Below are 57671 nucleotides of genomic sequence, written 5' to 3'. Positions count from 1 at the left end.
CAGCAATCGTTGAGCTATATAATTCGATTTTACCACTTGGTGTATGCAGTGGGTTCTTAATCGGATCTGCGTAGAAATCACCATGACGCACAAAGCTATTTGCCGCCGCAGGTGTTGATACGTGAGCGATACCATTTTGCCAGAATGTTTTGAAATCATCCGTTGCATCAGATGCTTCATAAGAGGCTTTAACATGTTGGTACATAGTTTTACCTTCGGTAAACTCTTTATGTACGTTAAACATGAAAGCAAGGCGTGAGAAGATTTCGTAATCATCTAAGCTTTCACCTACAGGCTCAATAACCTGACGCATCGCGTAGATTTTATTGTTGCTGTAAGTACCGCCTGATGAAATATCGTCACGCTCAAGTGTGGTTGTTGTTGGCAAAACGATATCAGAATATTTCGCCGTAGCACACCACCAAGGTTCGTGACAGATAATGGTATCGATATTATCGTTAAGCGCTTTGATTAATTCGTTAGTGTCTTGTTGGTGAGACAGTAAGTTATTACCTGCGTTATAGATAAGTTTTGCTTTTGGTAGTGTAAGGTTTGAACCATCACGAGTGTAAGCTTTACCTGGGTTTTTCAGCATATCTGAAACCATAACCACAGGACATGTCTTAGTGATAGGGTTACGACCTTGTGATAAACCGATAGGCATACGCTTACCAGAAGCAGGCATACCGCCATTACCATAGTGCCAGCTAAAGCCTGCACCTTCACCTGGCTTACCAATTTTACCTGCGATTGCAGCAAAGTTGATGATAGACCAGTGAATCATCTCACCGTGGTCAGCACGTTGTAGTGCCCAACCCGCCGCAATTTGGGTACGCTTAGTCACACAAAGTTCAGCGAGTTCTTTAATTTTAGCAGCAGGTAAACCTGTGATTTCTTCAGCCCACTCTGGTGTTTTAACAACACCATCTTCGTCACCGATTAAGTAAGCAAGGTACTTATCAAAACCAACAGTGTATTTATCGATGTAAGCTTTATCGTGTTGGCCTGTTTTGTACAGATGGTAAGACATTGCAGTAAATAGGGCAGTATCCGTATTAGGACGGATATTGATCATTTCACTACCAACTGCTTTATCTGTCTGGGTTTGTTGTGGGTTTATAGAGACAAACTTAATCCCTTTTTCCTTAAACGCTTCCCAATGTTTTTGCATAGAGTGATCAGCAACACGGAATTCTACACGGTTGGTTTTCCATGGGTCACAACCGATTAAAAGAACAACTTCAGTGTTTTTCTCTACAATTTCCCACGCAGTTTGTGGTGAGTATACTTCCATATCACCAATAACGTGTGGAAGGATAACTTCAGAAGCTCCTGCTGAATAGTCACCAGCACAGATACTTTGGCCACCAATAAGGTTGAAGAAACGACCTTGTAGTGTTTGAGGGCGGTTAACACCACAGTGTGACCAACCACCGTATGATGAACTGAAGACTGCTTCGTTACCGTGTTTTTCAACAGTACGAGCAATACAGAATGCGGTTAATGCGATTGCTGTATCCCAATCAACGCGAACAAAAGGTTCTTTACCACGAAGATGCGGGTTGTGATCGCCCAATGGATCTTCTAATAGTGACTTACGTACCATTGGATATTTGATACGTGTATCACTATAAGTACGACTCAAGACACCTTTAGTTAACATTTCTGTTGGGAAGGGGTCGACATCATTAATCGGTTGAACACCAATTAATGTACCGCCTTTAACGACTGCTTTAAACGGACCATAGTGAGTAGCTGATGGAATGGTAATTGTATCTGAAGCAAATACCTTTCCAGCAGGAAAAAGGGTGAGTCCGTTAGCAGCGATAGCCGTTGCTACTGAACCTTTTAAAAAGTTACGACGTGATAGGGTCATGTTTATATTCCGAAGACAAACCGAATGAATAAGCATTTTAATGACATAATAATCATTATAATATTTATCGGTATAGTGATCTATTATTTGACTTATTTCTTGATAGGCTACACGGAAATATAAAATATATTAGACTGCTAAATGAAAAATAAGTTATCACAAAAAGGCACCACAATATGTAATGTTTAATGCTCTATATAAATAGAAAAGTACTTAGCACAGCAACTAAAAATGGATTGATAATTATTCTCGATAGGTTCAACTTTGAGCTGGTTATACCGTATGGGTGGCGGTATTGTTGCTTGTTAATTCATTGATTAATAGGATTGTTTTTATTTATAACATTGTTTAATTAGCATTTATACTTAAACTGTAAAACACTATTTATAGTTTAATTGTAATTAGACATCTAAGTAAATAATGATTTTTATAAAGTCTAACACAATCATATGATTAGTTGTGTTTAGAATATTTATTTATGTGAATTGAAGGCGTTGCCCTGTTCATATTCAAATGTTAGTTTGTGCGCAACTCTTTTTTTAACGTTGTTTTGACGTTTAATTCATTTTGGACCATCCATGAAGAAACTATGGCGTTTTTTAGTAAAGCCAAGTAGTCGTTATTCAGTATTAGCGATTGCAGTTGTCTGTGTGATCATAACATTGGCCGGCGTATTTACCTTTCACGAATCGATAAAGTTTAGTTCGACTACTGAGTTTTGTACTTCATGTCACTCAATGAAAGAAAACTACAACGAATATAAAACAAGTATTCACTACAAAAACGCATATGGCGTACGTGCTGAATGTCGTGATTGTCATATTCCAGAAAATGATCCTATTGCGTTTATGAAAGCAAAATTAGGTGGTGTTGGCGATATTTACAGCGAATTTATCAGTAAAGATATTGATACTCCAGCTAAGTTTGAAGCAAACCGTTTACGTATGGCTCAAAACGTATGGCGTATGATGGCTGAAACAAATTCAGCAACATGTAAGAGTTGTCACTCATACACTGCTATGGATCACGCGAAGCAATCTCCAGCAGCGGCAGCAGCAATGACAACAGCAGCGGCAAAAAATATGAACTGTATTGAATGTCATAAAGGTATTGCGCACCAATTACCGCACATCAATAATGATTTCAAAGCAACGTTCAAACAATTAACGATTAATGCTGGTGAAGCGCCTGCGACTAAAACACTTTATACGTTAGCGTCTAAAAAACTATATACCACTGACTCAGCATCAGGTGATGCACAAGGTCAATTATACCCAGCATCAAAAGTTGAAGTGCTAGGTACAAGTGGCGACATGATCAAAGTACAAATTACAGGTTGGCAGCAACAAGGCTCAACAACAGGTATGTTAGTACAAGACATGGCGAAGCAAATTCAAACTGTCTCTCTAAATGCAGACCTACAAAAGTCAGCAACGATTTTAAATACAGTAAAAACTGAAGATGGTCAGACATGGCAGCAAGAACAAGTATCAGCATGGATCACTCAGCGTAATATGCTAGCGAGCATGAAGCCTATTTGGGCTTACGGTAAAGAAATTCTTGATGCAACATGTAGTCAATGTCACGCTATTCCAGATCCAAAACACTTAACTGCAAATGGTTGGGTTCAAGGTCTAAAAGCGATGCAACAATACTACATGCTAGATAAAGATGAAGAGCGCACATTGCTTAAGTATCTTCAAGATAATGCGAAAGATGCACCTGTGGCAGCCCCACAAGCAGCAGAATAAGCATTAATAATAAACTCTAGTTATTGAGTTGTGAAAGCCTGCGTTTAACGCAGGCTTTTTTGTGCGTGGTCGTTTGTATTGTTGGTGTTTATTATTTGCAGTAAGCAGTAAGCAGTAAGCAGTAAGCAGTAGGTAATAGGTAATAGATAAGTAATCTGCGACAAATGAGGATATGAAATGTGGCTATTTATAATAAAGAACGATGAGATTGGTTTTTGCTTTCTAGCTGAACACCGTAACACCTCAGTCCATACTTCATTATATGCAATGTGAAGTATGGACTGCGGTATTATGGCTGATTAAGCGATGACACATTGATTGTAGTCTGATGTTTTTTATGAGGAGCGGCTGTATTTAGCTAAACTAAACGGTTGCTATCATCGTTTGTGTTTGGGGCGCGAGGTTATCACCTAATGCATGAAGTTCAGGTAACATACAGTGAATTAAATGGAGTTGCTGTAATACCATTTTAGCCGAAGTACAATCTTCATCTCGCCATTGGCCTAAACGCTGTTCTAGATTGAGGTTCAATGAGGGTGACGTTTCAATAAGAGAACCATTTAGTTGCAATGAAATACACTCTAAATGATTATGAATAATACGATGTGCCTCTGATACTAATTGATGAGTTTGATTATCTTGCAGTTGAGTACGATGTGCTCCAAGTGCTGAGATGTAGCTTAACATAGCATGATTTAATGTTAAAAAGCGGAAGCTCTTATCGATATCTATTTGGTATTTATCAGGTTCAGCTAACATATTATTTATCGCGGTACTGAGTTGTGCATCTTTGTTGTGCGCTTCACGACGCGCAATACGATAATTCCTATTGTCTCGTTTACCAATGCGATATTGAGCGATAATTTGCGCTAAGTAATTTTTATTCGCAAGGGTCGCCTCTGCCATCACTTTATGTAATCGTTTAGATTCCCAATCAGGTAAAATAAAGCTTACGGCTAATACCGCTAGCAGACAACCGAGTAACGTATCGCCTAATCGAGGTAAGATAACCGCAAATCCTTCCCCTAATTGGTTAAAGCAAAACAGTACTAATAAGGTAATAAAGGCAGTTGCCCAGTCATATTTAACCGCTCGAAAGGCAAAGAAAAGTACCCCCATGGCAACCATGAGTACCAGTTGACCTTCTTGGCCTGGAAATAGATACAGCAGTGGTATGCCTGCGAGTAAGCCACCGAGAGTACCGATAACGCGTTGTACTAATTTTTGACGGGTTGCACTGTAGTTCGGCTGGCACACAAATAATGTCGTTAATAAAATCCAATATCCTCGTTGCAGATCTAGCGCTTGAATAAAGCCATAACCGACAATTAATGCGATGCCTAAACGAATAGCATGACGAAATAACATTGAGTCGGTATTGAGCTGACAGCTAATACGTTTCCACATTTCTTTGATGCTATGTGCTTCAGTATCCACTAACTCAATATCAATTTGCTGTTGAATATGTTCTGCATCTGGATTATTAATATTTTGCAGTTGACGTTCTACTGTTGCGAGATTATTGAATAAATAGTCTAGCTGATTAAGGAGTGATCGCCATTGTGGATTATTTTGTTGTTTAAGGTAATTAAGTGATTGCTGTAACTCATCTAAAGCATTAATGGAATCTGAGTCATGATGGTAAGCCTTGCCTTGTTTTAATGCTTCAGCAATGCCATGACAGGCAATGGCTTGTACATGCAATAAACGTTGAAAGCGAAATAAGACATCACTGCGTTTAAAAGCAGTGGCTAGTTCTCGATAACGGTAATGCGATGAACTGGCACGTTCATGAATATCTTGTGCCATAAAATAAATGTTGAGAAATTTATCACTTTGTCCACGGCCTGCACGGTGGAGTAACGTCATTTTAACGGCATTTAACGCATTAACCACTTTAGCATTTTGTTTTGCTGCTTGAATTCGTAATGGCTGTGATGTCAGATTAACCACCGGATCAAACAATTTACTTTTATTCTCGAGATAATAGCCAAATTCAGTGAATACGTTAGCCAGTCCTTGTTGTACAGGTTGGTTGGGCCATAAGATATGCCATAACAGCGATAAGATTCCATACCAACAAGCGCCTGCCAGAAGTAACATCGGTTGGTACCACAGATCCGTACTATTATTGGCACCGAGCATGGTATAAACCGCAAGTAATAGTGAGGCAAAAGCGATATTGGCGTAACGAGGCCCCATAGCACCTAACATAATAAAGCCAAAGGTTGAGCAAAATAAGCCAATTGCAAATAAAATGGGGTAGTTAAATAGAATTTCAATAGAAAGGGATGCAATTAAAAAGCAGACTAAAGTAATCGTAAGGCCTTTGATGCGACCGGTTAAATTATCATCAGATTCAGCCAGTGCTGCGGCAATAATTCCGAGCACAAGTGGCGTGACTGCGTGATTGGCGCCAAGATACCAGCAGGGTAATACTACACCAACTAAAGCAATCAATACTCGAATTGAATAATTGATTCGGTCATTAACCCAGTATCTGCGGAATTTTACGTGTAACTCTTTAGTTTGCATGGATATTAACAATCTTCTGATAATAAGGAATAGAGAAAACGGTAGAATTGTCTAACGTTATAAAAACGTGACTAAAGATAACAGATATCTTGTTATTGCCGATCAAAAAAATAAACTTTTAGCTCGTGGAATAATATTTAGTCAAATAGGCATTTCAATACTATGGCTATACGTGAGTTATTGATACTCTAAGCAACATTATCCCGATAAGCGGGTGACAAGTAATGATTCAATTGAGGTTGATGACATGATCATCAGCCAGTAATGAGTGTTACAGCCTAATTAAAGCATGGAACAATTGGTGGAATCACAATGCAATTAAGTGCCAGTCGACTAGCACAATGGTTAGTTCAAGGTGATTATTACAGTATCGCTTTAGACGGTAATAACCTGGTCTTAGATAGTCAAACTTCTTCTGACGTTATCTCTTTTGATGACTGGGATGGTTCGATTGAAATCCATCGCGGTGTATTATGGGGCGCGCTTGAGCTTACGTCTTCAAATCAACAATACTGTTGGACAGTTCATGGTTTACCTTGGCATGAATGTAAATCTTTCGCGGCATTTTTAGTCCGTAGTTATCAAGATTGGGCACAAAGCCGCGTTGATAAATTAGATGCGATATTGCCAGAAATGCTGCAACGTATCGCATTGTTTTCTAATAAATCTGGGTACTTACGCCATTCTGAGCATCATGAATTACATCAGTTTCTTAATGATGGTTTAACCGACTCAGAATTAAACCCAGAGCTTGCTGCAACATTTAGACCGCGTAGTTTTGAGAAAATATCACCGTGGCTTGGTGAGCATCAAGCTTGGGTTGAAGAACACAATAAACAATGGTTAACACAACAATCACAAAAATGGGGTTCATGGTTCGATAGTTTTGAGAAATCGCCACTGAATGAATCGCAACGTTTAGCCGCTTTAATTAATCAAGATTATAACTTGGTACTTGCAGGTGCGGGTACAGGTAAAACCAGTGTATTAATTGCACGAGCAGGGTATTTGATTGCTAGTCAAGTGGCGGTGCCTGAAGATATTCTGATGTTATCGTTTGGGCGTAAAGCAGCGGATGAGATGACTGACAGACTAAAACAAAAAGTCAGTGATCGGGTTAAAGTCGCAACTTTTCATGGTTTGGGCTCTCAAATTATTCGTGATGTTGAACTGGATAAACCTAATGTTGCATCAATTACCTTAGATACTCGCGCTCGTAGTGCATGGTTAGCGCGAATGCTGATTGATCAATGGAATAATTCAACGTCAGCAAATAAATGGCAACGACACCTTACGCAGTGGCGAGTCCCTGGGTTTAGTAAAGAAAACTCAATGGAACAACAAGCTGAAAATGAACAATTACAAGCTTGGGTATGGCGTAATATTGAGTTATTAGGTCAGTCAGGGATGAATAAAGAGTCCCTGCTTGAGGCTATTCAAAACAATAATAACCCAGCAATGCGACCGCGTATGAAAAGTGAGTTGACGTTGTTATGGCCATGCTACCAGGCGTATTTGCAGCACTTAAAAGTGAAGAAGCAAATTGACTTCAACAGTATGATCGAAGTAGCCACTGAGTATGTTAAAACGGGTAAATTTATCTCGCCATGGCGTTATATTATGGTGGATGAATACCAAGATATTTCACCACAACGATTAGCATTGATTGAAGCGTTATGTCATCAGAAAATTGAAGGGCATTCCGCGCCAACATTATTTGCAGTTGGTGACGATTGGCAAGCCATTTACCATTTTGCTGGAGCTGATGTTAATTTAACGACTGATTTTGAAAGCCGTTTTGGTAATAGTCGTATTACAGAACTTTCAACCACATACCGCTTTAATAGTATGATTGGCGAAGTGGCGAATGTCTTTATACAACAAAATCCATTCCAAGTTAAAAAGCAATTAACCAGCTTTACTAAGCAGAGTAAAAAGGCGGTTACGTTATTGGCGACCGATTTATTACCGCAAGAGTTAATTCGGTTGAACAAGCATTACGAGAATAAGACCACAAAAGTACTTATTCTGGGGCGCAATAATAAGCAAAAGCCTGAGAAATTTGAAACGTGGAAGAATCAGTGGCCGCACCTTAATTTGGAATACATGACGTGTCATTCAAGTAAGGGCCGTGAAGCTGACTATGTATTTATTGTTGATGTGAATAAAGGTATTTTCCCTTCACCGGATCGTGAAACGGGTTTAGCTGCGATTATGCAATCACGTACTGAAACCTATAATGACGCTGAAGAACGCCGTTTATTCTATGTCGCATTAACGCGTGCTAAAAAGCATGTGTGGGTCTGTGCTGATCCTGATAAAACATCACCGTTTATTAATGAATTAATTGAAGATAAATACCCAGTTAATAATAAAATTAAACGGACTAAATAAAGATTAGTTGTTTATTGAAGCCCTGTTATTATGATTGCGAGTTGTTATAACGATCATAATAACAGGGCTTTTTATTGTTCATTTTTTAGCTTATGTGCTGACATGTACGACGATTTTACCTGAATGGGTATGGTTTTTTAATTCAGTCAGTGCGAGGGAGAGTTTGTTAAATGGGACGATTTTTTCAACCATACTGTGTAAACGACCATTAGCAACGAATTCACTTAAATTATTACCAATATCAGCAAGATGAGTGATATGTTCTGGTGCACCATGGGCATAAGTGCCATGAAGTGCGACTTCATGAATACTAATCGCTTTTGTGGTTGCTAATAGGGGCACTTGGTCAAATTGGTTTGCGACCATAACGATATGACCATTATAACGAATTAACGCACTCATCATGCTGCCTGATTTGGCTGAGATACAATCAATCACACCATGCAATAATCTATCTTCTGTTAGGTTTATAAGCTCAAGTGCAACATTTTGTTGCGGGCAAATAACCGCATCAATACCATAGCTGAGTAATCGAGCATGGTGCTGTCGTTCTGCAATGGCATAGACATGCGCACCGGCAAGCTTGGCTAATTGTGCTGCAAATCCGCCGACACCACCGCCTGCTCCTGTGATTGCAATATGTTGTCCTGCTGCAACGTGTAATTTATCGTGTACTGCTATCCATGCACTGTATCCTGCGCAGGGGAGCGCTGCGGCATCGGTAAATGATAATGTCAGTGGAATACGGCTAACAGCAATGGCTTTAACACAGACGTACTCAGCAAATCCTCCTGCTGTTCGTGGATCGGCAAAAAACATGACTCTATCGTTAATATTAAAATGGTGGACATTTTCTCCCACACTTTCAATGCTACCGGTGACATCTAGCCCTATTATTTGGGGATAGTTCCACGTCGCATATCCCCAATGAGTTAGTTTGTAATCGATAGGGTTTAATCCTACGACGGCAACCTTTACACATATTTCATCTGCGGCTGGAATAGGTTTATTGGTCGTCGTGAGTGATAAGGCTTGTAGCCCATCTGGTTGTTGTAACATCCACGCTTGCATAGGCGACTCCTTGATATACTACTTATAACCATATAAGGAATTATTTTTTTTGCCTTAAATATATTATTTTAAATAATAAAAAGCCCTCGATATTGACGAAGGCTTATTGATTGATTTTATGATAGCAGCCAGATGCTTAATCTAGACGTTCTTTTAGGTAAGCCTCATAGTCTGGAATTTCTATATCAATTTCTTTATCAAGCAGTGGCGATGTAATAATAAAATTGGCACTGGCACGGTTAGTCGCTACCGGAATATTCCAGACAGCAGATATACGTAGTAATGCTTTTACATCGGGATCATGCGGGACGGCATTGAGTGGATCCCAGAAGAAGATCATGATGTCAATTTTGCTTTCTGAAATTAATGCGCCAAGTTGTTGATCGCCACCCATTGGACCACTGATTAAACAGGTGATAGGTAAACCTGTTTCTTTTGTGAGTAGGTGTCCAGTTGTACCTGTTGCATAAAGGGCATGATTTGCCAACTTATGCTGGTGCTCTTTTACCCAGCGAAGTAAAGCAGTTTTACAATTGTCATGAGCAACAAGAGCGATATGCTTTTTAGCTGCCATTTTACGTGTTGTAGTGATCATGATCTTCCTTTTTATATCAAATTCATCTTGATGGAACTTGGTGACGATGTTTATAAGTAACAAAGACGAGGCACCGTGTAAATCAGATTAGATTAAAACTTTGTCGTCGCCCATCATTTATTGATATTCATCGTTATAGCTCAATATTATGATCGGTATTATCGACTGATATGATGATCATTGACGTAAAATGAAGGTCTAAATTCTGCGGGTGACAATGAATCACGAATAACGGTTGATGGTAAATATTGTGGTGTTAAATCAACAATTAATGGTGAAATATCTAGAGCGATCGTTTTTTTCTCAAGGTAACGTACTGTTTGATCTATTGATAGTCGCGCTTGTTCAACCATTTTATCTGTTGGTGCAAAGAGGATTTTATGGCGACGTAAGCCTCGGTAAACCCCATGACTGAGATACGTGGATACAATTTTTATATTGGAAATATGATTGGTTCGTAATTCACTGATGGCAACTTCAGCAGCTACTGCACCACCTACAATATAATCAATGTTTTTATAATCAGTAAATAATTGCTGCAATAGGTTACGTTGGAGTTCTTTACTGTTGTCAGCCCATAGCGTCGTTATAATGTCGATATCACTATTGGCAATTGCCGCTTTAAAACCTTTTGTTACCGGTTTAGTTCCACCACGTAATTGTGGTCCTGGTAGCCATGCAATGCGGACTTTGCCTGAGCCTTTAGGGTGCTGTTTTGCGAGATAAGTGCCAGCAGCTTTACCCATTTCATACCAATCAACGCCAACTTTTGCTTTTACATGTTGACGAATATCTGGATCGGTAAAATCGATATCATTGGTCATTAAAAATACCGGGATATTGCCAATTAATGCAGATAACTTACCGTTATAAGCTTGGGTATCAACGGTGCCTAGAATGATGGCATCCGCCCCCCAGTGACGACAAGCAATTAACTGACTTTGTTGTTTTTCGAGGTTGCTATAACCGCCAGCCTCAAGCACTTTTAAGGTAATACCGAGTTTTTTTGCTTGCTCAACCATTCCATAATTGATCGATAACCAATAAGAGTCTTTTAAATGTGGGTACACTGCACATACTTTCCACGATTTAGAAACCGAGGTTAAAAAAGAATATTGAATTTTGGTCGGTTGCTTATCCGCTTTGAAAGGCGGTTGATATGAAATAATCTCAAGCGCAAATGCGGATTGAGCAGAGAAAATCATCAAAATAAAAAATAAAATACGCATTGTTACCAACATTATTTAGGTCTAAAGCCATATCGCTGGCAAAATAGTACCGTTTTATTGTGTCTGGTGAAATAGCCAGTATCGAACAAGGCATATTAATGCTGACTATTCACTGTTCTAAACAAGATTTTTGAGATAGAGACTATTTATGACGTTTACCCGAAAAGGTATCGGAGCCAAACTGTTATTAGCCTTTTCTGCCATGGCTGGTTTAATGATTATAGCGGTTATGATTGGTGTTGCAGGCTTTTCGTTAGTCGCTAAAACTGAACGTACTGTTATTAATTCCGCAGTACCTTCATTAGCTGAAGCTAGGAAATTATCAGATTTGAGCTCTCGAATTATATTTAATGCCCAAGTCTTAGCTAAGTCGAAACTTGAATCAGAACGGATGCAACAAGGGCGAGCATTAACGGTACATATTGAAGCTTTAACACGTAGCCTACATGCCCTTGAGCAGTATTCGTTTGATCAACCGCTAATGCTCAAACTTGAAGATGACGTAAAGCGTATTGTTGATAATTTAGCCTTACTTGGATTATTGGTTGGTCGACAAATCGATTTGCAAAGTCAATTAGATGAATTAACGGCGGTAATGACCAAAGCCACTCATCAAATCGATAGCTTATCACAATCACAAGTTGCTAATGCCAATACGATAGCCGTTGCTAATGTATCGCGTATTTATGATTTAGTGGCTGAAAATAATAAACCTGCGGTCTATAACGCGCTTGATAGCTTAGTAGAAGTTGATATGGACTTGTCTGAGCGGTTATTTGAATTACGCTTTTTATCATTACAAGTAATTAATATGCTTGATGATTCTGAACGTATTATGGATATTAAATCGCTGGTGGCATTGAAAAAGCGTTTTAACAATGCGGTCAATATTATCAGTCATCGGGTTAAATCGGTTGAAGATCCTAGCCGTTCAGAGCAGCTACTCAAACAAACGGCTAAACTTGAGCGTGGAAATCTGTTGTTTGGGGTTAGTGAGCAGCTTATTTATGCCAAACAAGATGTACAACGACTAGATCAACAAAACTTAGTCTTGTTCCAAGAGTTAAACAGCACGGTTGATAATATTATTGCTGCGGCTAATACCAATACTCAACAGGCCGTTAAGCAGGTTGACCAGACATTGACTGTTGCGCGTAATACGCTAATTGTTATTTCAGCTATTGGGCTGCTCGCTTTAGTGTTAATTATGTGGCGTATTGTTTATGTTCGCGTTGTTTGTCGTATTAACCATTATAGCCGAGCCTTGTTATCACTGGCGCGCGGTGACTTATGTATTCAATTAGATGTTGATGGTGACGATGAATTAGCACAAATGGGGCGGGCTATTTTAGTGGCACGTGATACTGCGAGTGAACGACATCGATTAGCGCAAGCTGAAGCTAAAATTCGTCAAGAATTACAACAACACAAAGCCAGTTTAGAGCGGTTAGTTGCCAAGCGAACCGGTGAATTAGAACGTATTAATAGTCGTTTAAATGAAGAAGTCTACAACCATTATAAAGCGCGTGATGAAGCTGAAAAAGCGAACCGTGCTAAGTCAGCATTCTTAGCGACCATGAGTCATGAGATTAGAACACCGATGAATGGTGTGTTAGGTACGGCATCATTATTAGCTGATACTGCGTTAAGCACACAACAAAAACGCTATTTAGATGTGATTAATCGCAGTGGTGAAACATTATTAGATATCCTTAATGACATCCTTGATTATTCTAAGATTGAAGCCGGACATTTGGACATAAGATCGAGTGATTTTGCTTTAAAACGTATGGTCGTTGATGTGTTTAACATGCTTCAAGGGCGTGCAATGGCAAAGCGAATTGGACTTGAATATTATATTGAACCTGATGTTGATGCTATTTGGGTTGGTGATGAAAGTCGAATTCGACAAGTGCTAGTAAACTTAGTGGGTAATGCGATTAAATTTACCGATAAAGGTAAAGTTACCATTACTGTTCAGCTACATCCTGATATGCCAGGTGAAATATTATTCTCAGTGCAAGATACTGGTATTGGTATTGGGACGCATGAACAATCGTTATTATTTAACGCGTTCCAACAAGCAGAAGCGGGACGTAAGGCGATTGAAGGGACAGGACTTGGTTTAGCCATTAGTAAACATATTGTTGCTGCTATGGATGGTGAGATAGGTGTTGATTCAATTGCTAATACGGGGAGTTGTTTCTGGTTCTCATTACCTCTAGAACGGGGTCAAGAGCGATTGAATACCGATGTTGACCAAGTGCTCGTTCCAGCGGCACATATTTTATTGGTTGAAGATAACCCCGTGAACAGTATGGTTGCGGAAGGTTTTCTTAAGCGGCTTGGCCATAGTGTGGTTATTGCTGAAGATGGCGCACAAGCAGAGCAGTTTTACCGTAATGAACAGTTTGATTTAGCGTTATTGGACATTAATTTACCTGATACTGATGGTGTGACGCTATTGCATCAATTACGCCGTATTGATAGTAGTAATAAAAATACGTGGCAAGAGCCGACGCCGATGGTTGCATTTTCTGCCCATGTATTTAGAGAGGAAGTCGAAATTTATTTAAATGCAGGTTTTGCTGGCTTCTTACCTAAACCATTAGTTGAACAACAATTAATTGATACTATGAACAGTATTTTAAAAGGAGATAAGCGAGTGGTTATTGAAAAAGGGGCGGGAGAAGAAAAGCCGCAACTAATTGAGACTGATGAGTTATTTCCTTTAGTGAAAGAATCTGTTTTAGGCAGTGATCTGCAAGTATTAGGTGAAGATCAAGTAAAACAGTTAATTGGTTTATTTGGTGATTCTGCGAGTAAGACATTAGTAATATTGCATCAGGCGATTGCTGATAACAATTTATCGGATGTCGCTAAACAAGCCCATACCCTTAAAGGTGCTGCTGGTACGATGGGATTAATGCAGCTATATCAGTTATGCTTAACGTTTGAAAAATCGGCACAAGAAGGGTCGATTGCTGAGTTAGATGTCGCACCATTACAACAAGTATTTGATGCATCTGTTGCCGCTTTAGCAACCACTTTCCTTAATAATTAACATTACTAATTATAGTGATAATAAAAAGAACGCTGTGGCGTTCTTTTTTTATGGGCGTAGATCAAGGGGCATAAATAGACGATGAGGTTCAGGCTGATAATGTGCTACCGAAGTTCCGTTAAATCTAATGCGTGAACACTCTTTGCTGGTGCGGTGGTGTAATAACGTTTGAATTGCGTGTCCGTGTCCGTGTCCGTATCCTTGTAGGTGTGCTTAGAATAGACAAGAAGAAAATATATGATGATATGTACGATGGGGTAAGGTTGGTGCTTGATAAGCGATACGAGGAGAGGTGATAGTGATGAATCGTCGCAGTGATATAAAAGTACGGATAAAAAATAACCCCAAGAACAAAGTCCTTGGGGTTAATGTATCACTTAGGGTAATTTAAAAATTACTTCTTAGCGTTACGTTCTTTCTGCTCAGCGATAACTTTTTCAGAAACGTTAGCAGGACAAGGTGCGTAGTGTGAGAACTCCATAGAGAACTGACCACGGCCTGAAGTCATAGTACGTAGAGTACCGATGTAACCAAACATTTCTGAAAGTGGTACGTCAGCTTTAATACGAGAACCAGTTACGCCAGCGATCTGGTCTTTGATCATGCCACGACGACGGTTAAGGTCACCGATAACATCACCAACGTGATCTTCTGGAGTAAATACGTCAACGTTCATGATTGGCTCAAGAAGTTGCGCACCAGCTTTAGGCATAGATTGACGGAATGCGCCTTTCGCTGCGATTTCAAATGCTACTGCAGATGAATCGACTGCGTGGAATGCACCATCAAGAAGCTCGATTTCAACGTCAAGAACAGGGAAACCAGCTAGAACACCAGTGTTCATCATGCCCTTGAAGCCTTTTTCGATTGCAGGCCAGAATTCTTTAGGAACGTTACCACCAATTACTGCTGATGTGAACGTAAAGCCTGAACCTACTTCGCCTGGTTTCATGATGTAGTCGATCTTACCGAACTGACCAGAACCACCAGATTGTTTCTTATGCGTGTAGCTATCTTCAACTGCTTTCGTGATTGTTTCACGGTAAGCAACTTGAGGTTGACCAACAATTAGGTCTACGCCGTATGTACGCTTAAGGATATCAACCTTAATGTCTAGGTGAAGTTCACCCATACCTTTAAGGATTGTTTCGCCAGTTTCTTCGTCAGTTTCAACTTGGAAAGATGGATCTTCTGCAACCATTTTACCGATCGCGATACCCATTTTCTCAGAACCGCCTTTATCTTTAGGCGTTACAGCAATAGAGATTACTGGAGTTGGGAAGATCATTGGCTCAAGCGTACACTCGTGCTTAACATCACAAAGAGTGTGACCAGTTTGAACATTCTTCATACCAACGATAGCGATGATATCACCAGCTTGTGCAGAAGTAAGTTCGTTACGGTCGTTTGCTTGCATCTCAACCATACGGCCGATACGCTCAGTTTTACCTGTAGCAGAGTTAAGGATGGTGTCACCCTTGTTTAGCTTACCAGAGTAAATACGAACGAATGTTAGTGCACCAAAGCGGTCATCCATGATTTTGAATGCAAGTGCTTTTAGTGGTTCGTCAACAGATACTGTTGCAACTTCACCAGTTGGCTCGCCAGTTTCTGGATCAGTTAACGGCTGTGGATCTACTTCTGTAGGACAAGGTAAGTAGTCAACAACAGCATCAAGAATAAGTTGCATACCCTTGTTTTTGAATGCTGAACCACAGTACGTTGGGAAGAAAGTACAAGTACGTGTACCAGCACGGATACAACGCTTGATTTCTTCAATAGAAGGTTCAACACCTTCCATGTAAGCTTCTAGAAGATCATCGTCTTGCTCAAGAGCAGTTTCGATCATTTCTTCGCGGTAAGCTTCAACGTCATCAACCATGTCTTCAGGAACAGGTAGAACTTCGTAGTTTTCAGGAAGACCAGAGTCATCCCATACGAATGCTTGACGAGTTAGAACGTCAACAACACCAACGAAATCATCTTCACGACCGATTGGAAGTGTCATGATTAGTGGAGTCGCGCCTAGTACCTTCTTAACTTGATCTGTAACGCGGAAGAAATCTGCGCCCATACGGTCTAGTTTGTTAACGAAGATAATACGAGCAACTTCTGATTCGTTCGCATAACGCCAGTTAGTTTCTGATTGTGGTTCAACACCACCAGAACCACAGAATACACCGATGCCGCCATCAAGTACTTTAAGAGAACGGTAAACTTCAACTGTGAAGTCAACGTGTCCAGGAGTATCGATAACGTTAAAACGGTGATCTTTCCAGAAACAGCTTACTGCTGCTGACTGGATAGTTATTCCGCGCTCAGCTTCTTGTTCCATGAAGTCAGTTGTTGACTCGCCATCATGAACTTCACCAATCTTGTGGATTTGGCCAGTTAGCTTAAGGATACGCTCTGTAGTAGTGGTTTTGCCCGCATCAACGTGCGCGAAAATACCAATGTTTCTGTATTTAGATAAATCTGTCATTGTTTTTCTCTATCAACAATTACTGTCACATGTGAGGTCGCGGATTATAACACTAGTTGTGCTAATCAGAACATAGCCATATGTAATAAAAATAGGTATTCGCTTGCTTTTTGCCCTTGGGGTTCTAACTGTTGACGAAGATCTGAGCAAATAACAGTCATAAAAACCAAGACTAGTCGAGGTTGATTATTATTGTTAGTCGATTTAAGAATATTTTAGTGATTTTTTGAGGGCAGGATGATGAATTAGTCTTGATATGAGGTGCTAATAATAAGAGCCAAAAACGATTTTTTAGTTTGTTTGCGCTTAAAAAATAGTAAGTCTGCTGGAATGTGTCATTTGTTTCACTTTCTGTTTATTAGTGAGGTAGAATTCAAGTAAGCCCTGTTTTGTTATTTGAGTGTACAAAATGTCAGAAGAAATAGAAGTAGAAGCACTGGAAGTTGAAGTTTCTGTCCAGCCAATTGAACTGTATAAAGTGCTAAAGATTGCTAATTTGGTTAGTGGTGGTGGCGAAGCTAAATATGCCATTTCTGAAGGTTATGTTGCTGTAAATGGTGATGTTGAATTACGTAAGCGTTGTAAAATCTATGATGGTGACGTAATTGAGTTTAATGGTGAGTATTTTGTAGTTATCTGTGATCAACCCGTACAAGAAGTAACACCTCGAGATCAACAACCAACCCAAGTAGCACCTGTAGCGAAAGCACCAAAAAAAGATAAAAAAGTACCAGTAACAAAGGCAAAGAAAAATAAAGCAGCAGCCTCAACCAGTAAAAATCGTTCTGTGACCAAAAAAGAAGCAGAACAAACAGATAAGAAAGCCGATACCGCAACAGGACGTAAGCCAATCAGTTTTTAATTTATTAACTATTTATAATAGGCGTGCTGTGGCACGTCTTTTTTTTGTTTGTTATTTATTATTTTTTATAGAAAGGTATCAGGATGATAATCAACTTTCGTGACAATTATATACCACTCTTATTCGTCCTTGCGTGTAGTGTGTCATTTTCAGTTAATGCAGCTCAAGTTAGTGTGCTATCTCTTCATGAGTGCCAAGCAATGACTCAGGCTGGAGTTGTTTCGGCGACAGCTCCTGTGCCATGTCAACGCTTGAAAAAAGTTACGTTTCATTATCGTGATTTTGCAGGTAAAGCACATTCTAATGGTCAAGTGGTGGTGATGGATGCTGTCGCACCGTATGTAGGAAATATTTTTGATGCTTTATTTAAGCAAGGTTTTCCTATTCATAAAGCCGTCCCTATAGAAGTGTATGGTGGTGATGATACCCGTTCGATGACTGCAAATAATACATCAGCATTTAATTATCGTCCGGTTGCAGGAACGGGTAGCTTATCATTACATGCTTATGGGGCCGCGATAGACCTTAATCCACTTCAAAATCCATTTGTTACTTTTGGTAGTAATGGCAATGCTAAATTTAGCCCAGTTCAGGGGGTGCATTATGCTAATCGTACTCAATATCGGTTTGGTAAACCAAATAGTCGAGGCATGGCTGAAGCGGTTATAGATACATTTGCTCGTCATGGTTTTCAATATTGGGGTGGTTTTTGGAATTCTCCAATTGATTATCAGCATTTTCAATTGACCAAAGATATGGCGTTAACCATGAGTAAAATGACGCCAGCGCAAGCAACATTATTTTTTCAGCGTTATGTTGCGTGGTATGACAGTTGTAGCAAGATGTACCCAACCGCATATAAGCAGTATAAATTTAATGATTACACAGAATATCTAAAGCATCAGTTATCTGTTAAGTCATTGCATTTGGCTTATAGTGCTAATCCTCAACGGGTAATGGATGCGATTAAGCTTCAACCTGTGCGCTCGGCTATTTGTGTAAAGCGTTAGTTGGCAAGGGGTTTATTGATAAGTTGCAATCTAAGTCATATTTTTTAGTCTGCATACTTTGTTTTTAATTAATTCATTTGCGGCAATGATTTGAGGCTTTTAGGATAGTGGGTAATTAGTTGTACTCTTACAAAGGATGGTTCAATGGTTAGTCAAGTCACAATGGTTGCACATCAATTACACTTTTCAGAATTAGTGCAAGGCTATTGGCGTTTAGCTGAGTGGGGCATGACTGCGCAACAACGATTAACGTTTATAGAGCAGCATCTTGAATTAGGGATCACCACGGTTGATCACGCTGATATTTATGGTGGCTATCAATGTGAGGCGTTATTTGGTGAAGCGTTAGCGTTAAAACCAAGTTTACGTCAACAGCTACAGGTAGTGACGAAGTGTGATATTAATCTGTGCAATGCTAAATACCCTCAACGTCGCATTAATCATTATGATACCAGTAAGCAGCATATTGTTGATTCAGTAAATAATTCATTGGCAAACTTGCAGGTTGATAATATTGATCTGTTATTGATTCATCGCCCAGATGTATTGATGGATGCTGATGAGGTTGCTTCTGCCTTTGCTGAGTTAAAACAACAAGGAAAGGTTAATCATTTTGGTGTGTCGAATTTTTCGCCAGCGCAATTTGATTTATTGCAATCTCGTCTTGATCAGCCTCTGGTTACTAATCAAGTTGAAATTAATCCGCTTAATTTTGAAGTGGCACACGACGGTACGCTTGATCAATTACAAATGAAGCGCATTCATCCCATGGCGTGGTCATGTTTGGCTGGGGGGGAGATTTTTACTGGCAGTTCTGAGCAACATATTCGTGTGCGTGAAACCTTAATTGAGATCGCCGCTGAAATTGGTGCAGATAGCATTGATCAAGTGATTTATGCTTGGATTAGGTGTCTACCATCAAAGCCGTTAGCAATTATAGGTTCGGGAAATATTGAACGGGTAAGATCGGCTGTTGCAGCCCTTGGTTTTTCATTATCACGTGAGCAGTTTTATCGCATATGGGTAGCCGCAAAAGGTCATGGTGTGCCATAACGGAATCTAAAAATGGCAGCTGCTATCGTGAATGACCATTGTGATAGCTGGCTGCCATTGGTGTTATTAGTGTACGTTGGCTGGGGTTATTGTTCCATCAGCCGTAGGATTGTTTTTATTGGCACTCCATTGGTACCAACCACCATCATAAACACTGATATTTTTCCAGCCGAGAACATGAGCGAAGAAGAATGCTTCTGATGCTCGCCAGCCTGTACCACAGAAGAACGTAACATCTTGATGCGGTTTAATATTCCATTGAGCCCATTGCGCTGCAATTTCATTACCGCTTTTCATTGTTTGATCTGGGTTAAGAAAATCCTGCATGTGGTAAGAATCAGAGCCTGCATGTCCCCACTTAGCACCCTCAATGCGTCCTTTAGGCTTAATATAATCATAGCCGCTGGTTTTACCAATATATTCAGGCCAAGTACGAATACTCACGACAGATTGCTGATTCGTTGGTTTTTTCAATAATGATTTTACTTGTGCAGTATCGATTATATATTGAGGATTTACGGGGATGGTCTTTCCAAACGCGACCGGTTTTTTATTGTAATTAGGTAAGTTTTCTGTGGGGTAACCAGCATCAGTCCATGCTGTCCAGCCACCATTTAATAAACGTACATCTTTAACGCCAGCATACATCAAGAAATTGGCAAAACGTGCGGCAGACATATTGTTGCGCGCATAAAGTATAACCGTGGTGTCATAACGAATACCAAGATCAGCAATCACTTTCGTTAATGTTGTATTACTGACTTTGTTCCACCATGGTTTTGATTCGATGGTATTGGTATTAACGTATAAAGAGCCAGGAATATGATCGAGTAAATATTTTGTCGGTGGGCCCCATTCAACTTCAACTACTTTATAACCATTTTTTGGAGCATAGCGTGGATGTTTGCCATTAATAAGTGCATCTAACCATGATGCTGGCACTAATTGTTGAAAATTAGGTAAAGCGCTAAGTTGACCATGATAATGACTAAGGGATTGATCAATCGTTGTTAGTGATTGATAACCTTGATCTTGTAAAGCCGACGTTAATTGCTGAGCTTTATCAGCAGAGCAATATAAATAAGTTGGTAGATTAGGTTTAAGATGTTTTTCATGTAGCAGAGTTTGAAATGCAGATGTATCTAATGTTTTTAGCCAGCTAGCATCAATATTAACGGCACCTGCAATATGACCACCTTGCTGTTGTTTAGCCTCCGGCCAACCATTAAAAAAATTACTATTACGGCAATCAATAATTTGTAATGGTGTTTTTTTTGCTTGTTGTTGCGCTAATTGCTGAAATGTTGCCGTCGTTGGCGATGTAGCGGGGGCAGCAAATGAAGTTCCGGATGTCAGTAATAATGCAGCCATCGCTGTTGTTTTAATGAGCATAATTAAACCAAATCACCTTCGTGATAGTTAAAAACATGCGCGCATTTTAACTTTTTTTAAATGTAATACAATTGTATTGCGTTAATTTTTAAACAGCTTTTTGTTAAGAATTACAGGATAAATGCTGTCGTGGTATTTGTTAGGGAACTATTTTGCTGCTTTTATGTCAGAAATGTATTATGGCATGTTCAGATTATAAAATGTCGAGTTAACGCATTATTGAGGAACATATATGAAACGTTTACTCCCTGTATTTATAAGTTTATTAGCGGTTTATAGTTCAACGTTAATGGCGGCAGAGATAACAACGATAAATCCTCATGTAAGTTTATTAAAACAACCTTCGTCGTTAATCGTAACGCAAAAAATCAAACAGTTAACGCCAGTTATCGTTTCTCAATCATACGATTATTCATTATCTGTATTACGACAAGCTTATTATCGTGGGATTGATGATATTGGTAGCACTATTCATCTACAACAAGGCTTGTGGGCGGGTGAACCTTATCAGCCAGGGGGAAGCATCATGCCACAAGTGATGTTATTAGGTGATTTAAAAGCGATGGGGCGGCTAAATTCGCAGAATGCACCAATGGCAGTGGTATTGTTAAATTATTCTCCCGGAGGCAGTGGTCAATTTTTATATTTGGCTGTAATGGCTTATCAACACGGTAAATTAGTGAATATTGCGACTCAATATGTCGGTGATAGGGTACGAGTTAAAGGTTTAACGATAAAAAATAGCACTATAATTTTAGATGTTATTCAACCGGGAAAACATGATCCTGCATGTTGTCCGGGGGATGTTGCGCGGCATGTTTGGCATTTGAATCACAATAAGTTAGTTGAAGTTCCCAGTCATCAAGCCATTGTCAGATTGACGCCTGCAATATTGGCAAACACGGATTGGCAGCTTGAAAGCTGGCGTTATGGTGAGCCTGTTACTGAGATCGGTAATATTGATTTACGTTATATCAATGGACATTTTGTTGGGAAGGTTGATTGTAATAATTACACTGTTACGGTGAAGTCACAATCACAGCCAGGGTTTATTGATGTATTAGAGCAACATGTGGCCATTACGAATCGGCAGTGTGGTGATCCTTTATCGAAGCATCGTCAGCAACAATATTTTAAACAATTGGCGAATGTGACTCAGTTTACTTATTTTGCAGGGAAATTGGCATTAACTTATCGGCATGATAATCATATTGGTGTGATGATCTTTGCTGCAAAAAAATAGGATCTTAGCATTTGTTAAACAATTAATGATTAAACAGTTAATGGTTAATTCGATATAAAAATACCGCCACTTAGGAAGACTAAGTGGCGGTATTTTCATATCGATATTACTTCAAGGCTATTGTGCTAACCATTTAATAATAAATTGGCAAATATCTTGAGGGTTATTTAAATCTAGCTGTGGTAATGAACAGTTTTTAGGGGCTGGCTGATCACTAGCAAAAGCTAAAATAGTATTGTCAGTGGGATAGAGCAATGGTTTGCCGTAGCTTGGACGATGAATCTCTATTTTTGGAAATGGCTGGTCACGAAAACCTTCAATTAACACAAGATCTAATAGATCATGATTAAGTTGGCTTAGACAATGATTTAATTCAGGATCTTGGCGTTCTTGTTGTGGATATTCAAAGAACAACATATGCCGAGATTTAGTGGCTAATAAGGTTTGGCTACAACCCGCATGACGTAAGCGATAACTATCTTTTCCTGGAGTATCAGGATCAATATCATGATGACTGTGTTTTAGTAACCCTATCCGTAAGTTGTGTTGTGTAAGAAGAGGGATCAGTTGCTCAAGAAGTGTTGTCTTTCCTGAACCACTAAAACCCGCGAAACCGAGTATGGGTGTAGGTGATGTAATCATTATGAGACCCGTTGATATTGATTCTTTTGCTATTATATACCTAACAAAAGTGAACACCTATCTACCGCGTATATTTATTGATATATAAGGGATTTATTTAAATAAACTTAATTTTCAGTTGTTGAATAAAAAACAGTAATCATGTTTTTTGATAATAATAATGTGACAGTCTACATTTAATCTGTATTGAGTTTATTGTTATTAATAAGTCTATGACAGTCATAAATATGACAATTAATATAATATTTCCTAACAGGGAGTGTGTAATGTGGGCGACATTAGATTTTGAAGCATCAGGACTCTCAGAATTTTCTTATCCAATAGAAGTAGGTTACTCACTACCAAGTGGTGTGGATCATAGCTTACTCATTAATCCGTTATCAGCCAGTGATGAGTGGCTGTATTGGGACACTTTTTCTGAATCACATATTCATGGCATTACACGGGATGAATTAAAGCAAGATGGTAAGCAAGTTGTCGATGTTTGCCAGCATCTTAATGCAGTTTTAGGGCAATATGAACGGGTGTTTTGTGATAGTGAATGGGATTTGTTTTGGTTAGGTCGGTTATATCATGCGGCTCATATGCGGCCTTCATTTATGTTAACGGAAATCTGTTGTTGGCTAAAACAACATAATGGTCTTGACCGTGAATATTTTCAATTAGCCCTTGATCGGCAAGGACCCGTTAAACATCGTGCGAGTTATGACGCGAAACAAATTCGGCTAGCACTGAATACATTAATGAATAATCAGTAGTATTATCTATTTATAAATCTGATGTTTATTATTGGCGGTATAGTTAATGACGATTACAATGTTTGGTATAAAAGCATATGTATATGAGAATTTAAGTGAAATCTACGTCTAGTCGTAATCAATCACTGCGTGTGGCGATGTTTAATATTTCGATGTCAGACAGTGAACCGGGCAAAATATTAGCATTAACAACAAATCCTAATATTACGCGTTTAAAACGTCTCGCAGCCATTATTCAACATGCCGCAGCTGATGTGATATTGCTGTGTGAGTTCGATCATCTTGGAGATGGGGGTGATGATGGCGCATTGGCCCATTTCTGTGATAATTATTTAGCGATTTCTCAATATGGTCAGAAGCCTATCGAATACCCATACCGTTTGTGCCCAGCAACCAATACCGGATTATTAACTGAGGTTGATCTCAACCAGGATGGCATGATTTCATTGCCAGCTGATGGAATGGGATTTGGTCATTTTCACGGTAATTTTGGTTTTGTTTTATTATCTAAATACCCTATTCAAGATAATAATGTTCGTTCATGGCAACATCTGCTGTGGAACACGATGCCAAATACATTGATCCCTCGTGATTTTTACAGTCCTGAAGCGGTAAATATATTACGGTTATCGTCTAAAAATCACCTTATTGTACCAATACAGCGAGATAAACAAGTAATTAACCTTGTGTGTTGTCATCCGACACCTCCTGTTTTTGACGGGCCTGAGCGTCGTAACGCCAAGCGAAATCATGATGAAATTCAACTTATTTGCGATATTCTCGATAATGCTGCGTATTTAGAGGACGATGCGGGTATTGTTGGTGGGCTAGCTCTCGATCAATCTTTTGTTGTGTTGGGCGATCTTAATGCTGATGTTACCGATGGCGATGGCTTAAAAACCCCGATTAAAGATTTACTTAACCACCCTCGGATTCACCAACAGGTAAGTCATGGGGTATTAACGCCTAAAAGTATGGGGGCGGGGGAACATCGTCCGTGGCAGCAACGAAAAGGATGTCGTAATGAATGGACACATTTAGGTGGAATGCGTTTAGATTATGTGTTGCCATCGGCTAATTTAAATGTTGTAAAGAGTGGTGTATTTTGGCCTGAAAAAGATCATCCGTTACGACAATTAGTGCTTGATGATAAAGGACGAGAAAAACCGACCGCAGGATCTGATCATCGGCTTGTTTGGGTGGATATAAAATATGTTGAGCCCGTATTATAATAAAAGAGGAACAATAACGATTGTTCCACTGTAAATCCGCATTATTTATTGGTATCTGCTGATTTTTTTGCCCAAATCTCAAGTTTGGCTTTTTTCGTTATGCCCGCTAAATTTAATGTTGCATTACCGAGACTGTTATATGTCAATTGAATCGATTTTATTTTATTTTGAGCGCGATCTAGTGTCATTGCTCGTGTAGAACTATTTTTAGTCAGTAAACCTAGTGTTGATAGTTTTTGTACATGACCATCAGCATAATTAACTTGAATAGCATCTATTTGTACAGAACCTTGGGTACACGTTAATTTAAGAGAACCATAGTGGTTAGAATTAAAGAACGAATGGATTGTGACGGTATCAGTATCTGTTTGAAAATTAGCTGTTTTAGTTGCTAGTTTAACCCAACCGTTATCGGTTTCTTTTGGTGTTGAATTACAGCCGCTCAATGTTATTAATAGCATCAATCCGGTTAAAAATGGATATAAAAATTTACGCATAAAACCCCGTTAAAGTAATAATAAAATACACAATGTATCTTTAATTAAAGTTGAATTTACGTAAAGTATGCCATATTTTTAGGTGTGGAATGTTATGAAAATGATAAAATGACTAAATATTTTAGTCATTTTATATTGATGGTATTTTTAGATTGTTATTTAAAAATATTTACCACGGATAGTATTGAAATTTTCTTTAAGTGCACAGGTAGTAAATGTTTTAATTACCATGGTGTCAGACCAATAATTAGCGGGCCAACCGGCTTTTTGTTTGAGCAGTTGTATAAATTGAAGCGTTGATAATCCTCGACGCCAAGCACTTGGCAATACGATCGTTTGTACATGTCTATCCGTCAGTAACACTCCCTGTTTGTTATGAGATAAATACTCAAATAAGTCAGCTTCAGTAGTGAATGGTTGTACAGCTAACGGTGATAGCACTTCGACTTCAATGCTTAAATCATTGAGTTGATCTTCTGCTAGAGGCATAAAGCGACGATCTTCATAAGCACTGCCAATGGCTTTATTGTGCATTTCTAATATTAATGGTTTTGTTGCAATCGTTGAGCCTATACAACCTTGTAGTTGACCATTAACTTCGAGTGTTACAAAGCATGCTGCTGGTTGAAGCATTTTTCGCGTATAGTGCTCAAGTTTAGGCGCTGACGTTGAAATTGCTTTGTCTGAAAAATGACCTCGAATAGCATCACGGGCAATATCCAGTAGCTGTGTAAGTTCACCTTTATTGTATGTTTGATGTGTGACAGCTGAAATATTCACCAGTGTTCTCCTTTTTGAATCTTATGAATTATCAATACGTCCGTATATAAATAATGAATGACGAAATCGTGTCGAAAATGTGTATTTATAAAATGTTGACAGTGATGAAAAATGTTTTATAGGCAATCACTTATTTTCTGTCTGATTAATATCATCTATTTTTGCTGATTATTCAATATATGCTGAAGTAAAAAGTGTTAACTTGTTTGTCAAATTTATACTGTTTGTAATTTTTTTGTCTGAGTGTTATTAAATCGCCATAATTGAGTAATATTTGTACTTTTTTGATTGTTTTTTTGAATTGTGTTGTTTATAAATTTTACTCGTAACGTAGATTGTTTTATCGTTAATGTTATTTTTAATACCAAAGATAAATCCATTTATGAGCAATGACCAAAGTTTGACGATTGAGCAATTAAGTGAATACCAAAATGTTGTAATTACTCAGCCTAATTGTCCGTATTGTGTGAAAGCAAAAGCATTATTAGATCAACAAGGTACTGAATATACAACATTAGTATTGGGACAAGAATTAACTAAAACCGTTATGGTGGATTTTATTCAACATCGTGCAAATGTTAACGTGCGAACTGTGCCACAAATCATTTTAAATGGTCACTATATTGGTGGTCATGATGACTTGGTTGCGTTTCTTGAGCGCCAAGTTGATAACACAAGTTTTGATGATTTTGAATTATAGAATTCTTGACATATAGATGATGAGAGAGGGGGCTGTGGCCTCCTTTTTATTGATAAATACCTGAGAAATAGACAATGAAACTAGATTTTTCACAACTAAATAAACAAACGAAACAATCTTTTAATGACCAACATTCGGTGATAAAAAAGGTTATGCAAGGTAAAATTGTCACTTGTGAGCAATGCCATCAATCTTTGGTACTTATTACGCCAGAACAAAGTGAAAAGCCAGGTATTGGGTGTTTGAAAGGTTGTACATTTATCTCACTTGAGTTTGCTTAATATCGGCTAATGCCTGTTTTTAATTGTCTATTTTTGATTAAAAAACACGCGAAACCGAGTGATTTCTGCAAACTTACTAATTAATTATAAATAGCTTTTTAACCGTATTAATTTATTAATTAGCTTTATTATTTGCACTAAATGCTAGTTGTTAATAATGACTTATTTGGTGTTGATAATATGGAAAATTAACGTCTATATTTTTTATTTATTTATATGGATAATAATTTCTTTTATTTTTAATGAATATTGTGTCTAATCCATTGATTAAGCGTAATAAAAGTAAATGTAATTTATTGTAACGACAGAACAATAGTAGTTAAAAAGTTCAAATGAACTAAAGTTGTAGCAATAGATAGTTAGAGTACAAAATAAAAAATAGATATTGTGATTAAATTTAAGTAATCGCAATGCTTATTTTAAGGTTGAAAATTAATCAAATTCAGCCATTTGGTTGTTTTGTCTCTCTGTTGACAGTGCTTGTCTACTAGTGGTTATATAATGGCGCTTCAATTTTTATTTACATGACTAAATATTATAGTTGAGGCGATATCTAACAGGATGTAATAATGAGTAAACACGATAAATATAGTATAAATAATACGGATTACACGATTGGTCAAGATAATGTCCAAAAGTGGGGGTTTGATGTACACAATGCCGTTTTTGGTGTGAGTGCTGGACTTATAATCATTTTTTTAGTTGCAATTTTAATCACAGATCCAGCTACAGCAAAAGCGACATTAGACAGTATAAAAGGTGCGATTGTTAATCAATTTGCTTCTTTATTTATTTGGGCCGGTAATTTCTTTGTTTTCTTTTGTTTAGCGTTAATTGTATCGCCATATGGACGTATTCGTTTAGGCGGTAAAGATGCAGAAGCTGAGCACACAACATTATCATGGCTTTCAATGCTATTTGCCGCTGGTATGGGTATTGGCTTAATGTTTTGGAGTGTTGCTGAACCCGCTGCTTATTTTACGGGCTGGGGCGGTTCTACACCATTAAATGTTACACCAGGAACACCAGAAGCTTTTCAAGTCGCGATGGGTGCAACGATGTACCACTGGGGTTTACACCCTTGGGCTATCTATGGCGTTGTTGCATTATCAATGGCATATTTCGCTTATAACAAAGGATTGCCTCTTTCTATTCGTTCTGTATTTTATCCTATTCTTGGCGATCGTACTTGGGGTTGGGCTGGACATATCATTGATATTCTAGCTGTTTTAGCCACACTTTTTGGTTTAGCTACTTCATTAGGCTTAGGCGCACAACAAGCAGCGAGTGGTATTAACCATGTGTTTGGTACTCATGGCGGCTTAGAATTACAGATTGGTATTATCATTGTTGTTACTTGTGTGGCGATTTATTCTGTAGCAAAAGGCATCGATTCTGGTGTTAAGTTACTGAGTAATATTAATATGATAGTTGCCGTTGTCTTATTAATTTTTGTAGCACTTGTTGGTTTTGCTGTTTCTATTGATACTATTCCAAAGACAGTAATGGGCTATATTGAAAACTTTATTCCATTAAGTAATCCGTATGATCGTGCTGATGAAAAATGGATGCATGCTTGGACTGTTGTGTATTGGGCATGGTGGATTTCTTGGTCTCCATTCGTTGGTTCGTTTATTGCTCGAATTTCAAAAGGTCGTACTGTTCGTGAGTTCTTAATCGCAGTATTGCTGATTCCAACCGCAGTAACGATTGTTTGGATGTCAGTATTTGGTGGTCAAGCGATTCACCAGATCATGGATCATATTGGTACATTAGGCGCGAAAGGTATTACTCAAGTGCCGTTAGCAATGTTTGAGATGTATGATGCATTACCATTTGGTACTATTTTGTCATTTATTTCGGTGATTCTAATTCTGGTGTTCTTTGTAACATCATCAGATTCAGGTTCATTGGTTATCGATAGTATTACTGCTGGTGGTAAAGTTGATAACCCTGTTGCGCAGCGTATTTTTTGGGCTGCCGTTGAAGGTGTTATTGCTATTGCATTGTTATGGGTTGGTGGTACGCAAGCCATCGAAGCATTACAAGCGGGTACGATCTCTACAGCATTACCGTTTACGTTTATTTTATTACTAATGTGTGTCAGTTTATTGATGGGCTTTAGAACCGAGAAAATAAAGAAATAGTTTTATTGGTTGTTATAAATTAAACGTTAAAAAAAGCAGCTATTCAGAATACTATCTGAATGGCTGCTTTTTTATGACTCTATTTTTGGTTAACCATTGTTTATTCCCAAAGGTGGCCAATGGGAGTCTCTGGAGTGAAGTGATAAGCTATTTGAGCTTGAAGTAATTCTGCTGTTGCTAAAGAATCGGTTAACGCATGGTGTGGTTGGTAGGCTGGTAGACCATAACGAGAACGACATTTACCGAGTCGTACTGAGCCTGGACGTTTACCTTTTAATATATTCCACAGGCCACTAATTAGCTGTTGTTGAATGGTAGCTTCAATGGCTAACGTATCAACAACGGGAAATTCAATCCCTTCACCTAAGCGAATTTTTAACGCACGATCCATAAATTGACGTTCAATATTTTTATAGTGAACGACGACGACTTTTCCAGCAAGGGCATCTAATACAGCTTCAAGAATTCGGCGTAAATCGGGTGCTTGTTGAACGTCAGAGTGCGTAATACCATGAATAACCACAGAATCTTCTTCTAGTTTTACCTTTGGTTTTACGACCCAATGTTGTGATTCTCGGCAATAAATACGATGAAAATCAAAGGGTACTAATCCGATACTAACAATATCATCAGTTTCTGAATTGAGTCCTGTCGTTTCAAAGTCTAGAGCGACAAAAGACACTTCACTTAATGGTGTATCTTCAGAGATAATACCGGTCTGATAATAAGATTTTATGCGGCTATCTTTTGCTTCTTGCGCTAATGTTTTAAACCGTAAATGCCAGTCAGGAACTGGCATGTTACGCGTAAAGTGTGCCGAAGCAGATTGTTTTGATCCGTAATGAAACATTAACTGCTCTTTTTATTATCTTGCTGATTGATAACGAAATTTCACAAAGTTTTGTGCTTTACTTAATATTTGGAATGCATCCTTGAGATTTCGGCGTTCAAAATCAGACATGTTTTCAGGTTCAATACTGTTATCGGGCTCGATTTCTGCTTCAATATCCAATGCTTGGTGACGAATACGGACTAAAGAGATGTATTCCATTGCGTCACGTAAGTCTTGTGCTCGACCTGGAGGTAGAATGCCGCTATCGATAATATCATCAAGGCGTTCAAGTGAGTTTTGTGAACGTGAACCAACGGCAAGGGCATGTACGCGAATTAAATCGGCTAACGGCGCTGTACCACGGCGTTTAAGGTTGATGGAGTTATTATGTCGACCATCTTTTTCCATTACAAAATCTTTGAAAAATCCTAATGGAGGGGTGCGGTTTAAAGCATTTCGGGCTAGACATGCTAAGAAGCGAGGGCTATTTCGTGCTCGACGGACGATAAAGCCATTAAGTTGTTTTGCCCATTTCGTTTTACCCCATACACCACCAAGATCAAAGAATATTGAACTGTTAAGTAATGCGACGGGTTTAGGGTTATCAATCCAATCGGCAAAACAATCTTCCCATTGTTGACGGGTTTTTCGCCATTCTGGATTGGTTGCCATAATATCGCCCGTACAATAGGCATAACCACATTCAGCAAGACCATCACAAACAAATTTAGCCAGTTTTTCAAAGTAGGCATTGTGCTTGTCATAATTAAAATGATTATCAAGAATAATGGCATTATCCTGGTCTGTAACAATTAATTGTTCGTCACGCGCCATTGAACCTAAGGCTAGAAAACAATAAGGCACAGGTGGTGGGCCATATTCCTCTTCTGCGAGCTCAAGCAACCGTTGTTTAAAGCTGCGGCCTATCTCTGCCATCGCACTACCAATCATATGTGAATTAGCATCTTCATTAACCATACGTACAAAACAGTCTTTAACTTGCGTAGATAATGCCGCTAATTCTTCTACTGATTGTTGCTGATAAATACTACTGACGAGTAATAAGCTATTTTGAGATTCATAGCGCACAATATCAGAAACACTAATAATGCCGACGGGATGTTTATTTCGCATGACGGGTAAGTGATGAATATTAGAGCGCAGCATGGTAAGCATTGCTTCAAACACATAGGCATTATGATCGAGTGTGATCGGCTCGGTTGACATCACCGTCGAGACTGATTCTTCGGTTGATACGCCAAGCGCTAACACTCGTGTGCATAGATCTCGATCAGTAATAATACCGACAATTAAGTCATTATCATCATCATCGTCAGTGATGTTTTCATCGCAGATAAGTAGCGCTGAAATACCTTCATCAGCCATCGTTTGAGCGGCAACTTGAATGGTTGCATTTTGATCCAGAATTACTGCATCGCGAGTCAGTAATGTCCGCACTTTAGAGGTGGTTAAATCATTTTCATCATTTTGACGAGAGACAGCGTGGCGCAGACGAGAACCATCATCAACTTCAACAAAGTCAGCAAAACTATCATAGTCATCACAGAGTTTGGTAAAGAGATTACCTGGTATGCAATAGAGTAGGGTGTCTTCTAAGGCTTTTGCGGGCATTCTGACTCGATTATTCATTAATAATCCCATTTGCCCAAAAATATCACCTTCATCTAAACGGTTATATAGCTCTCCTTTACGACGATAAACCTCAACGGCACCACTACGAATAAGAAATAGGTCATTAATGCTATCACCGAGGTTTAAAATCATGCTGTCTGCGCGGTGATAGGCCACTTCAATTTCGATAGCTAATTCGTTCAGCTGCTCTTCTGGCAGTAACTCGAACGGTGGATATTGGCTAATAAAATTAAGAATTTCTGTTTGTTCTGCTTCCATATATCAGTCCACATCAATAAAAAACAGGAGCAAGGCTCCGCAGATAATAATTAGAGGGCGATAGATCTGATGTCATTATAAATGAGCCTATCACTATTAGAATTGTAACCTATGCAAGTATGGAAATCATATATTGTTAGTTTGAACGATTACAGGTGTAACTGTTAATCATAATAGTTATTGAGAAAGAGGCATTGATGATTATTAACCATAAACCCTATTGATTTAAGCGGTCTAGATCATAAATAAAGTCTTCAATGAGCAGTATAAAATAGCGTGAAAAATTTAAGAGTAGGGATGTTTTATTATTATCAAATAAACCCTATTTTCATCTAAAAAAAGCATAAATCTAGAGCATTATGAGGATAGTGATAAAACAGAATGTATTACGCTTTTAATGAGTCAATTTTAAGCGGTGTATTATTGTTTATTGTTATCTCTAGCGAGGGAAGATATGAAGATTGTTTTTTTTGGAGAAGCATTAGTTGAGCTTAACCATTCACCTCGATATCAAACTTACGGCGGTAATGTGGTTAATCGAGCTTTATATCTAGCGCGGCTAGGGGGATCTCGTAATATTAGCGTTAGCTATGCAACATGTATTGGCATTGAAAAAATATCAATGCAAATGCTGCAATGTTGGCAACGAGAAAATATTGATACCAGTTTGGTTAAATGCTTAGCGACTAAATTTCCTAATTTATGTTTTATTGAAACGGATAATAGTGGTCAGTACCATTATCATTATTGGAATAAAGATAATGCGATGCGGTATTATTTTTCTTATGGATCTACATTATTAAATCATGCGCTGATAGAGAGTGATTATGAAGCTATTTATATTAGTGGTAGTAGTCTTGCCGTGTTAACTGATGATGATAAAGCATTGCTTTTAAGCTTATTGGAAATACATAAGAGAAAGGGCGGTAAGGTTTATTTAGATAACAGTTTTCGAGCTGATTTATGGTCAACAAAACAAGCACAATATTGGTATGAAAAAATATTTTCTTATGCAGATATCGCATTTGTTGATTTAAATGATGAAATGAAAATTTGGGGAAGTCCACGCTATTTAACGCAACGCTATGTTAAATGGGGGTGTCGTGAGATTGTATTTAAGCAATCAAATAGAGCGGAATGTACTGTGTGTAGCTTGGTTATTCGTTCTGATGCTTTATTACGAGTAGCAACTATAAAATTGGCAGTGCAGTATGGTGATCAGATAGCAGATAACGCATTTGTTGCAGGTTATCTTGCTGCTCGAATTGATCAGCAAACAATTTCACAATCATTATTGTTGGCACAAAAGCTTAGCCATAGAGTAACGACATGCTCCGATGCGATTATTCCTTCTGATTCAATGCGCGATATAATGTAGATAGATAAACCATTGAACACCATATGATCGGAATGGCTTGTTTTGTATGTAAAATAATCAAACGATCGCAAAAGTAAAAATTGCAGTTGACTCATCCTCAGTAATCCGTAGAATGCACCCCATACCGCGAGACGACAACGTCTTATCGGTTAGGAAATATGGCGCGTTGGCAGAGTGGCTATGCATCGGATTGCAAATCCGCGTACCTCGGTTCGACTCCGGGACGCGCCTCCATACTTCCTCTTGCGACACTAGCTCAGCTGGTAGAGCGCAACCTTGCCAAGGTTGAGGTCACGAGTTCGAACCTCGTGTGTCGCTCCAAATTAAAAAATATGGCTAAATAGCGATATTTATAGATGGTGTCTTACCCATCGCATTAAATTGCGTGCCCTGGTGGTGGAATTGGTAGACACAAGGGATTTAAAATCCCTCGGCGTTCGCGCTGTGCCGGTTCAAGTCCGGCCCGGGGCACCATCTTTTCATTTGCAATATGTAAATGAAGCAGAAAAATAGAGAATTAAAAGATATGGCTAAATAGCGATATCTACAGATGGTGTCTTACCCATCGCATTAAATTGCGTGCCCTGGTGGTGGAATTGGTAGACACAAGGGATTTAAAATCCCTCGGCGTTCGCGCTGTGCCGGTTCAAGTCCGGCCCGGGGCACCATCTTTTAAAAAAGCTCATCATTAGATGAGCTTTTTTTTCATCTGTTGTTTTTGTATTTATTATCATAGCGTTAAATTAATATAAAGCAGTACAGTAACGCTATTTTTCATTATCATCTGCACGAAGAATACAGTTTTGAGTGAATTGAACTGCTTCATTCGCACTCCATTCTCCTTTTGTTTTTTCTTTTAGCTGGTTACACCATTTCTTACTTCCCACGGTTGGTGAGCATGCTGATAATAAAAATACCGCCGTTATTAAAACTAAAATTATTTTCATTGGTATCCCTCTTTTGATTAATAAATAATCGATTAACTATTGTTTATGTTTGTAGTAAAGATGATTTATATTATTTAATATTACACTCAGTGAACGATTAACGATATTATATTTATATTGTTAGTATTAGGCAGGAAAATAAAAACTATAATGGCTAAACCCAATAAAAAAGGTCCTGTTAAAACGATTGATGTATTGTGCGGCCGTTGTAAAACGTTATTGTTTAAATATCGTAAAGGTGGGAAGGGGGCATTGATCAAATGTTTCAAAGAAAGGATAAGTAAGGATTTTACGCAACAAGCTTGTGTTTGTCCTGAATGTCAGACGTTATTTGCTCGCGATACATTGGTTCGAGGTGCGCCTGCCTATAAGATTATTGGTAGTAAAGCGATCGTAAAATAAACATATTAAACAGCCCGTTAATACGTAGCTATTTAATAATGTTATGTTTTATTATTTTATTAATACAGGCGCAGGACAGATGATTTGTTTACTGACTAAGACTGCTTTTAAGTCGAGTAATTTACGCTTGTAGGTTGCACGTACGAGTTGATAGTCGATCGAAGGAGCAAACCATAATGATAGTTTACGATCATTTTTCTTGATTTGATCAACCCTAATTGTTTTTAGATCACCAAAATTAGTGGCAATTGTTTCTTCTCCAATAACTTTAAAGTAGTAATGGCTTGTATCATCACTATTTTGCAAAATAAAATCAAAATTCTTCTTACCTTGCATAATATCTAATCGCATTTGTACACCAATCGTATCACCATCAAGGATTGGTAATAAGGTTTCATTAAATTGATGTGATTTGCCATCTTCGATTACAGTCGATTTTTTGCCATTATCAGTAAAAGTAGCAGATACTGTACCTGTCATTAGTCCATTTATTTTGCGTTCAAAAGAATCAGTTACAAAACTGTGACGTTGTGGTGACCAGTGCAATTTTGAATGTTGGCTTAATTTTGCTTTGGTGATTAAGACATTAACAGTGCTTTTAGTATAGATATCAGCTTGAGTGCCATTCCATACTAAATTACGTTGATAATTACCTATATCATGACCTTCAAAAAAAACATTATAGTTCAATGTCTTATTACATTTATTATTTTGGTTTGGTAATAATGGATTGGGGGTGCTTTTTATCTTCGTTAATGTGCTATTTGGAATAGGATTACTGTTAATGATAGAAGAAGGCACAAATGTGTCTGCGTTAGCATTAATGGAGATAGTGAATAGGCTCACTAAAGAAAAAGTCATAATAGGTAATAAACGCACGAACACTCCTGAAATAGTCGCAAATAATTACGTTGATAGGTATTAATTATATAGCTAACTAATAGTTTAACAGATGTACCATAAGATTAACGCTGTTAATTATGGTGCAATATCGAGATCACAGTGTGAATAATTAAGAATTAAATAAAAAAAATGTTTTTTAAAAAACTTATTATAATCAGTTGGTTAAGTTTATTATAAGGAATGTATATTTTTAATATAAACATGAAATATAGTAACGTATTGTTTTTTATAATATAAATTTTATAGATTATAAGCTAAGCATAAGATAATTTACCGTTAGTTATTTGACGTAATCCTCGGAGAAGCCTATTTTTATTTGGTTGTTATTTGTGTATTTTACTGAGAGGAGTTAGAGATGAAAAAAATGAACTCGTCATATAGATTACAGGTTATTAAGGAAGTTGCCCAAAAAAGGCAAATGAAGTCCACCGATGATCCGATGGCGAGGCATATATCTGAACTTCTTGAATGTCATCATGGTAGCCCGATAAAAACATCTCCTACTTTTTCTGATAATCATTATGACGATCATATTGGTGGTTGGGTGAGTGATTTGTGGGGACAAACTAAGTAAATAAGCATGTTATGTTTATTGTGAATGGGCTCAGTTTTGTTGTGTTTTATTATCTTCTAAAAGTAGATATATAAAAATTATTGGTGAGAGACTGGAACAAATATCAACACTGATGTACATTGCGTCGTCTTTATTTTTTTAGGCTGACAAATGAATTATACCGAATTTGATAGTTACGTACGTAAATGGATTTTCACTCATGCTTCAATGCCTGTTGCTGAAGCAGATTTAGTACAAATAAAACCATTTACTCAAGCTCGTTCGGCGCAATTGTGGTGTGAACATGTGAGTAGTCAAAGTCCTGATGCGGATCATTTCGAAAAAGATGACTGGGCTTTTGATAAAAAAATTTGGTCAGACGCAATAGATTGGCAGCAAGCTTGGGATAGTGATGAGCCTGAGTTACCCGCAGCCCTACAGGTTGATATTAAGTGGGAAGATAATACGACTATTTTTTTCTGTTATGGAAAATACAATATCATTGAAACTAAATGGGGTGTATTTAAGCGTAATTGGAAGAATTTTTTATTTTTTGATGATGGCCCACTATTACTTGGCCGAAAGCAAAAACAAGCGGTTTGGTTTCAATCTAATGGTACTTTCCAATTAGCAACTCGCCCATAAATTAGACGTAATTTTAAATGCCGTATACGTGCCCATGTATACGGCATTTTCATCAAAATGAATTACATTCTACAATACATCCTTTCCCTGCTATTTTAGCTTGATACATTGCAATATCTGCTTGGCATAAGATTTCATCAATGGTTTGTTGTTTATTTGGATGTGCATAGTAACACCCTATACTGGCATTTATTGTTAGATGATGTTTATCGATAGTAATCGGTTGTTGGAGTATTTTTAATATACGCCTACATGTTTGAACAACAGCACTATGTTCTGTTGCTGGGTTAATGATAGCTATAAATTCATCACCGGCAAGACGTGCGATCATATCGCTTTTTTTTACGGAGTTCCGTAATTTATGGGCTGTTATTTTTAGTACTTTATCACCCATTTGATGACCATAATTATCGTTAATTACTTTAAAGTTATCTAGATCGATAAAAAGAACCGCAAATTTATGATGAGTTGTTAGTTGTATATTAAGTTCATCGTTTAAGCGGTTAATCAGCGCTGTTCTATTGGGTAATTCTGTTAGTGGATCATGGTGATTGATATGTACTAGACGATCAATCTCTTTGATTGTGGTTAGATCTGTTGCGATAATAGAGTATTGTATATCTTTGTTTTTATTGTCAATTAATTTGTTTATCTTTACATATAAAGGAATGTTGTTCTTATTTATAACATGTTGAATATTAAATTCACCTTGCCATTGATGAGTACTATTTAGTTCATGAGAAAGTGAGGCTTTAATTTTTTTAAATGCAGGTATGTTAATGAAATTTATTAAAGGCTGATGAATGATATTTTCATATTTAATACCTATTAGGTGACAAAACATTGGATTTACACGTGTGATAATACCATTCTTATCAAGCAGGATAATTCCATCCTGACTATTATTAAATATACTTGACGTTAATTGTTGCTGATGCATGACTGCTTGTTTTTCTTGAGTCAGTGTAGATATCTTTAAATTTATTTGAGAATCTTTGTCGGCAACTTTTTTAATCATTCTTTGATAAGATTTAAATACATCGCTTATATCATCATCGTGAATGTTATCGTTGATATGTATATCACTATCGTTACTAATTGAATCTTTTAATTGTTTTAATGGGTTGACAAACCATTTGTTAATACGATTTATAATATAGGAAAAAATAAAAAAAAGAGTGAAAATCAGTAATATGTTTAGTTTGACGGAGTGTGCATGAATAACATTTAAGGTATCTTTACTGAAAAAGTTGGTAATTATAAGCAATTGAAAAATAATATAAATAGCTATAAAAAACACGATAAGTTGAAGTGCTATTTTTTTATATATTGAGTAATTTGAAGAAAACCTTTTGAAGGTCAGCATAAAAAATACCTTGTGACATTAATTACTATGGTGAAATAACAACATTAGCCATGATGTTTATTACACATTAATGTTTTATTTTTAATATAAGAACTGTTGAAAATGATATCACGGTATTTATAAAGTAGTACATATTAAACTTATAAGTATTTTTTATTGATACATATATAATAATTAAGGATTTGTTAATTTTTGTTTTTCATCTTATCCATTAAATTTTTTATTGTGACTTCACTTTTATCTATATTATTTTTACAAGAGTGAATAGATGATTGATTGGTTATTAATTGTTGTTGTAATGGAACTGCGCAAGCGATAAAAAACCGTGAGCTTTGACTTGTTGTGGTAATAATTATTGGTGCTGATGATGATTCGAAAAATCCTATCTGAAATGGCATTAATTTATTATTAGCACTATAAGAAACCCCTGATTTTAAGTAAATAAAACAAGAAAGATAGTGTTTGGGAGGAGTAAAACACCATGTACTGTAAGATGCCATGATAATATCGAGCAATATTAGTTCACATTGGCTTTTTATTGGACTTGTGTGTTGATGATAATCCCCAATTAAAACTTTTGTTGTTGAATGATTATCCTCAATGAGAGGAAGATGGTGTTTTTTGAATAGTTGACTCTTCGGTTGGCACATTTCATTATTATCAGTTGCAGGTAAGGCTATCCATAATTGGAACGATTCACTTATTGATTGCTGTGGTAACGTGGTTGATTTGTGAATGATACCTTGACCACTGGTCATCATATGAATATCACCACTTTTAACGATATGATGCTGTTGTGTTGAATCGTGATGTAAAATCGTCCCAGTAAGAGGATAGCTAATGGCTTCTATTCCTGAATGGCCATGAAAATTTAAGGCATGATTATTGTTTTGCTTTGATGTGAAATGTTCCCATAAAACAAATGGATTAGTGGTTGGAAAATGTTTCTCATGGATGAAAGAAGTAGTAATGCCTTTTTTTATACCATGACGAATGTGGGTAAGCTGTCTACTTTTTGGCATAAGATATTTATATCCACTTTAAATGGCAGTAACACGACGTTTATTTTTAATATCTATATTAGCTAAAGCGTAGTCGTGATAATAATTATTTGCTGATGAATGATGCTATTTTTGTGATTTTATTTCTAAGCTCTGGGTGTCTCTGAATGCCTACCTAAGCTGTTATATTAGTAAGGTTGTAATATAATAACGTAATCAATTAGTTATTTATTTCAATGAAGAGTGTTAATGAGCACTCTTTTTGTTACTAATTCATCGATAAAATAAAGCAAGGTATCGTAATGACATTATCTTTAGGTGGTTTGTTTAAACAACAAGCGTTTATAAATGGTGAGTGGGTCAACGCATATTCAGGAAAACATACCGTTGTGACTAATCCTGCTACAGCTGAAGTCATTGGGAGTGTACCTTTGATGGGGGTTGAGGAAACACGCGTTGCGATAGATTGTGCAGATAATGCTTATCGACGCTGGTCAAAAACAACCGCAAAATATAAAGCGGCTGTTCTGCGTCAATGGTATGAATTGATTATTGATCATACGGTTGAATTAGCCACTATCTTAACGTTAGAGCAAGGTAAACCACTCAATGAAGCTAAAGGTGAAATAGTCTATGCCGCCAGCTTTATTGAATGGTATGCCGAAGAAGCTAAGCGTATGAATGGTGAAATTATTCCAAGTCACAAAGCTGACGCGCGTATTTTGGTTTCACGTCAACCGGTGGGTGTGGTGGCGGCTATTACGCCATGGAATTTCCCCGCAGCAATGATCACCCGTAAATGTGGTCCTGCATTTGCCGCAGGTTGCGCTGTGGTATTAAAACCCGCACCTGATACTCCCTTTACAGCATTGGCATTTGCAGCATTAGCGCAAGAAGCGGGTATCCCTGATGGTTTATTTAGTGTTGTTACTGGAGATGCCGTTAAAATTGGTGCTGAACTTACAGGTAATAAAAAAGTTAAAAAGATTTCTTTCACCGGCTCTACAGCGATTGGTAAATTGTTAATGGCGCAAGCGGCTGCCAGTGTGAAAAAAGTATCATTAGAATTAGGCGGTAACGCACCCTTTATTATTTTTGATGATGCTGATATTGATCGTGCCATTGAAGGTGTGATGATTGCTAAATTTCGTAATGCAGGCCAAACATGTGTCTGTGCGAATCGCATTTATGTACATAGTAGTATTTATGAACAATTTATTGATCGATTACGTCAACAAGTGGCATTACTGAAGATCGGCAATGGATTAGATGACGGTGTGACTATCGGGCCTTTAATTAATCGATCTGCGGTTGAAAAAGTTGAACGTCATATTCATGATGCAATGTTAAAAGGTGCTCATTTAGTGTTAGGTAGTCAACAACTTTCGAGTGACTGTTTTGTTCAGCCAACGATTATTCGTGATGTTCGAGATGACATGTTAGTTGCGACTGAAGAAACCTTTGGCCCATTAGCCGCTATTTTTAGCTTTAATGATGATCAAGATGTTATTGATCGCGCTAATAATACTGATTCAGGCTTGGCTGCTTATATTTATACGCAATCATTATCGCGCGCATTTAATGTTAGTGAAGCACTTGAATATGGCATGGTAGGCGTGAATGAAGGCCTTATTTCAACTGAACTTGCACCATTTGGTGGCGTTAAAGAATCAGGATTAGGTCGAGAAGGTGCTCATCAAGGCCTAGAAGAATATACTGAAATGAAATATACCCTGATGGGTGGTATTTAGTTATCTTTGTGTCTTTATTGTATTAAAAATAAAGCTCTTTTTAAGGGCTTTATTTTATTTACTCGCAATATAAACGACATTGGCACTATAAATCGAGGATTTGTTATTGTTATTAATATAATAGCTTTACTGGCTGGTATTATAGATGATGAACTTATAAATTGTTTTGTTTAGTTTCTAGGTAGAGTAAAGTGAAAATATACACTTTCAACGTATTGTTAAAGTGATTAATAATAAATAGTAAATCCAGTGCTATTGGAAATGGCAGCGCATGATTGCGTAATCACTGGAAAAGGGAGAGTAAAAAATATGTTACCTGCATTAACCTATCAAAGTAGTATTGATCATGTTGTATTATCATATTTAACCGCACTATCTGAAGCTGGATTTCAAGGTGATATTGAACAGAGTTATGCTAGTCGATTAGCGGTTGCAACTGATAATAGTATCTACCAACAGTTACCCCAAGCGGTGGTATTACCTCGTAATATTGATGATCTTATTCTTATTGGGAAAATAGGTTGTCATGATGATTATCAAGGCGTTACATTTTCTCCTCGTGGTGGTGGTACGGGTACAAACGGTCAATCCTTAACATCTGGAATTGTGGTCGATCTTTCCCGCTATTTAAATCAAATCTTAGAGATTAATATTGCTGAAGGTTGGGTACGTGTTCAAAGCGGTGTCATTAAAGATCAACTGAATGACGCTTTACGTCCCTATGGCTATTTTTTCTCGCCTGATCTTTCAACCAGTAATCGTGCCACGATTGGAGGCATGATTAACACCGATGCTTCTGGTCAGGGTTCATTAAAATACGGCAAAACATCTGATCATGTTTTAGCACTGACTGCGGTATGCGTTGATGGTTCGGTACTTAATACTGAACCGCTAAATAATGATCAAATTATGGCCTTGGATGATACTGCGTTTGTTAATAATGCCATCAAAACAACCGCTCAAATTTGTCGGGATAAACGCCAACAAATAGTTGATAAATTCCCACAACTTAATCGGTTTCTTACTGGTTATGATTTAAAACATGTTTATGATGAACAACTTCAACAGTTTGATATTGCACGTTTATTATGTGGCGCTGAAGGATCTTTAGCCTTTATCGTAGAAGCTAAGTTAAATATTACGCCAATTCCAAAGTCTCGCACGTTAGTTAATATTAAATACGATAGCTTTGATTCTGCATTACGCAATGCACCGATGATGGTGGCAGCCCATGCATTATCGGTTGAAACCATTGATTCAAAAGTATTAAATCTAGCCAAAGAAGACATTGTTTGGAATACGGTTGAAGAGCTATTAATTGATGTACAGGGAAAAATCATGTTAGGTATTAACATGGTGGAGTATGCCAGTAATGATCTCACAGAGAACCAACAACACGTTGCAGCATTGTGCCAACAACTTGACCAATTAATAGTAGATCAACAAGCGGGTATTATTGGTTATCAAGTTTGTGATGATTTAGCCAGTATCCAAAAAATGTATACCATGCGTAAAAAAGCGGTAGGGTTATTAGGGGCTGTTAAAGGGACGAAGAAGCCAATAGCATTTGCTGAAGATACCTGTGTACCGCCTGAACATTTAGCAGATTTCATCGCTGAATTTAGACAGTTATTGGATGAAAAATCACTTTATTATGGCATGTTTGGACATGTTGATGCGGGTGTATTGCATGTGCGTCCTGCGTTGGATATGTGCGATCCCCACCAAGAATTGTTAATGAAAGAAGTGTCTGATCAAGTGGTTACATTAGTCGCTAAATATGGCGGTTTAATGTGGGGCGAACATGGTAAGGGATTTCGTTCTGAATATGGTCCTGCTTTTTTTGGTGAAGAATTATTCACAGAGCTACGTCGAATTAAAGCGGCGTTTGATCCCCATAACCGTATGAACCCAGGTAAAATTTGTACACCACTTGGTAATGACAGTGAATTAGTAAAAGTTGATAGTGTGAAGCGAGGTTTTTATGATCGCCAAATAGCGGTTACTACGCGAGATAGTTTTAAACAAGCCATGGAATGTAACGGTAATGGTTTGTGTTTTAACTATGACACCAGTTCACCAATGTGTCCTTCAATGAAAATTTCAGCAGATCGTCGTCATTCTCCTAAAGGACGAGCAGGGTTAGTACGTGAATGGCTAAGGCAATTAGCTGAGCAGGGAATCAATGCTGATGAGCTAGAACAACAGTTATTAACCACATCTCCAACAATCAAACAGATTATTGATCGTTTAAAAAATACCTATGGTTCTAATCGGCATCGTTATGATTTTTCACATGAAGTCATGGATGCGATGAATGGTTGCTTAGCGTGTAAAGCATGTGCAAGTCAATGTCCGATTAAGGTTGATGTACCTAGCTTTCGTTCACGATTTATGAATATCTATTACAGCCGTTATCAACGCCCAGTAAAAGATTATTTGGTGGCGTATGTTGAGAGTATTTTACCGTTAATGGTGAAAGCTCCAGTCATCGTAAACAGTGTAATCAGACCACAATGGTCGAAAAAGTTAACCTTAAAGACTATTGGTTATGTTGATATGCCTTTATTGTCAGTGCCAACTTTAGCTGAAAGTTTAAGTGGTCATCATGTGTTATGTTTTGACATGTTATGGTTACAAGCATTATCAGATCATGAGCGGGAAAATTACGTTCTGGTTGTTCAAGATCCTTTTACTAGTTTTTATGATGCGCAAGTTGTACGTGATTTTATCCATTTAATTGAAAAACTAGGTAAAAAACCGATTTTACTGCCATTTAAACCCAATGGAAAAGCACAACACGTAAAAGGGTTCTTAAAGGCGTTTGCAAAAACAGCGACATCAACGGCTGATTTTTTAAATCAATTAATGGTATTAAATATACCTATGGTGGGTGTCGATCCTGCTTTAGTGCTGTGTTATCGCGATGAATACACTGAAGTGCTACAGCAACGCCGAGGTAAATTTACAGTTTTAACTGCACATGAATGGTTATTGCCATTATTACAACAAGTACCTCAAAGACCAGCATTAAATGATAAGCCCTGGTACCTGTTTGCCCATTGTACGGAAAAAACTAAACTACCTAATGCGGAAAAGCAGTGGGGGGCTATTTTCACACATTTTGGTAGTGTCATGGAATCGGTGCCAGTGGGATGCTGTGGAATGGCGGGTACATTCGGTCATGAAAGTGATAAATTAGAAGCGTCAAAGAGCGTGTTTAATTTAAGCTGGAAAGAGAAGATTGATCAGTATGATCCCACTCGCTGTATGGCAACTGGCTATTCATGCCGTAGTCAAGTTAAGCGACTAGAACATATTCAATTTAAACATCCAGTACAAGTGTTGTTACAGTTGGTTGATCTCTAAATGTGAAGCTGATGAGTACTGTATAAATTGTAAGCCATAAAAAAAGCGAGCTTAATGATTAAGCTCGCTTTTTTATATTCAGTGTTGGCTTAGTAAACTTAGCTTACTGAACGGTATTCATTGTCAGGGCATAACCAGCGGTATACAACACCAGCAATAGCCGCACCAATAAGAGGAGCAACCCAGAACATCCATAATTGTGATGTTGCCCAGTCGCCAACAAATAATGCAGGACCAGTACTACGAGCAGGGTTAACTGAAGTATTCGTTACTGGAATACTGATTAGGTGAATAAGTGTTAATGCTAGACCAATAGCAAGACCTGCCATTTGTGGTGAAGCAAGCTTATGTGTTGCACCTAAAATTACGAATAAGAACATGAATGTCATTACAACTTCGGTAACGAATGCAGACAACAAAGAGTAATGACCAGGAGAATGGGCACCGTAACCGTTAGAAGCAAAGCCATTTGCAAGATCAAAACCAGCCTGACCGCTTGCAATGATATAAAGCACACCAGCACCAGCAATACCGCCTAGTACTTGTGCTGCAATGTAAGGAATAACGTCACCGATAGGGAAGCGACCGCCAGTCCATAGACCAACAGTAACTGCTGGGTTTAAATGACAACCTGAAATATGACCAATTGCGTATGCCATGGTTACAACAGTTAAACCAAATGCAAGAGCAACACCTAAAAATCCAATACCTAAATCTGGGTATGCCGCCGCTAATACAGCACTACCACAACCGCCTAAAACTAACCAACCGGTGCCGATAAATTCAGCAACTAATTTTCTCATCATAAAGCTTATTTCCTTTTAAATTACGATTAAGGGTACGTTAGAAAAGATAAACAACGAATTGATATAACTTTCTTAATTTACTCTTGTAACGGCTGAATGCTTATACCTAGTCCGTTACTGATAATATTGTTTTTATTACACATGATGCTAGGTCGTTTTTGTAATTGTTGTAGATATCATTAATGACGCTAGTATTAGACGACCTTATTTATGGAGCATATTCTGAATTAAAAACGCTGTGCAATCTAGCATATAGTGAAAAGTTTAACTATAAATTATTTTTTTTAAGAATAATTTATGTTTCTATGGCCTCAATATTGTCTGAAAGTTATTTACAGATGAAAATAAGTTTAGCAATAAATAGCTATTTGTCAGATATATTTACCATTATGTTAGAAATTATAGTTAAAAAGTGCAGGCTTTATCAATTAGTACAAAGTTTGCGTCTATATATCTATGGTTAATTGTAATATGGCTAACATAAAGACTAATAAATTAATCACCTTCATTGAATAAATAGGTTTCTAATTGTTCTGATAACCATTTTACAACCGTCCCTCGTCGCGATTCATTTTCAACGACTTCGCCATAGGATTGCCAATTCATGGCGCGATTATATTTAATGACTTTAAGGGTCCCTTCTCTAAGGTGTTGTTTAATAAGTATTGCGGGCAAAGATGACCAACCAGTTTGGTCGAGTACGGCATCGCGTAAATGTTCGTAAAAAGATAAAGCGATATATTTACCTGCTTTTGGGGTTACGATCCGTAAGCTTTCTTCATCAAAATAGGCGACGGCAATTTCAGTATAACGTTCGAGATCAGCGTTGTTTACTTTTCGAAGTTGGCTGAGAGGGTGATCTTTGTGAGCGACCGACATCATACGTATTTGGCCGAGATCTGTTTGTTGTAATCGTGAAAAAAGATGAGTACTCGGTAATAAACCATAAGCGACATCGACAAGATTTTGCGCCACCATTTCTTCTAGTTCTTGAGTGGGGGCACTGTAAATTGAGACACTTGTTTGTGGAAATTGAATGCGGATCTGACGTAATAATTGACGCCATAATGATTCGGGTAATGAATCATCTCGTGCAATACGAATACTGGCTTCGACCCCAATGTTATATTGTTCACACCGAGAATGAATATCCCTAGCAATTAAGATTATACGTTCAAAATCATTCACAGTTGCTTCGCCAATTACTGTTGGTGTAATACGGTTACCGCTACGATTGAGAAGATCAACGCCTAAGCTATCTTCTAATGAGCTTAAAGCGGCACTTACTGTGGTTCGACTTTTTCCATGGCGACGAGCCGCTTCGGCAATTGAGCCCGTTTTTATCGTCGATAGAAACATTTCAATTTGAGCTATTTTCATTGATGGTACCAAGATATTAAATATAAATGCAGAGGTGAGTAGAATAACGCTTGTTAGCGACGATAAACCTGACGCTCAGAGATTATAGTATTAATAGAAGTGGTTGTATCATCTAATTAGTTTCACAATGAAACAAAAAACGACGAAAAATTTGTCGATTGAGGTCTATATGTCTAGTTCAATGCAACAAGAGCGCGGTTTACTCCTGTTGTCTACCGTGTCATCGTTTACTTTTGCTATTTTGGGGATTGTACTTGGGTCACTTGTTGGTTCTTTAGTGATTATTTTTGATGGTGCATATTCTTTAGTAAGCTTGGCGTTAACCATGTTGTCCCTAGGTGCCGCGCATTATCTTCATAAACCAGAAATAAACAAAGATAGTTCGCAAGTCGCAATGATAGCGCCAGCTGTTATTACGATTAAAGGCTCAGTGATTGCCTTGATGTGTATATGGTCATTTTATTCAGCCATTGAAGCTATTTTAGCTGGTGGCCGTGATATTAATGCAGGAGTGGCTTTGGCCTTTGGTATGATCAGTGTTGTGGGTTGTTATGGCACATATCGTTATATCAAAGTCAAAAGTAGAGATATTTCTTCAGCATTAGCTGATGCAGAAGCAAAACAGTGGATAATGGATACTGTTATCAGTGCTTCTGTATTAATGGGCTTTGTTGTTGCGAAAATTTTAATGATGACTCAATATTCACATCTAGCCGTATATGCAGATCCTACAATGGTGATTTTAGCGTCTATTTATTTCATTATTGTTCCTGTAAAAATGGTACGTCAAGCTATAGGTGAACTGATGGACATTTATAGTCATCCAGATCTTGTTCATGCTCAGCATGTAAAATAAAACCTGATGAAAAAATGAAGGCCAACATTATATGTTGGCCTTTTTTTTTTGAAAAATATTAACGCCCAAGAAGTAAGGTGTTTTCAATTTCTCGATAATATTGTGCCGTATTAATTAAAGAGGTCGCGGTTAAACCGGGAACGCCATAAACTTCAACCGTGGTGTTATATTTGGTCTGTACTTTATCAACCAATAAATCAAAATCACCATCGCCTGATAATAAAATAATACGATCAACATCGGCAGCATGTTCTAGTACATCAATGGTGATCCCCACATCCCAGTCACCTTTTGCTGAGCCATCACTGCGCTGAATAAAGGGTTTTAATTTAACATCAAACCCAATTCCTCGAAGGATATTTTGGAATTGACGTTGTTTTTCATCACCTTTATGAATGGCATAGGCATAAGCAGCGATAATTTCACGACCTTGTGATACTTCTGCCCAAAAAGCATTGTAATCGAAATTACAGTGATACTTTTCTTTAACGGTATAATAGATGTTTTGGACATCGACAAAAATAGCAACTTTTTCCACGAGAATCCTAAAGAGTTTGAATAGCCAGTTTGTTATGTTGGACAAACTGACTATATATTACAACTATTATTAATTAAATAATGGTGGGTATTATCACAACAATTAGTTATTTGTTGGTGATTGATTAATATTACCGTTACGTAATGTTTGTAATACTTGTTCTTTGGGACCATCAGCAACAATCTGACCATGTTCCATGACAATTAACCGATCAACAATATCAAGCATGCCTGTTTTATGCGTGATAAGAATTAACGTTTCATCTTGTTTCATTTGGCGTAATTGCTGCTTAATATACATTTCTGACCGATTATCCATACTACTTGTCGGTTCATCCATAATAAGTATCGGCGGTTGACTTAAAAAGGCTCGCGCGATCGAGATTGCTTGACGTTGACCGCCAGAAAGCGCGTGTCCACCTTCACCTATCTGCTTTTCTAAACCAGCGGCATCATGTTGAGTAAATGCGGTGACGCCCGCACGTTCAGCGGCAAGCAGAATTTCTTTGTCTGTTGCTAAAGGTCGTCCGAGGACAATGTTATCGCGGATAGATCCAAAAAATAGAGTGATATCTTGCGGTACGCAGCCGATATTACGCCTAATATCAATATGATGTAATTGGTTGATGTCCGTATCATCAATACGAACAGAGCCTTGCTGTGGCTGATATAAGCCCATTAAAATACGTTCAAGACTGGTTTTTCCTGAGCCTATACGACCTATAATAGCCACTTTTTCACCTGGATTAATGGTGAAACTGACATTTTTTAATGCTGGCTGAGTTGCATTTGGATAAGAAAATGTAACGTTATCAAATTCTATTTTGCCACGAATAATTGGGCGATGAATATAACGTTTACCTTCTTCTTGTTCTAATGGCATTGCCATTAACTGTTCAATAATGGTCATCGCTGATTTAGCTTGATTATAACGTGTTGATAGTAGGGCTAATTGAACCATTGGACCGACTGCTCGGCCACTCAACATGGTTGATGCAATTAATCCACCCATGGTTAGATCACCGTTAGCGATTAAATACACACCAACAACAATCATTGCGACTGATACAAATTGTTGTAAAAATCCTGCCGTATTTTGAACTGAATCTGTTAAACGGCGAGATTTTAGACCCCAGTTTGAAATATGAGTAACGGCTTCTTCCCAACGGTATTGAAATTGACTCTGAGCACCAAACATTTTGATGGTTTCTAAACCGGATAAACTTTCAATTAAGTTGGCATGTTTTTGAGAGGCTAGACGAGATCCTTCTTCAATTGTACGGCGTAATGGTTGTTGAATAAGGTAGCTATAAATCACTAAGAGTAATACAGCAACAAGCGGCACTAATGCTAAAGGTCCTGCCATTACATAGATGATAAATAAGAACAGTAATGCGAAGGGTAAATCGATTAATGATGAAACTGTCGCAGATGTGAAAAATTCACGAATGGATTCAAATTCTTGTAGGTGACGAGCAAATGCACCGACAGAAGCGGGTTTTGCTTCCATTCTTATGCCCATTACTTTGCTGTATATTTTTGCTGAGATTAGAAGATCTGATTTTTTACCTGCTAAATCAATAAAATAACTTCTTAATAATTTAAGTATAAAATCAAAAACAAAAATAAGGGTAATACCAATAGCAAGCACCCATAAAGAATCAAATGCAAGATTGGGTACGATTTTGTCATAAACCAAACGAGTAAATAATGGTGCCGCAATGGCGAACATGTTAATTAAAATAGAGGCAATAAAGACATCACGATAAATACTACGTGATTCCCATAATGTACTCCAGAACCAGTGTCCGTCTCGACTTTTTATAATTTCAGGTGAACGTTCATCATAACGGAAACGCTTTTTAATGAGGAATAAATGGCCACTGTACTGCGCGTTTAATTCATCAATATTGATCCATTGCTCGGAGGCATCATTTTGTGGAAGAACAACTTCAGCTTCACCTTTATCGTGATCGATACTAAGAATGACACAAGCATCACCACCTTTAAGTAAGGCAATGATCGGAAATAGCAACGGTGATAACTTAGTGAGTGCTAATTGGGTTTGTTTCGCCTGAAGTCCTGCTTTTTCTGCTGCACGAGGTAATAAATAAGGAGTAAGTAAACCATCGGTTAGCGGTAGATCTGCAATTAAGGCATCCGGTGAATTGGCTTGGCCGTAAAAGCGACTGATATAAGCAAGTGATTGAAGCAGTGGATCTTTCATGTTATTTCCCATTAACTAACTGAGCTGTGATATAACCTTGGAAACCTTGGATCTTTAGTTGTGTTAACTTTTCTTTTTGTTCAATCGTTTCTACACGAGAAGCAATTGTAAGTATTGAAAGGTTATGGGCACTGCGTGTTATTGACTCTAAAACATCAGTTTTCATTTGATCGTCTAATTGTGACGTGTACGCAAAATCTAGCTTCACATAGCTAGGACGTAATTTATTGAGATAACCCAAAGAGCTAAAATTATGACCATAATTATCGATACCAAATTGGAACCCATTTTGGCGAATTATTTCACAAAGTAAGCTAGTGTTATCGATATTTTTAATAAAACAAATTTCAGGTAATTCAAATAAAATGGATTGTTTCATTTGTGGGTAAGACTGAAGTTTTCGGTTAAGCCAACGAATAAAACCGGTGTCATTAATACTACTTTGAGTAATATTAATAGCGACAGGGACTGATTTTGTTTTTTTAGTTAATTGGTTAAAAATAGTATCAATGACATAGCAGTCAAATTTAGTGCCCTCATTGAGTTTTTCTATCGCAGATAAAAATTGACCCGCATTAAATTTGTGCTCGCCTTTTTTGATATAAGCAAACATCTCTTTATGGATCACATCATTATTTGTATTAATTGCTTGTTGAAAGGTGAAATGAATTAAGTTATTTGCAATCGCTTCATCAACCAATGTTTTCCATTGTTGTTTACCCATTATTTGTATTGTTTTTTTCTTGCTGCTATCTAATAGCGCAATGGGTTCTTTTACTTCTTGACGAGCTTTATTTAATGCATTATCTGCATGAGTAAGTAATGCGGTTATTGTTAGTGTTGCGGAGCATGCGACAATACCAACAGCGGCTTGAAGTGGCGCAATACCTAGAGGATCAGAGTTAAGTTCTGATGTCATATATAGCATAGTGCGACCAGTTTCCATTAGGTCATCTTCTGATGCATTAGGTGCGATAAGTATAAATTCAGATTGATTTAAACGAGCAATAGTAACGTCGTCAGCAGATAATTCTTTTAGACGTTCCGCTAATTTTTGTACTAAGTGATCTCCTGACTCATAACCTGATTTTTGGTAGCTATTTTCTATGGTATCAGATTTCAATAAAATGATGCCGCCACTAGGATTATTTAATAACCATGATTGTAATTTAGTGATTAAATAACTACGGTTTGCTAATCCAGAAACAGGATCTTGATAGGCACGAACTCGTAATGAATCAGTCTCTTGAGCTTGCTGTTCAAAATGTTGTTGTAACTGAATATTCATTGAATTAAATGCGGTAACAAGATCACTTAATTCTCGAGTATGAGGGGTTGGTAATGGATCTGTGAAATGATTAAGCGCCATCTCTTGAGCACTTTTTTGAATTTGTTTTAGAGGCTTTAGTACTTTATTGAGAACGAATGCTAGCACAATTGCGCCGAATAATAGGCAGGCTATAAACCCAAGTACCAGCTGAATGGTCGCTTTCCATAATTGAATATAAGCAGAAATAGGGCTACTTGTAACAGAAATATTGGCCAGTTGTAGCCAACCACTGGTTAACGTTCTTGTTTGAGAAATGGTTTCAATGTGGACTAAAGATTGGAACCAATGAGGAACATTATTGGTAACTTGTGGATAATGACGAATAATTTCTTTTTCAGAATCCAATAACGTCAGTTTTACCTGGCTGTAATAACCTGAGTCAAAGGTAGCATTGATAACAGATTCGGCAGAAATAAGATCTTTTGCTTTAAGGTAGGGAGATAATGCAAACCCAATTGAGCTAACAACATTATTAAGTTCTGTTGATTGTTGTTCAATTAAATAATTTTTTGTGGTCTTAAATTGGATAGCAAACACAGCACTAGTTAATAAAAATAATATAACTAGCATCCACAGTAGAAGTTGTCGGTAAAGAGTCATTGTTATTTACTCATTAAAAAATGTTTCGTGGTTGGTTAAGTTTTATATGTTGCGACCGATTGCGTAAATCATTCCAAAGACTTAAACGTGAAGCATTACCTGCTATTTTTCCTTGTCCTTTTTGTTTCATAAGCCACAATTTACTACCATTGAAACTGTATATCGGTAATAAATCATTACGTTCAGTAGCCAGTGAAATATTCCCTTTGAGATTATCTAATATCAAAGGTATTGCTGATGGTGTGGGATAATAAGTAACAACCATATGGAACTGGTTAAGTTCAAGCGCTTTTACGTAGACTAATCTGAGTTTATTATCATCAATACCTAGCTCAAGCAGTGCTTGATACTTAGCAATACTAAAGTCTTCACAGTCCCCAGCGCCAATACCAACAAACTCATAAGGTGTAGCCCAATAATCTTCTTGATTCCATAGCTTTTGGTCACTGATAAAAACAAATTGGTTAAAAAAATCATTAATAACCTTTAATTTTTGTGATTCAGACAAATCTTGTGAAGTATTAATAAGCTGACGCCAAGCTGTTGCTCGTTTTCCTGCTCGATCACCATAAAATTGTGTTATTTTTTCTATTTGTTGTGTGTTACTAGCAGCAAAAACATTTACTGCTAGTAAACAACAAAGTAACCAAAAAGTTATCTTCTTCAATGGGCAATTTTCTGTTTAGTTTTCACGAACGGTATATACCGTCCATTCTTTCACTACATTTCCCTGAGATCCAATGACTTGTGCAATAACTCGACGACTTAATGTATTACTTTCTTCAACATCATATGCTTTAACTGGATCACTATCGCCAAAGCCAACTGTTTTAATACGAGAGGGTGTAACACCATCATTGATTAATGCTTGACGAATTGCGTTGGCACGACGTTCTGATAAAGCAATATTGTAAGCAGCTTGACCCACTGGGCTTGCATAACCTTTGAGTTCAATATGAGTTTTTGGATATTTTGTTAAGAATCCACTCATATCCTTTATGTTCTTCATGTAGCTTTCCGGAATAGCTGAAGAATCATTAGCAAACAATACATGAATTTTATTTTCTTCAGAGCTGTCGACATAGGTTGGACAACCATCGTTATCGACGATTGCATCAAGTGGTGTCTTAGGGCAGTGATCACGTTGATTGATAACGCCATCACTGTCGTTATCAAACAAATTTTTGGTTTGCTTAGCAATGGGTGGTTGAGGCACTGAAAGTGAGCAGCCAAATAATGATAGTGCAAATAACCCTATAACGATGTATTTCATATTTTGTTCCTTTATTTAACTGACTGCGCCCAAGATTGAGGTATTTCAACTCGCATCTCACTAAGAATTAATCCGGTAGCATTTAACACGCGGTATTTTGCCAATATGCCATCATACTCCGCTGTTAAATAAGCTTTACGCGCTTCAAATAATTCGTTTTCAGTGTTTAGAACATCTAGTAGAGAACGTTGACCTATCTTAAATTGTTTTTCATAAGCAATAACGGTACGAGCAGATGCATCAACGTGTTCTTGTAAGAATAATTTTTGCTTTTTCGATAATGTTAATGCACTCCATGAAAGGCGAGTACCTTCTTCTAACATTCGATGGGCGCGATCACGAATATCTTTGGATTTATTGATTTGGTAAGCCGCTCGACGTGATTTAGCAACGTCACTTCCGCCATTAAATAGGTTATAGCGCATTTTTAACATGGCTTTTAGTTCATCTGTATCCCCAGTTGAACCGTTAAGATCTTGTCCCCATTCTTGTGATGCTTCAATGCTAAAAGAAGGGTAGAAGGTACCTTGTGCTTGCTTGTATTGATATTCAGCGGCATTAATATCATTTGATGCAATATAAACCACCGGATTACTTTTATTTGCTTTAGCTAATGCATCATCTAAAGATATTGGTAGATAATTACTATCAACTTCAGGCTTTACTAGATCGGTAGGGTAAACACCAATAACTCGAACAAAAGCGGTGATCTTATCTTGAAGATTACTTTCAGCAGCTAATAAATTAGTATTAGAGCTGGCTAAACGACCATCAACTTGCGCTAAATCCGCGGTTGAACCAATACCTGCATCCGCACGTTTTTTGATATCAACGTACATTTTCTGATGAACTTTAAGATTTGATTGCGACAGGGTTAATACATCTTGAGCATGTAGAACATCAAGATAAGCTTCTGTTGCTTTAAGTGCTTTGTCTTGTGCATCAGATAATAACTGATAGCGTTGAGCTTCTGTTTCTGATTTATTACGTTGAATATCGTTATACGTAATTGAGCCATCCCAAATTAATTGACGAATATTAATTTGAGCGCTTTGAGGATTGTACTGACCTGAAGGACTGTTAGCTTTGTAATCATCATGCCCAATACCTGCTTCTAGATCTACGGATGGCAAATAATCGCCTTTGGCCGCATTAATCAATTGGTGCTTACTTTGAAATTCATTGTAAGCACTTTTTATATCAGGGTTAGTTGATAATGTTTCTGCAATAGCTTGCTCTAAAGATTGCGCCATGACTGGCGTTGCCAAACATTGAAGGCCAATTAATAGAGTGATTTTCTTTAATACATGTTTTTTGGTCATTATTTTATTCTCTTAATGCCGTTTGACGTGCTTTGAGGATTGGTTTTAGTAAATAATCAAGTACAGAACGTTTACCTGTAATGATATCTGCTGATGCCGTCATTCCTGGAATGATTGGTAATGCTTCGCCATTAGGACCTTTAAGGCTACTTGCATCGGTACGAATTTTTACTTGATAGAAACTATTGCCCTTTTTATCTTGGATTGTGTCTGCACTGATTGTCTCTACTGTTCCTTTTAGACCGCCATAATTAGTAAAATCATAGGCGCTAAATTTTATGATTGTTGGTAACCCAGGTCTTAAAAAACCAATGTCTTGTGGGGCTATCTTTGCTTCAATTAATAGTGAGTCTTCAGTGGGTACTATTTCAATTAGTGGCATTCCGGGTTGAATAACGCCGCCAACGGTATTGACGTATATTTTTTGAATGGTGCCATTAACTGGAGAGATGACAGTGGTACGCTTCACGCGATCTTTTAGACCCACTTGTGTTTCAGTCATGCTGGATAATTTATCGCTGGTTTCGTTCAATTTAGCTTGAATTTCTGAACGGAATTGTAGAGCGATATCAATATATTTAAATCCTGCTTCTTGAATTGCAGCTTGAGTCACTGGAATTTGTAGTTTGGCCGAATTTAAATCACGTTTAGTATCATTTAGAGATCGCTGTAACTTTAATAATTCAATACGAGGAACAACACCTTCATCGGCTAATGGCTTAGTGATGTTGTATTCTTTTAAGGCGATATTATAACTATCACGAAGATTAGATACTCGAGCTCGAGTTTCTGTTAGTTCTCGTTCTTTTTGTGATGCTTGTTGTGAGGCAACGGATAGTTGGTTTTCTAAATTATTTAATTTACCTGAAAACTGGTTAAGTTGTCGTTGTACTAATTGAGCATGCTTTTTCTTAAATTCGGTACTAAAAACAGGTGCTAATCTTGTGACATTAACACTTTTCCGCCATTGGGTATTTTGAGTGTTTTTATTATTGATGGTAACACTAGCAAGTAAGGCGTTAAGACGTAATGAATCGGCATGCATTGCTGCAAGGCTCTGTGTTTTTTCTTCAAAATCAGATTTAAATTGAGTGTCATCAATCAATAATAATGTTTGCCCTTTTTTTACTGCTTGGCCTTCTTTAACTAAAATTTGTTTAACAATCCCACCTTCAAGATTTTGTACTACTTGTAACTGAGATGATGGAATAACTTTACCTGAGCCAGTTGTGACTTTATCAAGTTTTGCAAAATAAGCCCAAATAAAGGCAAGCAAGAAAAATAAGACCATTATCCATAAAATGACTCTGGCATTCTTCGGGGTATTTAATAGTAACGCAGCAGATTTATCATCAATAAAATCGAGATCATTGGTTGATATCGAGATGTTTTTTTTGCTCATATAAAACCTATGTCTCAAAAATAAAGGCTTGTAGTAACGTTAATGTTTTGTTTTGAATGATATATTTATTAATTGCTGTTATTAAGATGTATCATAATAATGAATATTATAACCTTCCTCATTATATCAATACTTTTAATATTAAGTATCGTTAAATATTATACATAATGTGTTGATTAATTATTATATCCGTGAATGATAATCATCTAATGTATTGACGTAAAGTGATATTTTTTGTTTAATGCGTCGTAAGAATATACAGCGGCATGCACATGTTAAATATGCATTAATGATAATAACTAATTTAATGACACTAATGGTTGTTAATTGTTATTAATTGTAAGGTTAAATGTTGGATTTTTTTATGGCTAAAATCGAAAATAATACGAATGAGTTAAAGGTTATTGATGGTACCTGTTTTGTTATTAAAAATAATAAGGATGTTTTAGCTATAGATAATCATCATCAATTGCAACTTGATGAAATTATTGTTGCAAATAGCAACACTAAAATGATTTTTAAGAAAGATGGCATTGAACAAGTTATTGAACAATCAGTGCCCACTTGTTCAATGTTATCTGTTGATGGAATCAAAGTTGTTAATTTAGATAGTGGTATTGATTTTAATAGTAATGGTATTAAGAATGCTGCGTTCTCTAATAACGACATTAATGCCATTCATAATGCTATTTTAACCGGACAAGATCCGACTACATTATTTGAAGCAACAGCAGCAGGTAACGAATTAGCAGCTGGCCGTACGGGATTAAATGGTTCGTCAGCGACAGCAAGTTTTATCACAATTAATTATGATAATGACTCAATGCTAGCAAAGGCTGGTTTTGATACTGCTTACGAGCCAAGTATTAAAAAAAGCCATATAGAAGAGAGTAGTGATATATCGCACTCTACGTTAGATGCGGGTGTCACCATCACCACCATTGGTGGTGACAATGTGATTAATGATGAAGAGTCCCACGGCAAAGTGCCTGTAACCGGTACCGTTGATGGTGATGTCAAAGTTGGCGATACCGTTACGATCACTGTAGATGGTAAAGCGGTAGGTACTGCCACAGTAGAAAGTCACAATGGCAAGTTAACGTGGACGGCAAACGTCGATGGCAGCGTATTAGATAACGCCACCACAGATAACGTCACCGCTACCGTGACAACTCATGATGAAGCAGGCCATAGCGCCACTGCGACAGATGATCATATTTACACCGTTGATACTGACATTGCGGCAGCGATTACTATTACCTCGATTGCTACCGACGGTGTTATCA

At 37.5% G+C, this 57671-nt stretch carries 45 protein-coding genes and 4 tRNA genes (1 of these 49 running past the window's edge); 24 read left to right on the top strand and 25 right to left on the bottom strand.

Annotation, left to right across the window (positions count from 1 at the left end; all coding sequences use genetic code 11):
• A protein-coding gene (locus tag C9J51_RS06095; protein ID WP_045040691.1) for a molybdopterin-dependent oxidoreductase crosses the window boundary here: on the bottom strand, positions 1–1876 show its 5' portion. The gene continues 767 nt to the left of window position 1, outside the view; the window shows 1876 of its 2643 coding nt (coding positions 1–1876); it begins with the start codon at positions 1874–1876; the stop codon falls past the left edge of the window.
• Between the two features lie 578 nt (positions 1877–2454).
• Here C9J51_RS06095 and torC point away from each other — a divergent pair.
• Positions 2455–3627: a pentaheme c-type cytochrome TorC gene (gene torC / locus C9J51_RS06090; protein WP_107236860.1), complete on the top strand. Its 1173-nt coding sequence runs from the start codon at positions 2455–2457 to the stop codon at positions 3625–3627.
• Positions 3628–3990: 363 nt separating this feature from the next.
• On the opposite strand, the gene yccS is transcribed toward torC, so the two are convergent.
• The gene (gene yccS / locus C9J51_RS06085) at positions 3991–6162 is read right to left on the bottom strand and encodes a YccS family putative transporter (RefSeq protein ID WP_045040692.1); all 2172 of its coding nucleotides are present in this window, start codon (positions 6160–6162) and stop codon (positions 3991–3993) included.
• A gap of 312 nt (positions 6163–6474) precedes the next feature.
• Here yccS and helD point away from each other — a divergent pair, with 312 nt between their 5' ends.
• The gene (gene helD, locus C9J51_RS06080; protein ID WP_045036658.1) at positions 6475–8556 is read left to right on the top strand and encodes a DNA helicase IV; all 2082 of its coding nucleotides are present in this window, start codon (positions 6475–6477) and stop codon (positions 8554–8556) included.
• A gap of 90 nt (positions 8557–8646) precedes the next feature.
• Here helD and C9J51_RS06075 read toward each other — a convergent pair whose 3' ends face one another.
• The 3 genes from C9J51_RS06075 to torT all read right to left on the bottom strand — a co-directional run bounded on the left by C9J51_RS06075 (position 8647) and on the right by torT (position 11451).
• On the bottom strand, positions 8647–9627 hold the full coding sequence (locus C9J51_RS06075) for a zinc-binding dehydrogenase (protein WP_045040693.1): 981 nt from the start codon (positions 9625–9627) through the stop codon (positions 8647–8649).
• A 136-nt stretch (positions 9628–9763) separates the two neighbouring features.
• On the bottom strand, positions 9764–10222 hold the full coding sequence (locus C9J51_RS06070) for a methylglyoxal synthase (RefSeq protein ID WP_045036656.1): 459 nt from the start codon (positions 10220–10222) through the stop codon (positions 9764–9766).
• Between the two features lie 158 nt (positions 10223–10380).
• A complete protein-coding gene (torT, locus tag C9J51_RS06065; protein ID WP_107180351.1) occupies positions 10381–11451 on the bottom strand; it encodes a TMAO reductase system periplasmic protein TorT in 1071 nt (356 codons plus the stop codon).
• Positions 11452–11599: 148 nt separating this feature from the next.
• Here torT and torS point away from each other — a divergent pair, with 148 nt between their 5' ends.
• Complete coding sequence (gene torS, locus C9J51_RS06060) at positions 11600–14515, top strand: TMAO reductase system sensor histidine kinase/response regulator TorS (RefSeq protein WP_107274904.1); 2916 nt, start codon at positions 11600–11602, stop codon at positions 14513–14515.
• Between the two features lie 394 nt (positions 14516–14909).
• On the opposite strand, the gene fusA is transcribed toward torS, so the two are convergent.
• Positions 14910–16997 carry an elongation factor G gene (fusA, locus tag C9J51_RS06055; protein WP_045036654.1) on the bottom strand — a complete coding sequence of 696 codons (2088 nt, stop codon included), beginning with the start codon at positions 16995–16997 and terminating at the stop codon, positions 14910–14912.
• Positions 16998–17406: 409 nt separating this feature from the next.
• Between fusA and C9J51_RS06050 the strand changes: the two genes are divergently transcribed.
• The 3 genes from C9J51_RS06050 (at position 17407) to C9J51_RS06040 (ending at position 19922) form a co-directional block, all read left to right on the top strand.
• Positions 17407–17859 carry an RNA-binding S4 domain-containing protein gene (locus C9J51_RS06050; protein WP_107236864.1) on the top strand — a complete coding sequence of 151 codons (453 nt, stop codon included), beginning with the start codon at positions 17407–17409 and terminating at the stop codon, positions 17857–17859.
• 83 nt (positions 17860–17942) lie between these two features.
• The gene (locus tag C9J51_RS06045) at positions 17943–18869 is read left to right on the top strand and encodes a M15 family metallopeptidase (protein ID WP_045040694.1); all 927 of its coding nucleotides are present in this window, start codon (positions 17943–17945) and stop codon (positions 18867–18869) included.
• 144 nt (positions 18870–19013) lie between these two features.
• Complete coding sequence (locus C9J51_RS06040) at positions 19014–19922, top strand: aldo/keto reductase (RefSeq protein ID WP_107274903.1); 909 nt, start codon at positions 19014–19016, stop codon at positions 19920–19922.
• 66 nt (positions 19923–19988) lie between these two features.
• On the opposite strand, the gene C9J51_RS06035 is transcribed toward C9J51_RS06040, so the two are convergent.
• Positions 19989–21314 (bottom strand): rhodanese-like domain-containing protein, encoded by a 1326-nt coding sequence (locus C9J51_RS06035; RefSeq protein ID WP_045040695.1) that lies wholly within the window; start codon positions 21312–21314, stop codon positions 19989–19991.
• A 232-nt stretch (positions 21315–21546) separates the two neighbouring features.
• Between C9J51_RS06035 and C9J51_RS06030 the strand changes: the two genes are divergently transcribed.
• Positions 21547–22557: an META domain-containing protein gene (locus C9J51_RS06030; protein WP_052668208.1), complete on the top strand. Its 1011-nt coding sequence runs from the start codon at positions 21547–21549 to the stop codon at positions 22555–22557.
• A 117-nt stretch (positions 22558–22674) separates the two neighbouring features.
• Here the strand turns inward: C9J51_RS06030 and mobB are convergent, their stop codons facing one another.
• On the bottom strand, positions 22675–23199 hold the full coding sequence (mobB, locus tag C9J51_RS06025) for a molybdopterin-guanine dinucleotide biosynthesis protein B (RefSeq protein WP_045040696.1): 525 nt from the start codon (positions 23197–23199) through the stop codon (positions 22675–22677).
• 266 nt (positions 23200–23465) lie between these two features.
• On the opposite strand from mobB, the gene C9J51_RS06020 reads away from it, so the two are divergent.
• Positions 23466–23957, top strand: a complete 492-nt coding sequence (locus tag C9J51_RS06020; RefSeq protein ID WP_045040697.1) for a hypothetical protein — start codon at positions 23466–23468, stop codon at positions 23955–23957.
• A gap of 95 nt (positions 23958–24052) precedes the next feature.
• Positions 24053–25189: an endonuclease/exonuclease/phosphatase family protein gene (locus C9J51_RS06015; protein WP_322788506.1), complete on the top strand. Its 1137-nt coding sequence runs from the start codon at positions 24053–24055 to the stop codon at positions 25187–25189.
• A 41-nt stretch (positions 25190–25230) separates the two neighbouring features.
• Here the strand turns inward: C9J51_RS06015 and C9J51_RS06010 are convergent, their stop codons facing one another.
• Together C9J51_RS06010 and amrA are read right to left on the bottom strand one after the other, a co-directional pair.
• Positions 25231–25686: a hypothetical protein gene (locus C9J51_RS06010; RefSeq protein WP_045040698.1), complete on the bottom strand. Its 456-nt coding sequence runs from the start codon at positions 25684–25686 to the stop codon at positions 25231–25233.
• A gap of 159 nt (positions 25687–25845) precedes the next feature.
• A complete protein-coding gene (gene amrA, locus C9J51_RS06005) occupies positions 25846–26466 on the bottom strand; it encodes an AmmeMemoRadiSam system protein A (RefSeq protein WP_045040699.1) in 621 nt (206 codons plus the stop codon).
• Between the two features lie 382 nt (positions 26467–26848).
• On the opposite strand from amrA, the gene C9J51_RS06000 reads away from it, so the two are divergent.
• From C9J51_RS06000 to C9J51_RS05990, 3 genes are all read left to right on the top strand, one after another.
• Complete coding sequence (locus tag C9J51_RS06000; RefSeq protein ID WP_045040700.1) at positions 26849–27166, top strand: glutaredoxin domain-containing protein; 318 nt, start codon at positions 26849–26851, stop codon at positions 27164–27166.
• Positions 27167–27240: 74 nt separating this feature from the next.
• Complete coding sequence (locus C9J51_RS05995) at positions 27241–27447, top strand: hypothetical protein (protein ID WP_045036643.1); 207 nt, start codon at positions 27241–27243, stop codon at positions 27445–27447.
• Positions 27448–28016: 569 nt separating this feature from the next.
• Positions 28017–29594, top strand: coding sequence for a BCCT family transporter (locus C9J51_RS05990; RefSeq protein WP_045036642.1), 1578 nt, complete (start codon positions 28017–28019; stop codon positions 29592–29594).
• A 100-nt stretch (positions 29595–29694) separates the two neighbouring features.
• Here C9J51_RS05990 and C9J51_RS05985 read toward each other — a convergent pair whose 3' ends face one another.
• Positions 29695–30444 (bottom strand): 3'-5' exonuclease, encoded by a 750-nt coding sequence (locus C9J51_RS05985; protein WP_045040701.1) that lies wholly within the window; start codon positions 30442–30444, stop codon positions 29695–29697.
• 15 nt (positions 30445–30459) lie between these two features.
• On the bottom strand, positions 30460–32337 hold the full coding sequence (locus C9J51_RS05980) for a DUF294 nucleotidyltransferase-like domain-containing protein (protein ID WP_045036640.1): 1878 nt from the start codon (positions 32335–32337) through the stop codon (positions 30460–30462).
• 454 nt (positions 32338–32791) lie between these two features.
• On the opposite strand from C9J51_RS05980, the gene C9J51_RS05975 reads away from it, so the two are divergent.
• From C9J51_RS05975 to C9J51_RS05955, 5 genes are all read left to right on the top strand, one after another.
• Positions 32792–33715, top strand: a complete 924-nt coding sequence (locus C9J51_RS05975) for a PfkB family carbohydrate kinase (protein ID WP_045040702.1) — start codon at positions 32792–32794, stop codon at positions 33713–33715.
• 160 nt (positions 33716–33875) lie between these two features.
• Positions 33876–33949 (top strand) — tRNA-Cys (locus C9J51_RS05970).
• 11 nt (positions 33950–33960) lie between these two features.
• A tRNA-Gly gene (locus tag C9J51_RS05965) sits at positions 33961–34036 on the top strand.
• 66 nt (positions 34037–34102) lie between these two features.
• Positions 34103–34189, top strand: a tRNA-Leu gene (locus tag C9J51_RS05960).
• A gap of 107 nt (positions 34190–34296) precedes the next feature.
• Positions 34297–34383 (top strand) — tRNA-Leu (locus C9J51_RS05955).
• Positions 34384–34482: 99 nt separating this feature from the next.
• Here C9J51_RS05955 and C9J51_RS05950 read toward each other — a convergent pair.
• Positions 34483–34662 (bottom strand): DUF3012 domain-containing protein, encoded by a 180-nt coding sequence (locus C9J51_RS05950; RefSeq protein WP_045038625.1) that lies wholly within the window; start codon positions 34660–34662, stop codon positions 34483–34485.
• 150 nt (positions 34663–34812) lie between these two features.
• Here C9J51_RS05950 and C9J51_RS05945 point away from each other — a divergent pair, with 150 nt between their 5' ends.
• Positions 34813–35064: a hypothetical protein gene (locus C9J51_RS05945; RefSeq protein ID WP_045040857.1), complete on the top strand. Its 252-nt coding sequence runs from the start codon at positions 34813–34815 to the stop codon at positions 35062–35064.
• A 51-nt stretch (positions 35065–35115) separates the two neighbouring features.
• Here C9J51_RS05945 and C9J51_RS05940 read toward each other — a convergent pair whose 3' ends face one another.
• Positions 35116–35943: a DUF3108 domain-containing protein gene (locus C9J51_RS05940; protein ID WP_045038623.1), complete on the bottom strand. Its 828-nt coding sequence runs from the start codon at positions 35941–35943 to the stop codon at positions 35116–35118.
• Positions 35944–36385: 442 nt separating this feature from the next.
• Between C9J51_RS05940 and C9J51_RS05935 the strand changes: the two genes are divergently transcribed.
• Together C9J51_RS05935 and C9J51_RS05930 are read left to right on the top strand one after the other, a co-directional pair.
• Positions 36386–36541 carry a hypothetical protein gene (locus tag C9J51_RS05935; RefSeq protein ID WP_308810709.1) on the top strand — a complete coding sequence of 52 codons (156 nt, stop codon included), beginning with the start codon at positions 36386–36388 and terminating at the stop codon, positions 36539–36541.
• A gap of 150 nt (positions 36542–36691) precedes the next feature.
• Complete coding sequence (locus C9J51_RS05930) at positions 36692–37165, top strand: DUF2947 domain-containing protein (RefSeq protein WP_045038621.1); 474 nt, start codon at positions 36692–36694, stop codon at positions 37163–37165.
• Between the two features lie 52 nt (positions 37166–37217).
• Here C9J51_RS05930 and C9J51_RS05925 read toward each other — a convergent pair whose 3' ends face one another.
• Both C9J51_RS05925 and C9J51_RS05920 read right to left on the bottom strand, forming a co-directional pair.
• Positions 37218–38531, bottom strand: coding sequence for a diguanylate cyclase domain-containing protein (locus tag C9J51_RS05925; protein WP_107274902.1), 1314 nt, complete (start codon positions 38529–38531; stop codon positions 37218–37220).
• Positions 38532–38716: 185 nt separating this feature from the next.
• Positions 38717–39553, bottom strand: a complete 837-nt coding sequence (locus C9J51_RS05920; RefSeq protein ID WP_045038619.1) for a pirin family protein — start codon at positions 39551–39553, stop codon at positions 38717–38719.
• A gap of 281 nt (positions 39554–39834) precedes the next feature.
• On the opposite strand from C9J51_RS05920, the gene C9J51_RS05915 reads away from it, so the two are divergent.
• Together C9J51_RS05915 and ydiJ are read left to right on the top strand one after the other, a co-directional pair.
• Positions 39835–41283: an NAD-dependent succinate-semialdehyde dehydrogenase gene (locus tag C9J51_RS05915; RefSeq protein WP_045040855.1), complete on the top strand. Its 1449-nt coding sequence runs from the start codon at positions 39835–39837 to the stop codon at positions 41281–41283.
• A gap of 309 nt (positions 41284–41592) precedes the next feature.
• Positions 41593–44652, top strand: a complete 3060-nt coding sequence (gene ydiJ, locus C9J51_RS05910; protein ID WP_045040854.1) for a D-2-hydroxyglutarate dehydrogenase YdiJ — start codon at positions 41593–41595, stop codon at positions 44650–44652.
• Positions 44653–44750: 98 nt separating this feature from the next.
• Here ydiJ and aqpZ read toward each other — a convergent pair whose 3' ends face one another.
• Complete coding sequence (aqpZ, locus tag C9J51_RS05905; protein WP_209428678.1) at positions 44751–45455, bottom strand: aquaporin Z; 705 nt, start codon at positions 45453–45455, stop codon at positions 44751–44753.
• 498 nt (positions 45456–45953) lie between these two features.
• Positions 45954–46838 carry a LysR family transcriptional regulator gene (locus C9J51_RS05900; RefSeq protein ID WP_045038615.1) on the bottom strand — a complete coding sequence of 295 codons (885 nt, stop codon included), beginning with the start codon at positions 46836–46838 and terminating at the stop codon, positions 45954–45956.
• 169 nt (positions 46839–47007) lie between these two features.
• Here C9J51_RS05900 and C9J51_RS05895 point away from each other — a divergent pair, with 169 nt between their 5' ends.
• Positions 47008–47694, top strand: coding sequence for a cation transporter (locus C9J51_RS05895; RefSeq protein ID WP_045038614.1), 687 nt, complete (start codon positions 47008–47010; stop codon positions 47692–47694).
• 58 nt (positions 47695–47752) lie between these two features.
• On the opposite strand, the gene C9J51_RS05890 is transcribed toward C9J51_RS05895, so the two are convergent.
• The 7 genes from C9J51_RS05890 to C9J51_RS05860 form a co-directional block, all read right to left on the bottom strand.
• Positions 47753–48232, bottom strand: coding sequence for a LabA-like NYN domain-containing protein (locus C9J51_RS05890; RefSeq protein ID WP_045040852.1), 480 nt, complete (start codon positions 48230–48232; stop codon positions 47753–47755).
• Between the two features lie 102 nt (positions 48233–48334).
• Positions 48335–50458 carry a type I secretion system permease/ATPase gene (locus C9J51_RS05885; protein WP_045040851.1) on the bottom strand — a complete coding sequence of 708 codons (2124 nt, stop codon included), beginning with the start codon at positions 50456–50458 and terminating at the stop codon, positions 48335–48337.
• A 1-nt stretch (position 50459) separates the two neighbouring features.
• A complete protein-coding gene (locus tag C9J51_RS05880; protein ID WP_045038611.1) occupies positions 50460–52388 on the bottom strand; it encodes a bifunctional diguanylate cyclase/phosphodiesterase in 1929 nt (642 codons plus the stop codon).
• A gap of 13 nt (positions 52389–52401) precedes the next feature.
• Positions 52402–53046 carry a transglutaminase-like cysteine peptidase gene (locus tag C9J51_RS05875; RefSeq protein WP_373455642.1) on the bottom strand — a complete coding sequence of 215 codons (645 nt, stop codon included), beginning with the start codon at positions 53044–53046 and terminating at the stop codon, positions 52402–52404.
• A gap of 24 nt (positions 53047–53070) precedes the next feature.
• Positions 53071–53661, bottom strand: a complete 591-nt coding sequence (locus C9J51_RS05870; protein WP_045040849.1) for an OmpA family protein — start codon at positions 53659–53661, stop codon at positions 53071–53073.
• A gap of 11 nt (positions 53662–53672) precedes the next feature.
• A complete protein-coding gene (locus tag C9J51_RS05865; RefSeq protein ID WP_045038608.1) occupies positions 53673–54983 on the bottom strand; it encodes a TolC family outer membrane protein in 1311 nt (436 codons plus the stop codon).
• Positions 54984–54987: 4 nt separating this feature from the next.
• Positions 54988–56385 (bottom strand): HlyD family type I secretion periplasmic adaptor subunit, encoded by a 1398-nt coding sequence (locus C9J51_RS05860; protein ID WP_045038607.1) that lies wholly within the window; start codon positions 56383–56385, stop codon positions 54988–54990.
• A 364-nt stretch (positions 56386–56749) separates the two neighbouring features.
• Between C9J51_RS05860 and C9J51_RS05855 the strand changes: the two genes are divergently transcribed.
• Positions 56750–57671 (top strand): retention module-containing protein (locus C9J51_RS05855; protein ID WP_170073308.1); only part of this gene is annotated, 922 nt, incomplete at its 3' end.

Origin of the sequence: Photobacterium iliopiscarium, assembly GCF_003026395.1 — a bacterium.
Classification (GTDB): Bacteria; Pseudomonadota; Gammaproteobacteria; order Enterobacterales; family Vibrionaceae; genus Photobacterium; species Photobacterium iliopiscarium.
Note: the sequence above shows the minus strand (reverse complement) of the source record. Positions and strands in the feature narration are given on the sequence as shown.

Coding starts and splice junctions, on each gene's coding strand:
- C9J51_RS06075 (WP_045040693.1), bottom strand. CDS start 9,627: ATGCAAGCGTGGATGTTACAACAACCAGATGGGCTACAAGCCTTATCA.
- C9J51_RS06045 (WP_045040694.1), top strand. CDS start 17,943: ATGATAATCAACTTTCGTGACAATTATATACCACTCTTATTCGTCCTT.
- C9J51_RS05925 (WP_107274902.1), bottom strand. CDS start 38,531: ATGCTGACCTTCAAAAGGTTTTCTTCAAATTACTCAATATATAAAAAA.
- C9J51_RS05870 (WP_045040849.1), bottom strand. CDS start 53,661: ATGAAATACATCGTTATAGGGTTATTTGCACTATCATTATTTGGCTGC.
- C9J51_RS06050 (WP_107236864.1), top strand. CDS start 17,407: ATGTCAGAAGAAATAGAAGTAGAAGCACTGGAAGTTGAAGTTTCTGTC.
- C9J51_RS05985 (WP_045040701.1), bottom strand. CDS start 30,444: ATGTTTCATTACGGATCAAAACAATCTGCTTCGGCACACTTTACGCGT.
- C9J51_RS05920 (WP_045038619.1), bottom strand. CDS start 39,553: ATGCCAAAAAGTAGACAGCTTACCCACATTCGTCATGGTATAAAAAAA.
- C9J51_RS05990 (WP_045036642.1), top strand. CDS start 28,017: ATGAGTAAACACGATAAATATAGTATAAATAATACGGATTACACGATT.
- C9J51_RS05900 (WP_045038615.1), bottom strand. CDS start 46,838: ATGAAAATAGCTCAAATTGAAATGTTTCTATCGACGATAAAAACGGGC.
- C9J51_RS05945 (WP_045040857.1), top strand. CDS start 34,813: ATGGCTAAACCCAATAAAAAAGGTCCTGTTAAAACGATTGATGTATTG.
- C9J51_RS05935 (WP_308810709.1), top strand. CDS start 36,386: ATGAAGTCCACCGATGATCCGATGGCGAGGCATATATCTGAACTTCTT.
- C9J51_RS05865 (WP_045038608.1), bottom strand. CDS start 54,983: ATGACCAAAAAACATGTATTAAAGAAAATCACTCTATTAATTGGCCTT.
- C9J51_RS06000 (WP_045040700.1), top strand. CDS start 26,849: ATGAGCAATGACCAAAGTTTGACGATTGAGCAATTAAGTGAATACCAA.
- ydiJ (WP_045040854.1), top strand. CDS start 41,593: ATGTTACCTGCATTAACCTATCAAAGTAGTATTGATCATGTTGTATTA.
- yccS (WP_045040692.1), bottom strand. CDS start 6,162: ATGCAAACTAAAGAGTTACACGTAAAATTCCGCAGATACTGGGTTAAT.
- C9J51_RS05915 (WP_045040855.1), top strand. CDS start 39,835: ATGACATTATCTTTAGGTGGTTTGTTTAAACAACAAGCGTTTATAAAT.
- aqpZ (WP_209428678.1), bottom strand. CDS start 45,455: ATGAGAAAATTAGTTGCTGAATTTATCGGCACCGGTTGGTTAGTTTTA.
- C9J51_RS05980 (WP_045036640.1), bottom strand. CDS start 32,337: ATGGAAGCAGAACAAACAGAAATTCTTAATTTTATTAGCCAATATCCA.
- C9J51_RS06040 (WP_107274903.1), top strand. CDS start 19,014: ATGGTTAGTCAAGTCACAATGGTTGCACATCAATTACACTTTTCAGAA.
- C9J51_RS05995 (WP_045036643.1), top strand. CDS start 27,241: ATGAAACTAGATTTTTCACAACTAAATAAACAAACGAAACAATCTTTT.
- C9J51_RS05950 (WP_045038625.1), bottom strand. CDS start 34,662: ATGAAAATAATTTTAGTTTTAATAACGGCGGTATTTTTATTATCAGCA.
- C9J51_RS06010 (WP_045040698.1), bottom strand. CDS start 25,686: ATGCGTAAATTTTTATATCCATTTTTAACCGGATTGATGCTATTAATA.
- torT (WP_107180351.1), bottom strand. CDS start 11,451: ATGCGTATTTTATTTTTTATTTTGATGATTTTCTCTGCTCAATCCGCA.
- C9J51_RS05880 (WP_045038611.1), bottom strand. CDS start 52,388: ATGACTCTTTACCGACAACTTCTACTGTGGATGCTAGTTATATTATTT.
- C9J51_RS05860 (WP_045038607.1), bottom strand. CDS start 56,385: ATGAGCAAAAAAAACATCTCGATATCAACCAATGATCTCGATTTTATT.
- C9J51_RS05885 (WP_045040851.1), bottom strand. CDS start 50,458: ATGAAAGATCCACTGCTTCAATCACTTGCTTATATCAGTCGCTTTTAC.
- C9J51_RS05975 (WP_045040702.1), top strand. CDS start 32,792: ATGAAGATTGTTTTTTTTGGAGAAGCATTAGTTGAGCTTAACCATTCA.
- C9J51_RS06020 (WP_045040697.1), top strand. CDS start 23,466: ATGTGGGCGACATTAGATTTTGAAGCATCAGGACTCTCAGAATTTTCT.
- mobB (WP_045040696.1), bottom strand. CDS start 23,199: ATGATTACATCACCTACACCCATACTCGGTTTCGCGGGTTTTAGTGGT.
- fusA (WP_045036654.1), bottom strand. CDS start 16,997: ATGACAGATTTATCTAAATACAGAAACATTGGTATTTTCGCGCACGTT.
- C9J51_RS06070 (WP_045036656.1), bottom strand. CDS start 10,222: ATGATCACTACAACACGTAAAATGGCAGCTAAAAAGCATATCGCTCTT.
- C9J51_RS06030 (WP_052668208.1), top strand. CDS start 21,547: ATGAAACGTTTACTCCCTGTATTTATAAGTTTATTAGCGGTTTATAGT.
- C9J51_RS06035 (WP_045040695.1), bottom strand. CDS start 21,314: ATGCTCATTAAAACAACAGCGATGGCTGCATTATTACTGACATCCGGA.
- helD (WP_045036658.1), top strand. CDS start 6,475: ATGCAATTAAGTGCCAGTCGACTAGCACAATGGTTAGTTCAAGGTGAT.
- C9J51_RS05930 (WP_045038621.1), top strand. CDS start 36,692: ATGAATTATACCGAATTTGATAGTTACGTACGTAAATGGATTTTCACT.
- torC (WP_107236860.1), top strand. CDS start 2,455: ATGAAGAAACTATGGCGTTTTTTAGTAAAGCCAAGTAGTCGTTATTCA.
- torS (WP_107274904.1), top strand. CDS start 11,600: ATGACGTTTACCCGAAAAGGTATCGGAGCCAAACTGTTATTAGCCTTT.
- C9J51_RS05895 (WP_045038614.1), top strand. CDS start 47,008: ATGTCTAGTTCAATGCAACAAGAGCGCGGTTTACTCCTGTTGTCTACC.